53 protein-coding genes (1 of these 53 only partly in view) are annotated in these 56,904 nt (G+C 66.4%); 26 read left to right on the forward strand and 27 right to left on the reverse strand.

Features of this window, described 5'->3' with window-relative positions; genetic code table 11:
- Window positions 1–303 precede the first annotated feature (303 nt).
- The 4 genes from EV147_RS24255 to EV147_RS24270 all read left to right on the forward strand — a co-directional run bounded on the left by EV147_RS24255 (window position 304) and on the right by EV147_RS24270 (window position 6,146).
- Window positions 304–2,520, forward strand: a complete 2,217-nt coding sequence (locus EV147_RS24255) for a DUF6351 family protein (protein ID WP_130393784.1) — start codon at window positions 304–306, stop codon at window positions 2,518–2,520.
- A gap of 181 nt (window positions 2,521–2,701) precedes the next feature.
- Window positions 2,702–4,876 carry an alpha/beta hydrolase domain-containing protein gene (locus tag EV147_RS24260; protein ID WP_130393785.1) on the forward strand — a complete coding sequence of 725 codons (2,175 nt, stop codon included), beginning with the start codon at window positions 2,702–2,704 and terminating at the stop codon, window positions 4,874–4,876.
- A gap of 128 nt (window positions 4,877–5,004) precedes the next feature.
- Entirely contained in the window at window positions 5,005–5,493 is a 489-nt protein-coding gene (locus EV147_RS24265) for a hypothetical protein (protein WP_130393786.1), read from the forward strand.
- 29 nt (window positions 5,494–5,522) lie between these two features.
- Complete coding sequence (locus EV147_RS24270) at window positions 5,523–6,146, forward strand: superoxide dismutase (RefSeq protein ID WP_130393787.1); 624 nt, start codon at window positions 5,523–5,525, stop codon at window positions 6,144–6,146.
- A 16-nt stretch (window positions 6,147–6,162) separates the two neighbouring features.
- Here EV147_RS24270 and EV147_RS24275 read toward each other — a convergent pair whose 3' ends face one another.
- Entirely contained in the window at window positions 6,163–6,402 is a 240-nt protein-coding gene (locus EV147_RS24275; RefSeq protein ID WP_130393788.1) for a hypothetical protein, read from the reverse strand.
- 357 nt (window positions 6,403–6,759) lie between these two features.
- Here EV147_RS24275 and EV147_RS24280 point away from each other — a divergent pair, with 357 nt between their 5' ends.
- The 6 genes from EV147_RS24280 (at window position 6,760) to EV147_RS24305 (ending at window position 17,263) form a co-directional block, all read left to right on the forward strand.
- Window positions 6,760–7,764, forward strand: a complete 1,005-nt coding sequence (locus tag EV147_RS24280) for a Bug family tripartite tricarboxylate transporter substrate binding protein (protein ID WP_130393789.1) — start codon at window positions 6,760–6,762, stop codon at window positions 7,762–7,764.
- Window positions 7,765–7,773: 9 nt separating this feature from the next.
- Entirely contained in the window at window positions 7,774–8,973 is a 1,200-nt protein-coding gene (locus EV147_RS24285; protein WP_130393790.1) for a CaiB/BaiF CoA transferase family protein, read from the forward strand.
- Window positions 8,970–9,833, forward strand: coding sequence for a citryl-CoA lyase (locus EV147_RS24290; RefSeq protein WP_130393791.1), 864 nt, complete (start codon window positions 8,970–8,972; stop codon window positions 9,831–9,833). Before EV147_RS24285 ends, EV147_RS24290 begins: the two co-directional genes overlap by 4 nt.
- Before the next feature lie 264 nt (window positions 9,834–10,097).
- On the forward strand, window positions 10,098–15,677 hold the full coding sequence (locus EV147_RS24295) for a trifunctional serine/threonine-protein kinase/ATP-binding protein/sensor histidine kinase (protein WP_130393792.1): 5,580 nt from the start codon (window positions 10,098–10,100) through the stop codon (window positions 15,675–15,677).
- A 108-nt stretch (window positions 15,678–15,785) separates the two neighbouring features.
- On the forward strand, window positions 15,786–16,679 hold the full coding sequence (locus EV147_RS24300; protein WP_130393793.1) for a LysR family transcriptional regulator: 894 nt from the start codon (window positions 15,786–15,788) through the stop codon (window positions 16,677–16,679).
- A 128-nt stretch (window positions 16,680–16,807) separates the two neighbouring features.
- Window positions 16,808–17,263, forward strand: coding sequence for a cupin domain-containing protein (locus EV147_RS24305; protein WP_130393794.1), 456 nt, complete (start codon window positions 16,808–16,810; stop codon window positions 17,261–17,263).
- A gap of 4 nt (window positions 17,264–17,267) precedes the next feature.
- On the opposite strand, the gene EV147_RS24310 is transcribed toward EV147_RS24305, so the two are convergent.
- The 4 genes from EV147_RS24310 to EV147_RS24320 form a co-directional block, all read right to left on the reverse strand.
- Window positions 17,268–18,230 (reverse strand): phosphoribosyltransferase, encoded by a 963-nt coding sequence (locus EV147_RS24310; protein ID WP_130393895.1) that lies wholly within the window; start codon window positions 18,228–18,230, stop codon window positions 17,268–17,270.
- A gap of 22 nt (window positions 18,231–18,252) precedes the next feature.
- Complete coding sequence (locus EV147_RS24315) at window positions 18,253–18,738, reverse strand: MarR family winged helix-turn-helix transcriptional regulator (RefSeq protein WP_328591163.1); 486 nt, start codon at window positions 18,736–18,738, stop codon at window positions 18,253–18,255.
- Entirely contained in the window at window positions 18,735–18,905 is a 171-nt protein-coding gene (locus EV147_RS26370; protein WP_235844981.1) for a hypothetical protein, read from the reverse strand. Before EV147_RS26370 ends, EV147_RS24315 begins: the two co-directional genes overlap by 4 nt.
- A 167-nt stretch (window positions 18,906–19,072) precedes the next feature.
- The gene (locus tag EV147_RS24320) at window positions 19,073–20,284 is read right to left on the reverse strand and encodes an NAD(P)/FAD-dependent oxidoreductase (protein WP_130393796.1); all 1,212 of its coding nucleotides are present in this window, start codon (window positions 20,282–20,284) and stop codon (window positions 19,073–19,075) included.
- Window positions 20,285–20,512: 228 nt separating this feature from the next.
- Between EV147_RS24320 and EV147_RS26410 the strand changes: the two genes are divergently transcribed.
- Window positions 20,513–20,641: a hypothetical protein gene (locus EV147_RS26410; protein ID WP_268907508.1), complete on the forward strand. Its 129-nt coding sequence runs from the start codon at window positions 20,513–20,515 to the stop codon at window positions 20,639–20,641.
- Between the two features lie 111 nt (window positions 20,642–20,752).
- Window positions 20,753–21,196: a carboxymuconolactone decarboxylase family protein gene (locus EV147_RS24325; protein ID WP_198680355.1), complete on the forward strand. Its 444-nt coding sequence runs from the start codon at window positions 20,753–20,755 to the stop codon at window positions 21,194–21,196.
- A gap of 109 nt (window positions 21,197–21,305) precedes the next feature.
- Here the strand turns inward: EV147_RS24325 and flgL are convergent, their stop codons facing one another.
- The 11 genes from flgL to flgB form a co-directional block, all read right to left on the reverse strand.
- Window positions 21,306–22,544: a flagellar hook-associated protein FlgL gene (flgL, locus tag EV147_RS24330; RefSeq protein WP_130393798.1), complete on the reverse strand. Its 1,239-nt coding sequence runs from the start codon at window positions 22,542–22,544 to the stop codon at window positions 21,306–21,308.
- A 40-nt stretch (window positions 22,545–22,584) separates the two neighbouring features.
- Window positions 22,585–24,510 (reverse strand): flagellar hook-associated protein FlgK, encoded by a 1,926-nt coding sequence (flgK, locus tag EV147_RS24335; RefSeq protein ID WP_130393799.1) that lies wholly within the window; start codon window positions 24,508–24,510, stop codon window positions 22,585–22,587.
- A 264-nt stretch (window positions 24,511–24,774) separates the two neighbouring features.
- Complete coding sequence (gene flgJ, locus EV147_RS24340) at window positions 24,775–25,785, reverse strand: flagellar assembly peptidoglycan hydrolase FlgJ (protein ID WP_130393800.1); 1,011 nt, start codon at window positions 25,783–25,785, stop codon at window positions 24,775–24,777.
- An 11-nt stretch (window positions 25,786–25,796) separates the two neighbouring features.
- Window positions 25,797–26,981, reverse strand: coding sequence for a flagellar basal body P-ring protein FlgI (locus EV147_RS24345; protein WP_130393801.1), 1,185 nt, complete (start codon window positions 26,979–26,981; stop codon window positions 25,797–25,799).
- A gap of 7 nt (window positions 26,982–26,988) precedes the next feature.
- Window positions 26,989–27,693, reverse strand: coding sequence for a flagellar basal body L-ring protein FlgH (flgH, locus tag EV147_RS24350; RefSeq protein WP_130393802.1), 705 nt, complete (start codon window positions 27,691–27,693; stop codon window positions 26,989–26,991).
- Window positions 27,694–27,703: 10 nt separating this feature from the next.
- The gene (gene flgG / locus EV147_RS24355) at window positions 27,704–28,489 is read right to left on the reverse strand and encodes a flagellar basal-body rod protein FlgG (RefSeq protein WP_130393803.1); all 786 of its coding nucleotides are present in this window, start codon (window positions 28,487–28,489) and stop codon (window positions 27,704–27,706) included.
- A gap of 17 nt (window positions 28,490–28,506) precedes the next feature.
- Window positions 28,507–29,250 (reverse strand): flagellar basal-body rod protein FlgF, encoded by a 744-nt coding sequence (gene flgF, locus EV147_RS24360; protein ID WP_130393804.1) that lies wholly within the window; start codon window positions 29,248–29,250, stop codon window positions 28,507–28,509.
- Between the two features lie 23 nt (window positions 29,251–29,273).
- On the reverse strand, window positions 29,274–30,518 hold the full coding sequence (gene flgE, locus EV147_RS24365; protein WP_130393805.1) for a flagellar hook protein FlgE: 1,245 nt from the start codon (window positions 30,516–30,518) through the stop codon (window positions 29,274–29,276).
- A 109-nt stretch (window positions 30,519–30,627) separates the two neighbouring features.
- Window positions 30,628–31,299 (reverse strand): flagellar hook assembly protein FlgD, encoded by a 672-nt coding sequence (locus EV147_RS24370; RefSeq protein WP_130393806.1) that lies wholly within the window; start codon window positions 31,297–31,299, stop codon window positions 30,628–30,630.
- 41 nt (window positions 31,300–31,340) lie between these two features.
- Window positions 31,341–31,748 carry a flagellar basal body rod protein FlgC gene (gene flgC / locus EV147_RS24375; RefSeq protein ID WP_130393807.1) on the reverse strand — a complete coding sequence of 136 codons (408 nt, stop codon included), beginning with the start codon at window positions 31,746–31,748 and terminating at the stop codon, window positions 31,341–31,343.
- A gap of 12 nt (window positions 31,749–31,760) precedes the next feature.
- Window positions 31,761–32,177 carry a flagellar basal body rod protein FlgB gene (gene flgB / locus EV147_RS24380; RefSeq protein ID WP_130393896.1) on the reverse strand — a complete coding sequence of 139 codons (417 nt, stop codon included), beginning with the start codon at window positions 32,175–32,177 and terminating at the stop codon, window positions 31,761–31,763.
- 231 nt (window positions 32,178–32,408) lie between these two features.
- Here flgB and flgA point away from each other — a divergent pair, with 231 nt between their 5' ends.
- From flgA to EV147_RS24410, 7 genes are all read left to right on the forward strand, one after another.
- A complete protein-coding gene (flgA, locus tag EV147_RS24385; protein ID WP_130393808.1) occupies window positions 32,409–33,158 on the forward strand; it encodes a flagellar basal body P-ring formation chaperone FlgA in 750 nt (249 codons plus the stop codon).
- A 223-nt stretch (window positions 33,159–33,381) separates the two neighbouring features.
- Window positions 33,382–33,696 (forward strand): flagellar biosynthesis anti-sigma factor FlgM, encoded by a 315-nt coding sequence (gene flgM, locus EV147_RS24390; RefSeq protein WP_130393809.1) that lies wholly within the window; start codon window positions 33,382–33,384, stop codon window positions 33,694–33,696.
- 4 nt (window positions 33,697–33,700) lie between these two features.
- Window positions 33,701–34,165, forward strand: coding sequence for a flagellar protein FlgN (locus EV147_RS24395; protein ID WP_130393810.1), 465 nt, complete (start codon window positions 33,701–33,703; stop codon window positions 34,163–34,165).
- Between the two features lie 157 nt (window positions 34,166–34,322).
- Window positions 34,323–34,493, forward strand: coding sequence for a hypothetical protein (locus tag EV147_RS26195; RefSeq protein WP_198680353.1), 171 nt, complete (start codon window positions 34,323–34,325; stop codon window positions 34,491–34,493).
- 138 nt (window positions 34,494–34,631) lie between these two features.
- Window positions 34,632–35,669: an FUSC family protein gene (locus EV147_RS24400; RefSeq protein ID WP_130393811.1), complete on the forward strand. Its 1,038-nt coding sequence runs from the start codon at window positions 34,632–34,634 to the stop codon at window positions 35,667–35,669.
- Between the two features lie 10 nt (window positions 35,670–35,679).
- Window positions 35,680–36,585, forward strand: a complete 906-nt coding sequence (locus EV147_RS24405; RefSeq protein WP_130393812.1) for a YihY/virulence factor BrkB family protein — start codon at window positions 35,680–35,682, stop codon at window positions 36,583–36,585.
- 349 nt (window positions 36,586–36,934) lie between these two features.
- Entirely contained in the window at window positions 36,935–39,178 is a 2,244-nt protein-coding gene (locus EV147_RS24410; RefSeq protein ID WP_130393813.1) for an NADP-dependent isocitrate dehydrogenase, read from the forward strand.
- A gap of 79 nt (window positions 39,179–39,257) precedes the next feature.
- Here EV147_RS24410 and EV147_RS24415 read toward each other — a convergent pair whose 3' ends face one another.
- From EV147_RS24415 to EV147_RS24425, 3 genes are all read right to left on the reverse strand, one after another.
- Window positions 39,258–40,754 (reverse strand): alpha/beta hydrolase family protein, encoded by a 1,497-nt coding sequence (locus EV147_RS24415; protein WP_130393814.1) that lies wholly within the window; start codon window positions 40,752–40,754, stop codon window positions 39,258–39,260.
- A gap of 143 nt (window positions 40,755–40,897) precedes the next feature.
- Entirely contained in the window at window positions 40,898–43,387 is a 2,490-nt protein-coding gene (locus EV147_RS24420) for a sensor domain-containing protein (RefSeq protein WP_198680354.1), read from the reverse strand.
- Between the two features lie 288 nt (window positions 43,388–43,675).
- Window positions 43,676–44,734, reverse strand: a complete 1,059-nt coding sequence (locus EV147_RS24425) for a sensor domain-containing diguanylate cyclase (RefSeq protein WP_130393816.1) — start codon at window positions 44,732–44,734, stop codon at window positions 43,676–43,678.
- 69 nt (window positions 44,735–44,803) lie between these two features.
- Between EV147_RS24425 and EV147_RS24430 the strand changes: the two genes are divergently transcribed.
- Window positions 44,804–45,112 (forward strand): DUF1272 domain-containing protein, encoded by a 309-nt coding sequence (locus EV147_RS24430; RefSeq protein ID WP_130393897.1) that lies wholly within the window; start codon window positions 44,804–44,806, stop codon window positions 45,110–45,112.
- Window positions 45,113–45,207: 95 nt separating this feature from the next.
- Window positions 45,208–45,561: a DUF1428 domain-containing protein gene (locus tag EV147_RS24435; RefSeq protein WP_130393817.1), complete on the forward strand. Its 354-nt coding sequence runs from the start codon at window positions 45,208–45,210 to the stop codon at window positions 45,559–45,561.
- 4 nt (window positions 45,562–45,565) lie between these two features.
- Here the strand turns inward: EV147_RS24435 and EV147_RS26435 are convergent, their stop codons facing one another.
- Both EV147_RS26435 and EV147_RS24445 read right to left on the reverse strand, forming a co-directional pair.
- Window positions 45,566–45,979, reverse strand: a complete 414-nt coding sequence (locus EV147_RS26435) for a rubredoxin (protein WP_130393818.1) — start codon at window positions 45,977–45,979, stop codon at window positions 45,566–45,568.
- Window positions 45,980–46,234: 255 nt separating this feature from the next.
- The gene (locus tag EV147_RS24445) at window positions 46,235–46,588 is read right to left on the reverse strand and encodes a hypothetical protein (RefSeq protein WP_130393819.1); all 354 of its coding nucleotides are present in this window, start codon (window positions 46,586–46,588) and stop codon (window positions 46,235–46,237) included.
- A 176-nt stretch (window positions 46,589–46,764) separates the two neighbouring features.
- Here EV147_RS24445 and EV147_RS24450 point away from each other — a divergent pair, with 176 nt between their 5' ends.
- The 5 genes from EV147_RS24450 (at window position 46,765) to EV147_RS24470 (ending at window position 51,493) form a co-directional block, all read left to right on the forward strand.
- Window positions 46,765–48,003, forward strand: a complete 1,239-nt coding sequence (locus EV147_RS24450; protein WP_157994722.1) for an NAD(P)/FAD-dependent oxidoreductase — start codon at window positions 46,765–46,767, stop codon at window positions 48,001–48,003.
- A gap of 61 nt (window positions 48,004–48,064) precedes the next feature.
- Window positions 48,065–49,327 (forward strand): flavin-dependent oxidoreductase, encoded by a 1,263-nt coding sequence (locus tag EV147_RS24455; protein ID WP_130393821.1) that lies wholly within the window; start codon window positions 48,065–48,067, stop codon window positions 49,325–49,327.
- A 37-nt stretch (window positions 49,328–49,364) separates the two neighbouring features.
- Complete coding sequence (locus EV147_RS24460) at window positions 49,365–50,510, forward strand: ABC transporter substrate-binding protein (protein ID WP_130393822.1); 1,146 nt, start codon at window positions 49,365–49,367, stop codon at window positions 50,508–50,510.
- Window positions 50,507–50,992 (forward strand): DUF3237 domain-containing protein, encoded by a 486-nt coding sequence (locus EV147_RS24465; RefSeq protein WP_130393823.1) that lies wholly within the window; start codon window positions 50,507–50,509, stop codon window positions 50,990–50,992. The genes EV147_RS24460 and EV147_RS24465 overlap by 4 nt, the downstream gene beginning before the upstream one ends.
- Before the next feature lie 3 nt (window positions 50,993–50,995).
- Window positions 50,996–51,493, forward strand: coding sequence for a MarR family winged helix-turn-helix transcriptional regulator (locus tag EV147_RS24470; RefSeq protein WP_130393824.1), 498 nt, complete (start codon window positions 50,996–50,998; stop codon window positions 51,491–51,493).
- Between the two features lie 70 nt (window positions 51,494–51,563).
- Here the strand turns inward: EV147_RS24470 and paoC are convergent, their stop codons facing one another.
- The 6 genes from paoC to EV147_RS24500 all read right to left on the reverse strand — a co-directional run.
- Window positions 51,564–53,756, reverse strand: coding sequence for an aldehyde oxidoreductase molybdenum-binding subunit PaoC (paoC, locus tag EV147_RS24475; protein ID WP_130393825.1), 2,193 nt, complete (start codon window positions 53,754–53,756; stop codon window positions 51,564–51,566).
- A 4-nt stretch (window positions 53,757–53,760) separates the two neighbouring features.
- Entirely contained in the window at window positions 53,761–54,711 is a 951-nt protein-coding gene (locus EV147_RS24480) for an FAD binding domain-containing protein (protein WP_130393826.1), read from the reverse strand.
- The gene (gene paoA / locus EV147_RS24485) at window positions 54,708–55,364 is read right to left on the reverse strand and encodes an aldehyde dehydrogenase iron-sulfur subunit PaoA (RefSeq protein WP_130393827.1); all 657 of its coding nucleotides are present in this window, start codon (window positions 55,362–55,364) and stop codon (window positions 54,708–54,710) included. Before paoA ends, EV147_RS24480 begins: the two co-directional genes overlap by 4 nt.
- 212 nt (window positions 55,365–55,576) lie before the next feature.
- Window positions 55,577–56,038, reverse strand: coding sequence for a flagellar protein FlhE (locus EV147_RS24490; protein ID WP_130393828.1), 462 nt, complete (start codon window positions 56,036–56,038; stop codon window positions 55,577–55,579).
- Window positions 56,038–56,754, reverse strand: a complete 717-nt coding sequence (locus EV147_RS24495; RefSeq protein WP_130393829.1) for an RNA polymerase sigma factor FliA — start codon at window positions 56,752–56,754, stop codon at window positions 56,038–56,040. Before EV147_RS24495 ends, EV147_RS24490 begins: the two co-directional genes overlap by 1 nt.
- 111 nt (window positions 56,755–56,865) lie before the next feature.
- Window positions 56,866–56,904, reverse strand: partial view of a MinD/ParA family ATP-binding protein gene (locus tag EV147_RS24500; protein ID WP_130393830.1) — the 3' end only. 777 nt of this gene lie beyond the right edge of the window; the window shows 39 of its 816 coding nt (coding positions 778–816); its start codon lies beyond the right edge, outside the window — the gene reads right to left on this strand; its stop codon occupies window positions 56,866–56,868.

A 56,904-nucleotide genomic window follows, 5' to 3' on the forward strand; every position in this document is an offset into this window, starting at 1 on the left:
CTGCGTTGCTGCGCTGTCCATGGGTAGAACTATAGCGGCCGGCAGCACGGCGAAAACAGGCTATCGCTGTCATAGTTATTCAAAATAATTGAATTCAGGAATTGTGCCCTTTCCCCAGCCATCTGGACGGCGATCTTGCAATTGATGGTTGCCGTGTTTGCACGCCAGGCACTTTCTACCGTTACGCCGCTGCAACCAATTCCGGCAGTGTTTTCCGACCTTTGACAACGCAAATTCGCGCCCTAAGCTCGGCTCAGGCGCCCGCGTCGCCGGGCGTCCCAGGACAACGACTGGAGACTCCCCATGAAATCGCTCAAGAGACTGCTCGGCGTCGCCCTCGCCGGCATGATGGCCATCGGCCTTGCGTCGTGCGGCGGAGGCGGTGACGATGATCCGGGCATCGCGCCCACGGTCCAGTTGCTGTCTTCGCAGCCCGAATACGTCACGGGCGGCACCGCCCTGATCGACGTTGGCGTTCCCAACACGGTCACCAACGACCGTCCCCTCAGGATCACGCTGAACGGCACCGACGTGACCGCGCAGTTCCGCCCCAGCCCCACCGATGCCTCCCATCGCCAGGCCGTGCTGACCGGCATGACGAACGGCGCCAACGCGGTGGTTGCCAGCGTCGGCAAGGCGTCGAACACGCTGGCGATGACCAACTACCCGATCACCGGCCCGGTGATCTCCGGACCCTGGCAGACCCCGTTCATCTGCCAGACCAGCGCGTTCCAGTTGCCAGACGGCAGCACGCTCGGCGCGCCGCTCGACGAGAACTGCAGCGTGGCCACGCGCGTGAACTACCTCTACATGTCCACGCAGGGCGGCGCGCTCAAGGTGATGGGCGATACCTCGGTACGCCCGGCCGACGTTGCCACCGTCACCACGCTCAACGGTACGCAGGTGCCGTTCATCGTGCGCGTGGAGACGGGCACCGTCGACCGCGGCATCTACCAGAACGCCGTGATCCACGACCCGACCAGCGAATCGGCACCCACGCCGACCTCGCCGCCACGGGCCTGGAACCGGCGCCTGATCGCCATCGAGGGCTTTGGATGCCCGGGCGGCTGGTACATCCAGGGGGCCGCGCAGGGCAACCTCCAGTCCGCCGGCTTCGACTTCAGCCTGCTCAACACGCAGCGGCTGGCCGAGGGCTACGCGATGTTCGCCAACACGCTGCAGCATGCGTCGAACAACTGCAATGCAGTGCTGGCCAGCGAGGCAGCGATGATGTCCAAGGAAGCCACGATCGAACGCTTCGGCGTGCCGGCCTTCACGGTCAGCGCGGGCTGCTCGGGCGGATCGTACGGCAGCGCACAGCCGGCCGACCGCATTCCCGGCCTGTTCGATGGCGTGCTGATCTCGTGCACCTTCCCCGACCCGCTGTCGATTGCGTTCTCGGGCTCGGACGGGCACCTGATCACGCACTACATCACGCTGTTCCCATTGGCGCTCAGCGACACGCAGATCGCAGCGGTGACCGGCTACAAGAGCCGCAAGGCGTTCGAGGATGCCGCCAACCAGGCCCAGCGCACCGACCCCGTGCCGGGACGCGTGGACTATGCCGGCTACAACCCGGCCGTGTTCAACGCGGCGGTGCCCGCGTCGCTGCGCTATGACCCGGTCAACAACCCGACCGGCATCCGGCCCACGGTCTATGACGCGGCGAAGAACATCTATGGCGTGGACAAGGCCACCGGCTTCGCGCTGCGTCCGTTCGACAACGTGGGAGTCCAGTATGGGCTGGCCGCACTGAACAGCGGCGCCATCACAACCACGCAGTTCCTCGACCTCAACGAGAAGGTGGGCGGCTACGACCAGGACGCCAACTACGTGGCCAACCGCGTGGCCGGCGACCCGGGCGCCATCCTGCGCGCCTACCAGAGCGGGCTCCAGCTCGGCACCAATGGCGGGCTGGCCACGATCCCGGTCTTCGACGTCACCGGGATCTACAACGAGGACACGGCCTACCACTATCAGTGGTTCCACTTCGCACTGCGCGAGCGGATGGTGCAGGCCAACGGCGACAGCAACAACCACGTGATGTGGCGCGGCAACCCGGTGCCGGCCGATACGGCCTGGAACGCGTTCATCACCTGGGTGGCGGCTTACAAGGCCGATGCCACGTCCACTGCCCAGAAGGACAAGGTGGTGACGTACAAGCCCGCCAACGCGGTGGATGGCTGCTGGAGCGACGCCTCGACGTTCGTGCAGGAGACGCAGACGCTGAGCCCGATCGCCAACACCACGTGCAACGGCCTGTTCCCGTCGTGGACCGCGCCGCGCATCGTGGCGGGCGGACCCGTGGCTGCCAACGTCCTCAAGTGCGCGCTCAAGCCGATCGCGGCTACCGACTACGCCGTGATGTTCACTGGTGCCGAGATGACCCGGATGCAGGCCATCTTCCCCAACGGCGTGTGCGACTGGTCGCGCCCCGGCATCAATCAGTCGGGCGTGGTGCCGAACGGTTCGTTCGGCCCGTCGCCGGTCAACCTGGTGTTCGACGTGACCAAGTCCTAGACGGCAGGCAGTGCGATGGGAAGAGCCGGGCCGCGTGCCCGGCTTTTTTCTGGGAAACCGATCAATCGATCCAAACAATCAATTTATCAGCACAATCCCGAGCACCTATAGTCGAGGCGCCCTCCGTCGCAGGAACGGACGGCGTTTTAGACAAAGCCATAAAAGACCGAGGAGACATCAGATGGAAGGACGTGCACATGGCCGGCACGCGGCGGCGCTCGCGCTCGCGGCGGCGCTGGCGGTAGCAGGTTGCGGCGGCAGCGATGACAACAACGGCAACGCAGGTGGCGGCAACGCGGGCGGCGGCTCCGGCGGCGGCACGCCCGAGGCGCGCACCCCCGCGCAGACGCTGACCATTACCGGCCGGCAGGACTTTGCCGGTTCGTACGGCAGCGTGGGCCAGTACGAGCAACTGACCGGCACCATCCGTGGCGAAGTCGATCCGAAAGACCCGAAGAACGCCATCATCCAGGATCTCGCGCTCGCACCGCTCAATGCCAACGGCATGGTCGAGTACACCGCCGACTTCACGATGCTCAAGCCCAAGGACATGAGCAAGGCCAGTGGCGTGCTGCGCTACGACGCGCCGAACCGCGGCAACATCCTGACCATGCCCAACCCGGCCACTTCGCCCAGCGACGCCGTGTACTTCGAGCGCGGCTACGTACTGCTGTACTCGGCCTGGCAAGGCGATGTGCCGAAGTCCACGCCGGCGCGCCTGACCGTGACCGTGCCCGTGGCGAAGAACGCCGACGGCACCTCGATCACCGGCCCCTATCGCACGGAACTGGTGCCTACCGTGGCCACTCCGGCGATGTCGCTGCCCGGTGGCGTATTCAACGGCACGATGATTCCCTACGCGCCGGCCAGCCTCGACAATACCCAGCCCGGCTACTCGCTGACACGGCGCCAGAACGAGACCGACGCACGTGTGGCCATTCCCGCCGCCGACTGGAAGTTCGCAAAGTGCGATGCCGGCGTGCCATTCCCGGGCACCGCCGATCCGGCCAGCATCTGCCTGCGCGGCGGCTTCGACCCGCAATACCTGTACGAACTGGTCTACGTGGCGAAGGACCCCAAGGTGATGGGGGTGGGCCTGGCCGCCCTGCGCGATACCGTCACCTTCTTCCGCAGCAAGGCGGTGGACAGCGCGGGCACGCCAAACCCGCTGGCCGGCAGCATCCGCAACACCATCGGGCAGGGCACGTCGCAATCAGGCAACGCGATGAAGACGTTCCTGCACCTGGGGTTCAACCAGGCGCTGGACGGCTCGAAGGTGTTCGACGGCATCTACGCACACGTGGCGGCACGGCAGACTAACCTCAACACGCGCTTCGCCGTGCCGGGCGGCGGCGGCGGACTGCGCACCGACCACACGGCATTCGGCCAGACCGCGCCGCGCGGGCTCGACAAGGACTACGTGGATGACATCTCGGGCAAGTCTGGCGGGGTGATGGCGCGTTGCGCGGCGACGAACACCTGCCCGAAGTTCTTCCTGGGCCTGTCGGGCACCGAGTTCTGGCAACTGCAAGGCTCGCCGGTGCTGACCGATGCCAACGGCTTCGCCGATCTCAGGCAGCCCGATAACGCGCGCATCTACTACTACACCGGCACGCAGCACGGGGGCGCCGGCGGCACCGCCAGCATTACCTATGCCCCCACGCGCAACGTGTATCCGGCCGGCACCGTGATCCATTTCAACGACACGTTCCGCGCGCTGTTTCTCGACCTGGAAGATTGGGTCGTGAAGGGCACCGCGCCGCCGCCAAGCCAGGTGCCGGCACTGGCCGATGGCACGCTGGTACGGCCCGCGAGCCTGGCGATGCCGGTCATGAAGGGACTGTCGTGGCCGGTAGCCGGGGTCTCCACGCCGATCCCGGACTTCCAGTATCTGGCGCGCTACAACGGCTATCCGCTGCTCGACTTCGGGCCGCAGTACCGGCGCGAGGATGAATCGGGCATCGCCACGCTGCTGCCGCCAGCCAACCTGAACCGCGACTACGCCATCCTGGTGCCGCAGGTGGATGCCACCACCGGCATTCCGCGCGCCGGTATCCGTTCGGTGGAGGCGCGGGCGCCGGTCGGCACCAGCATCGAGTTCAACTATGTGGCCACGCCGGGCATCGTCGACCTGTCGAACCTGACCGGCGCGTTCATCCCATTCCACAAGACCGAGGCCGCGCGGATTGCCGCCGGGGATGGAAGGCCGTCGCTGGAATCGCTCTATACCGACCAGGCGGGCTACGTGGCCGCCGTGACCACCGCCGCGAACGACCTTGTGGCCCAGCGCCTGCTGCTGCAACGCGATGCCGACGCGATCATCGCCCGCGCCGTGGCCAATCCGGTCCTGCCGTGATGGTTTGATGTCTTGGGGGGCGGGCCCGGTCCCGCCCCTCGGCAAGCCCCTTCACCCGACGCGTGTAAGCTGGACCCGGCAAATGAGAATACTTATCATTTAAAGATTCCGGTGCCGGGGGTCTTGCCATGAATCCGCAGTATTCCGCCACGCAGGCCAGCCCGGCGCCTGACGACGCAAGCCTCCCACTATGGGAACGTACGATGCGCGCCGCGGTGTCGCGCCAGCGCGCCGGCCAGTGGAAGCCAGCGGCCGATGGCTACCGGCAGGCGCTGGACATCGCCCTGTTATTGATGGACCGGGCCCCGGCAGCACGCGCCGATGACTGCGTGGCCGCACTGGTTGTCTCCTTCCTGAATCTCTCCGACGCACAGGCCGAGCTGGGCCATGCAGAGCAGGCCGTCGCCCTGCTCTGCAACGCGCACGAGACACTGCTCGCCCTGCACCTCGAACCCTGCCGCCTGCCCGAACTGCGCGCGGCAGCCCTGCGCCATACGCGCGAGACGCATATGGCCATCGTCATGCATGCCCGGGACCACGGCATGCATCCGCTCTGCGCGCGGGCGCTGGACGCCGGACGCCAGGCGCTCGAACCCCAGCGCGCGCAGCCGCATTGACATTTCGCCCCAACCCACAGGAATCCAGGATGCCCTACACGCTGCCCGCCCTCGCCTACGCCTACGATGCGCTGGAACCGCATATCGACGCCCGCACGATGGAAATCCACCACACGCGGCATCACCAGACCTACGTGAACAACCTCAACGCGGCGGTCAAGGACACCGAGTACGCCGGGTGGCCGATCGAAAAACTGGTCGCGCAGGTGGAATCCCTGCCAGAGGCGCTGCGCACGCCCGTGCGCAACAACGGCGGCGGCCATGCCAACCACAGCCTGTTCTGGATGGTGATGGCGCCCCACGCCGGCGGCGCTCCCGACGGCGCGCTGGCGCAGGCCATCGACCGCGACCTCGGCGGTTTCGACGCGTTCAAGGACGCGTTCACCAAGGCGGCGCTGACGCGCTTCGGCAGTGGCTGGGCGTGGCTTTGCGTCGACGGGCAGAATCGGCTTGCCGTGGAAAGCACGGGCAACCAGGACAGCCCGCTGATGAGCGGAATCGCCTCGGGCAACACGCCGATCCTGGGTCTCGACGTCTGGGAACACGCCTACTACCTGAAATACGAGAACCGCCGCCCCGAATACATCGCGGCATTCTTCAATGTCATCCAGTGGTCGGAAGTGGCGCGGCGCTACGCGGCGAGCGTGGGCTGACCGCTGGCTGGCAGGCTCAGCCCGGCCAGCGCGTGAGCGACTGGTCGGCCATCGTGACGAGGATCAGGTCCCGGTGCGTCCGATGGTTGTGCTGGGCCTGCAGCAGTTCATGCAATAACGCCGACGGCGCCTCGGCATCCCAGCCGTTTGCGCGGCATTGGCGCACGACTCCAATCTGATTTCGAATCAGCTCGCGCACCTGCACCAGGTGCCGCACCGCCATGGCGAGATCACGTCGTTCGATGGCTTCGTCCATAGTGTCAGCCCGTCCGGGGCTGGACCGCCCGCCTGCGCGAGCATGCATTGCAGGTCATCGCGTTCTCCGCATCAGGGGCACCCCCTCTGCTGGACTGTACGCGCGTCGGGGGGAAGGTCAAGGCATTTTCCCCAAAGGCGCGTCCCACTCCGCTCCCGTCTTCCATTTCCGCATGCCCTATTCGCCCCGCATGCCGTGCTCTGGTCCGCAGAATTCTTACCTACAGAACATCGATCCATTCATTTGCACAAAAACGGGGTTAACCCGTCTTAAATTTCACCGCGTCGCCCGGTAAAGTTTCTTTCCATGGAACAACGTTCTGTTAAACAGAACATACGCTACCCCGGAGACCGCCTCATGACCCCCATCGCCCGACACCCGGCCACGCGCCGCGTCCCGCATCTCGCCCTGGCCCTGCTGTTGCCGGCCACGCTGGCCCTTGCCGCCCCGCTCGCCACCGCCGCCGACGCCTATCCGTCGCAGCCGATCCGCCTCGTCGTGCCGTTCCCGCCGGCCGGTGGCACCGACGTGCTGTCGCGCCTCGTCTTCAACAAGGTTGGCATGGCCACCAAGTGGACCGTCGTGGTCGAGAATCGCGCCGGTGCGGGTGGCAACATCGGCCTCGACCTCGTGGCCAAGGCCAAGCCGGACGGCTACACGCTCGGCATGGGCCAGACCGCCAACCTGGCGATCAACCCGACGCTGTACCCCAAGATGCCGTACAACGCGGTCAAGGATTTCACGCCGGTGGCGTTGGTCGCCGCGCAGCCGGTGGTACTGATCGTGCGCGCCGACTCGCCGTTCAAGAACGTGGCTGACCTCGTGGCGGCGGCCAAGGCCAAGCAGCTGTCGATGGCGTCGGCCGGCACCGGCACGGTCGGTCATCTGGCCGGCGAGATGTTCCAGCGCAAGGCTGGCATCAAGGCGCTGCACGTGCCGTACAAGGGCGCATCCCCAGCGCTGAACGACCTGATGGGCGGCCAGACCGATTTCTATTTCGCCACGCCGCCCATCGCCATGCCGATGATCAAGGCCGGCAAGCTCCGCGCCATTGCCGTGACCTCCGCCAAGCGCCTGCCGTTGCTCGCCAACGTGCCTACCGTTGCCGAATCGGGCTATGCCGGCTTCCAGGCCGAGGATTGGAAGGCACTCGTGGCGCCGGCCAACACGCCGCCCGACGTGGTGGCGCGCCTGAACGCCGAGGTCAACAAGGCGCTGGCCCAGCCCGACACCATCGCCAAGCTCAAGGAAGAAGGCAGCGAGCCGCGCGGCGGCTCGGCCAAGGATTTCGAGAGCTTCCTGAAGACCGAAAACACACGTTGGGGCGAAATCGTCCGCCAGTCCGGCGCGCGCGTCGAGTAAGAGACCGCCATGCGCAAACCATTGCAAGGCATCCGCGTCCTGGACCTGACCAACGTGCTGGCGGGGCCCTTCTGTTGCCATCAACTGGCGCACATGGGCGCCGACGTGATCAAGGTGGAAACACCGGGCACCGGCGACCTCGCCCGCCAGCTGGGCGCCGATGCCGACCTGAACCGCAAGCTGATGGGGGTGTCGTTCCTGGCGCAGAACCCGGGCAAGCGCTCGATCACGATCAATCTCAAGCACGCCGACGGCAAGGACGTATTCCGCAAGCTCGTGGAGAGCGCCGACGTGGTGGTGGAGAACTTCCGCCCCGGCGTGATGACGCGGCTCGGCGTGGGCTACGACAACCTCAAGGCCGTCAACCCGCGCCTGATCTATTGCGCGATCTCGGGCTTCGGCCAGGACGGGCCGCTGTCAGACCTGCCGGCGTACGACCAGATCATCCAGGGCATGTCGGGGGTGATGAGCATCACGGGCGATGCCGACAGCGCGCCGCTGCGCGTGGGCTACCCGGTGGCCGACACGATCGGTGGCATGACGGCGGCATTCTCGATTGCGGCGGCACTGGCCGATACGCAGCGCACCGAAGGCTACTTCCTCGACGTGTCGATGCTCGAAGCCACGATGGCGACGATGGGCTGGGTGGTATCGAACCACCTGATCGCCGGCAAGGACCCGGTGGCGCTCGGCAACGTGAACATGACGGCGAGCCCGTCGGGCACGTTCCGCACTGGCGACGGTCCGCTCAACATCGCGGCCAACAAGCAGGAGCAGTTCGAGGCGGTCTGCCGGGTCATTGGCCGCCCTGAGCTGGCCGCCGACCCGCGCTTCGCCGAACGCCAGGCGCGCCTGGCCAACCGCGCGGCGCTGACTGCCGAACTGGAACAAGAACTGGCACGCAAGAGCGCCACCGAGTGGTGGGAGCTGTTCAACGCCGCCGGTGTGCCGGCCGGCCCCGTGCTGAAGGTCGCAGACGTGCTCCAGCACCCACAGATCCGCGACCGCGGCATGCTCGGCCACTTCACTGACGTGCCCGGCGTGGGCCGCGACATCCGGCTGGTGCGCACCGGTTTCAAGGTGAATGGTTCCGCGCCGTCGGTGGACACGCCGCCGCCGCAACTGGGCCAGCACACGGCTGACATCCTCGACGAACTCGGCTACACGCCGGAGCAGATCGCCACCCTCCAAGCGGAGCGCGCACTATGACCACGCCTGTCCCCGACAACTCCTCCGCCATCGATGCCGGCCAGCAGGCCGCCCAGGACTGGTGGCACACCGGCATCATCGACATGCAGCCGGGCGAAATCCGCTATCGCGGCTATCCGATCGAGCAGTTGATCGGCAACGTCTCGTTCGCGCAGATGATCTGGCTGATGCTGCGCGGCGAGCTGCCCGAGCGCCGCCAGGGCGCCCTGCTCGACGCGGCGCTGATGGCCGCCGTCGACCACGGCCCGCAGGCGCCGAGCATCGCCATCGCACGCATGGCCGCCACCTGCGGCGTGGGGCTGAACAATGCGATGGCGTCGGCGGTCAACGTGCTCGGCGACGTGCACGGCGGCGCCGGCGAACAGGCCGTGGAGCTGTACCAGGACATCGCGCTCCGTATCGATGCCGGGGTGCCGCGCGAAGAAGCCATCGTCGCCGGCCTGGCCGAGTACCGCGACCTGCACGGCAAGTTCGTGTCCGGCTTCGGGCACCGCTTCCATCCGGTGGACCCGCGCGCCCCGCGCCTGCTGGCACTCGTGGAGCAGGCTGCCGCCGAGGGCGTGGTGAGTGGCCGGTTCGCCGACATCGCACGCGGCGTCGAACAGGCGCTCGGCGCCGGCCGCAGCAAGCCGATCCCGATGAACATCGACGGCGCCACGGCCGTGATCTACGCGGAACTGGGCTTCCCGGCGCCGCTGGCACGCGGCTTGTTCTGTCTGTCGCGCTCGGTCGGCATCCTCGCCCATGCATGGGAACAAACCTGCCAGGGGGGACGCAACAAAGGCCCGATTCCGCGCCAGTTCATCTGGACCTATGACGGCGAACCGCAGCGGGATGTTCCGCCGGCTCCCGCACGCTGAACCACAAGGGGCCAAGGTGCTCCTTCGCATCGCCACCATCGCGGCGACGGCGAACGTGAGACCGGAGCAAGGGCGGTCCCGCACCCCTGTGGAGGCGCGTGCCCGAGCGCCTCTACCACCTTGGTGTTAGTCACCTGACACCAACCGGCATCCCGCCGCGCCGTACCCGTGCAACTTGTCCGTCGCAACCTGCCTGCGACGATAGCGCCGAGCCGCCCTTTCCAGCACAATTGGACGGTTTTTATCCAGGCCAGACAACGAACCATGCGCGAGAAGACCCCCTCGGCGGCGAACAGTTTCTCCCTCGCCGACTACAGCCTCGTACCGATCTGTCAGGACGGCATCGTGGCGCTATCCCGCGGGTTGCCGCCGGACGGGGAAGACACCATCCTGCTCGCGCATGCGGCCTCCGACCAGGCAGAGTCCACTGCAGCCCGCCTGCTGGAGAACGAGTTCGAACTGCGCCCGCTGCTGCGCGCCAGCTGGGCCATCGTGCCCCGACAACTGGCGCGCGTTCACGGCGGGATGTTCGCGGTCTACGACGACGATGCCGGGCAGCCGCTTGGCGTACGATCGGACGTCCCGAAATCGTTCGAGCGCGTGCTGTCGATCGCGGTCAAGGCCAGCGTTGCGCTGAAGGCCGCGCACGAGAGCGGGCTGGTCCATCGCTCGATCACGCCGTTCACGCTGTTCGTCGACGATGACGAACATTGCCGGATATCGAACTTCGGCTTCGCACAGCGCCAGACGCAGGATGCCGACCGCCTGCAGCAACAGGTTGTGCTGCGCCCGGACGTGCTGCCCTACATCTCGCCCGAGCACACCGGCCGCACACGTCATCCCATCGATACGCGCAGCGATCTCTATTCGCTGGGGGTGGTGTTCTACCAGTTGCTGACTGGCCAGCTACCGTTCAAGGTCAGCCAGGGCGCGGCGCCTTCGGAATGGCTGCACAGCCATGTGGCACGCGCGCCGGCTTCGCCGAACACACTCGACGCGACGATTCCCGAGGCGCTGTCCGCCATCGTGCTCAAGCTGCTCGACAAGAGCCCGGCACTTCGCTACCAGTCCGCCGCCGGGCTGGAGGCGGACCTGAAGCGCTGCGAGGCCGAGTGGGCCGGCAAGGGCCTGATCGGCTTCTTCCAGCTGGGCGACGCAGACCATCCGGCGGAGCTGGTTCTCGCCACCGGCGTCTTCGGCCGCGATGCCGAAATGGAGCAACTGCTCGCCGCACTGGCCGATGCACGAGCGTTGCAGCGGCCGGTGCTGGTTACCCTGACAGGCCAGTCCGGGGTGGGCAAGTCGGCCCTGCTCCATGCGTTTCTCGCACAGGTCGCGGACGAGGACATTCCCGTCGCGCTGGGCAAGGCAGAACAGTTCCGGAGCGACATGCCCTACGCGCCCATCGCCGAGGCAGTCCGCACGCATGTGCATCAGATCCTGGGGCTGGACGACGAGCAGCTTGCCTCGTGGCGCGCCCGGCTGAAGCACGCGTTGGGCACGTTCGGCAAGGTTGCCTGCCGGATCGCCCCCTCCATCGGCCTGCTGGTCGACGAGTTTCCGGCCCCCGCCAGCGATGCGGCGGATGACGCGCAGGTCGAGACGGCCATGCACCGGCTCATTGGCGTATTCAGCCGGCCGGGACAGCCGTTCGTGCTGGTGCTGGACGATTACCAGTGGGTCGACCAGGCGACGCACCGTCTGGTGCAGGGGCTGCTCGCCCGCAGCGAGAGCTTCCCAGTGCTGGTCGTGTGCACGGCCCGGGAAGAAGCGCTCGAAGGGCTTGCCGGCAGACAGCTCGAAGCACTGCGCAAAGCGGCCAGCACATCGACGGCAATCAGCCTTCCTCCGCTCGACCTTGCCGTACTGACGCGCATCCTGGCTGAAACCCTGCGCGACACGCCGCAAGGCGTGCAACCGCTGGCTCAGGTCATCCAGATCAAGACCGCCGGCAATCCATTCTTCGTCAGCCAGTTCCTGCGCATGCTGGCAGACTGCCGTCTCATGCGCGTCAGCGCGGACGGCAAGTGGCAATACGATATCGACGCGATCGACGCGCACGAGATCACCGAGAACGTGGCGGAACTGGTGTTGCAGCGGCTGGCCCGACTGCCCGACAGCACCTCGGAGATGCTCGCGCGCATGGCGTGCCTGGGCCGCGGCACCGAACTCTGGCTACTGGGCGAACTCTTCAGCCTGAGCGAGCGGGCCCTCCATGCCGCGCTCTCCCCGGCACGCAGCCTGGGCATCGTCAGTCTTTCCGACGACAGCTACAGCTTCACGCACGACCGCGTACAGGAGGCCGCAAGCGCACTGCTCGGCCCCGACTCCCGCGCCCGGACCTGCCTGCGGGCTGGCAAGCTGCTGGCCGGTTCGCTACCTGCCGACGAAGCGGATCGCCCCGACGACCTGCTGTTCCGCACCGCTGGCTGGCTCGCGCAAGGGCTGGAATGCGTCACGGCCACCAGCGAGATCATCGACGTGGCCCGCATCTTCCTGTCGGCATCCGCCCGGGCGCGCCGCAGTGCCGCACTGGCAAATGCGCAGGTGTATGTCGAGCATGGCCTGGCGCTGCTGGATCGGCTGCCCGCCTCGCACACCGGCCGCGCGGATCTGCTGTTCGCCCTGCAACTGGAGTACGCCGCCGCACTGTTGCACCAGGGGCAACTCGACGCGGCACTCGCCATCGTCAACGCGCAGATCGAGGATTCCGCTACGCGTCTGCAGGCCGCGGGCGCCCACTTGCTGAAGATCGAGATCCACTCCCGGCGCTCGGAAAACGGCCTGGCGCTGAAGACAGCGCTTGCCGGCCTGAAGCGGTTCGGCATCGCGCTGCCGAGTCATCCCGGTGCCGCGCAGTGTGACGAGCGCTACGCGCAGATCCGTCCCCATCTGTCTCCGGCTGGCCTTGATGCGCTGCACGCCCTCGGTGAAGTGGCCGATGCGGAAGCCGTAGCGGCCATGGACCTGCTGACCGCCGCATTCGTACCCGCAAGTTTCACCAATGAGGACGTGGCGTTCCTGGTGCTGTGCGAGATGGCCGACCAGACGGTGGCGCACGGCATGACCGCCGCGTCGGCGTCTGCGCTGGCGTGGCTCGGCGTGCTCGTCTGTCATCGATACGGCGCCAACCAGGACGGCTTCCGCTACGGCGAGACCGCACGCGAGATCGTCGCCCGCCGCAGCTACATCGCTTGGGAGGCACGGGTCCTGCTGCCGCTGGACCAACTGAGCGTATGGACCCAGCCGCTGTCGTACGCCGTGGAATGCGCGCGCACGGCGTTTGGTTCGGGCGTGGCACACGGCGACATCACCACGGCGTGCTACGCCGCCTGCCATACCGTGGCGAACCTGCTCGTCCGCGGCGACAACCTCGCCGAGGTGCGGCGCGAGGTTTGCCGTGGCCTCGACTTCGTCAGCAAGGCCGGCTACCGCGATGTCGAAGCCATCCTCGAACTGCAGCGCGCCTTCATCGACGATCTTTCGGCCCCCGAAGAGGCCGCACAGGGCTACCTCGACATCGAGTACCGGGCTCCCAACGGCGAGCAACTGGCCACCTACGAATACTGGCAGTGGATCTATCGCGCCACGGTCCACTTCATCTCCGGGCGGATTGCGGACGCCGCGCTGTGTCTCGACCATGCCGCCGCTTTTGCGTGGTCTGCGCCGGCCCATATCCATACGCTCGACTTCCACTTCCTCAGGGCGCTGGTCGTCGCGAGCCGGTATGGCAGCGACGACGTGACGGCCATGGCTACGCTGCGCGCGGATGCGGCAAGAATCCGCGCCTGGGCCAACGACAATGCCGACACCTTCGCCGACAAGTCGGCACTGGTCGATGCGGAGATCGCGCGGCTCGAGGGCGATACCACGCGGACGATGTCGCGCTACGAGGAGGCGGCCACGCTGGCCCGGGAACGTGGCTTCTGGCACGTAGCCGCCATGGCCCACGAGCGGGCCTCCGCGCACTGCCAGTCGCTCGACCTCGTGATGGCCGCGACGGCACACCGGCAGTTTGCCCATGAGGCATACCTGACATGGGGCGCCACGGCGAAGGTACGTCAACTGGAAACGCTCTACCCTGCCCTGGCGCGCCAGCCGGCGCGGAACTGGCAACCCGCCGCCGGCACCCAGTCCTTCGACAACGAAAGCGTCATCCGCGCCTACCATGCACTGACCGAGGAAGTGCGGCTCGATCAGGTCATCAACAAGCTCCTGACGGTAGCGCTGGAGTACGCCGGCGCCCAGCACGGGCATCTGGTGCGCATGACGCCGGACGGGCCGGTGATCGAAGCCAGCGCCCATACGATCGACTCCGGCATTGCCGTGGAACTGCAGCATGCACCGGCGGACCCGACCGTGGTGCCACTCTCGCTGCTGAATACCGCGGTACGGATCCGCCAGGTCATCCGCGTCAGCGAACCGTTCGGGGCCAACCCTTTCGTCTCTGACCCCTACTTCGCCGACCGCGCCAATTGCTCGGCGATCTGCATCCCGCTGATCCGCCAGAACGAGGCGGTGGGCGCGCTTTACCTCGAAAACCGCCTGGTGCGCGACGGCTTCACGGTCGCGCACACGCGGGTGCTCGAACTCATCGCCGTCCAGGCGGCGATCTCGCTGCACACCGCGCGGCTCTATGACAACCTGCTGGCCGAGAACGAGCGCCGCCGGCGTGTGGAAGCCGATCTGCGCACCAGCGAAGCCACACTTGCCATGGGCGAGAAGGTCAGCCAGAGCGGAAGCTGGCGCTGGGACCTGCAACGCGACGAGTTCACCTGCTCCACCGAGCTGCTGCGCCTGTTCGAGCTGGAAAGCGCGGAGGGACCAATCCGCTTCGACAACTTCCTCGACCGCATGCACCCCGAGGACCGGGATGGCGTGAAGCAATTGGTCGACGCAGCCATTCCGCGCATGGAATCACTGCATGTCGACCACCGGCTGATCCGGAAAGACGGTTCGGTCCGCTATGTCGTGGCGGTGGGCAAGCCGCTTCAGACCGATGGCGAAAGGTACGACTACGTGGGCACCGTCACCGATATCACGGAACGGCGCCTTGCCGAAGACGCCGTGCGCGGCGCCCAGGCCGAACTTGCCCGCGTAGCCCGCGCCACCACGGTGGGGCAGCTCACCGCATCGATCGCACACGAGATCAACCAGCCGCTGATGTCCATCGTCTCGAATGCGGGGGCAAGCCTGCGCTGGCTGGCCAAGACGCCGCCGAACCTTGAGAATGCACGGGAGGGCATCGAGGAAATTGCCGCGGCCGGGCAACGCGCCGGTGCCATGATCAGGAGCCTGCAGGACCTCACGCGCAAGAACAAGCCTGTGCTGGCGCCGGTAGACCTGAACGGCACCATCGGCCAGATCCTGGCCATCGCGCGCATGGAAATCGACCGGCGCGATGTCGCCCTGAAACTTCAAACCATGGCCGAGGCGCCGCCAACGTTCGGCGATGCGATCCAGCTCCAGCAGGTGATCCTGAACCTCGTGCTCAATGCGGTGGAGGCGATGGGGGACGTCACCGATCGCCCGCGCGTGCTGGAGATTTCCACCACGGCGAAGGGGCCCGGCTTCATCGAGCTGGCCGTTTCGGACAATGGCACGGGAATCAGCCCGGACATGGAGGACGAAGTCTTCCAGCCGTTCTATACCACCAAGGAGAACGGCATGGGGATGGGCCTTTCGATCTCGCGTTCCATCATCGAGGCGCATGGCGGCAAGCTGATCGCGCGCCGGCGGCAGCCATACGGGAGTACGTTTTCGTTCACGATTCCGCTGCAGCGTGCAGCGGACGACGCACCGGACGCGCTGGCCGGAGACCTTCCTCCCATTGCCTTCCGGTAACCGACGACGCCTCCGGTTACTCGGCGATACAAATCTGGCGTTCCGCCATACACGGCCGATACATGGCTCCGGCAGTATTGCCGGGACCATGTCGCAAGGCCACAGCTTATGGAAACGCCAGACCGTCTGCTCCGCAGCTTCCTTCGCATCGCCGAGACCCAATCGTTGTCTCGGGCGGCTGACCGGCTTGGCCAGACGCAATCAGGCGTCAGCAAACAGCTTGCCGCACTCGAAGCCTATCTCGGCAAGCCGCTGTTCGTGCGCACCGGGCGCGGCGTGGCGCTGACCGAGGCGGGCAGCAAGCTGCGCGACGCCATCGAGGCGCCGTACCGTGCCATCGATCTGGCTGCGCAGAGCATCCGCGATACCCACGGCACCACCCAGGGTACGCTGCGCATCGCCTTCGTGCACACCGTCAACTACTACTTCCTGGCCGAAGCCGTGGCGGGCTTCATCGGCAACTATCCCGCGATCAATCTCTCGCTGATGGGGCGCAGTTCGGCGGATGTCGTGGCGCTGGTGGAGAGTGGAAAGGCCGACCTGGGCGTCGCCTACGACACCGCCGTTGACACTGCCGCACTGGAAATGCATCCGCTGTTCGAGGACGACATGTGCCTCGTCACGTCCCGCCAGCCGGATCCGGCGCTGGCCGCCGCCGGTATCGACCTGCGCGGCCAGATCCTGCGGCTCGTCGGCTTTCCGCGCGGCTACGCGTTGCGGCGCATGGTGGAGAGCGCCGGCCTGGAACATCCCTACGTGGCCGAAGCCGAGACCGTTGACGCGATTCTGAAGCTCGTCGCCATGGGCGTGGGCGACAGTATCCTGCCGTCACGGCTGCCGGACCGTCTGCTGAACGAGTACGGCCTGAACCGGCTGAAGATCGAGAAGCCCCTGCTGCGCCGGCGCATCGTGGCGGTCAAACGCAGCGGCCGACAGGCGCTGCCGCTGGTCGATACGCTGTTCGGGTCGTTGCTGCAGGCCGCCGGGGCACTGGCGCCATGACGCGCCGGCATGGCTGGCTTGCCGGCGCCGGCGTGGCTTGCGACCCCGCGTGGTTCCATACTTGATGCCTTTTGCAGGCCGGCCCCGGCGCACCGTGGGCAAGGCTCTGCTCATCGGGAACCCACCGCGTGCCAACCAGACTATGCCGGGCCGCCGCACTGACGGCCGCCCTGATCCTGACCTCCACGGCCTACGGCGAGGTCATCAAGCCCATCAAGTCGTCGCGCGCCGAGATCGCGGGCGCGATCTTCTCCAAGCCCGGCGTCAGCGTGGAGCATGGCCCGGACGGAACCAGCTCGACGGACGCACCGGTCCATACCTCGGCCGATGGCGCGTTCCAGACCGGCATGTACAAGTCGGGGCCATTCCGTGAAGAGATCGCCGCGAGCCCCGGCTTTCCCTACGAGGAGTTCCTGTACTTCGTCTCTGGCGGCGTCAGGCTGACCTCGTCGGATGGATCGTCAATGACCGTACGCGCCGGGGAATCCGTCACGATACCGAAGGGATGGAGTGGCGTCTTCGAGACAAAGGGCTACACCAAGATCTACGTCATCTACGACGCGGCAGCCGCTTCCCGGAAATAGACCGTCATGCTGGCCGGGCTGTCTCCCGCCAGGAGGCGGCATTGACCAGCATGCCCGCCTGCCGGTCGGCATCCCACCAGATCACGCGCAGCAGTGGCGCGTCTCGCGCAATCCATAGCGCCTGCAAGGCATCGCTCTCGATGAAGTGCGTCACGCCGGCACGCCGCGCGGCACGAGCCTTGTGCGCGGCAGCGGCAACCGGCGTCTCGTCATCGCCCTCCGCTCGCATGATCAGGTCGAGATGGCCGTAGCCGTGCTGGTCCAGCCAGTGCTGGGTGCGTTTTCGATCAATGCCGGGCCTTCCCGTGATGACCACCTTCACATTCGGCAGGTCGGCCGTTGGCACGATCTCGAACGGCAACAACGCGTCGCGTTCGCGCAGCGCACCGGCCAGATCTTCGTCATAGCGCGCCAGCGGTATGTCCGGCAACAGGATGCCGTCGAGATCGATGGCGTATGTGGCGTACTCGTGGTCGTCTCGCATGCCTTCCGCCGCGCCTGCTTCAACCTTCAGCCAGTCTTCGCGGTAGCGTTCGGTATGGGCCTGGCGCTCCCACGGAAACAGGGCGAAGAAGCCCGATGCGTCGATGGCGTAGTCAGGCCGGATCCGGCTGATGTCGTCGAATGCACCCGTCAGCGTCCGGACGACCAGGCCGCATCGTTCGAGAAAGGCGATGCAGTCGACCAGCGTGTAGCCCCGGCCGGCAATGTCCTCGCAGAGAAGCACCTTCGTTCCGGGAGCGGGCAGCGGAGCCGGCGAATTCCATGAGACATTGCGGGTCCGGCGGTCATATGCCAGGAATGCCACCGGCGCGCCGATCGCATGCGAAGCCATCAGCGCCAGCGGTGCGCCGCCGCGCAGTATGCCGATACTGACGCTGAAGCCTTCGGCGAGCAGGCGGGGCTGCAGGGACTCGATCCACTGGTCGAGCTGGTCGTAGGTGAGCGTCAGAATTGGCCTGTCCATCGCTTGCACTGCGAGCCTCGTGTCAGCCGGCGCCAACGCCATTGGCCACCACTTTCTGCAGCAATTCGCGCAGCACCGCGATTTCCCCGGCGCTGAATCCCGCAAAGCTGCGCCGCATGACATCGCAGAACACCGCAGGCAGGTTACGGACCATCGCGCTGCCTTCGTCGGTCAGCGTGAGATAGACCACGCGTCGGTCCGCCTCGCCACGGCGGCGCGCGATGAGTCCGCGCCTCTCCATGCGGTCGAGCAGGCGCGTCACGGCGCCGGCATCGGTGTTCAGATGCCGTGCGACATCGCCGGGGGTGGCCGCATGCCCGCCCGCGAGCATCATCAGGCAACACGCCTGCGCATGCGTCATGCCCATCTGGCTGACTTCCTGCTCCAGACCCTGTGACAACGTGTTTCTCGCGCGGACCAGCAGGTAGGCAAGGCTGCTACCGAGATCAAAGGTTTCGGGATCGAACGGGTCTTGCGGTACCACCGGCGCTGCGGTCAATGCGGTCAATGCGAAGCCTGTACGCAGGCACCCTGCGCCTGGGATTGCGCCGATGCCGCGTGCGCGTGCCGTGCCGCGTCGCGGGCGCGCTCGATGACTGTCCAGTCGGGGCCGGCAAAAGCCGAGACCGACAGTCCGGCCAGCGCCAGGGCCGTGAAGAACTTTGTGAAACGCATAGTCTGGATCGGAGGGGATGCCGTTGTCGGATGCCAGTATGGCTCCGCTTCGCGCCCCAAGCCACCGACATGCGTTCATAGCAGGTATGGCTTTTCTGACACTCCCGTCAGGCGGGCAAAAAAAATGGCGACCCCGGAGGATCGCCCTTCTTGTTCATTCCAGCCACTCAGGCCACGACGATACGGCGCGGGTCGGCCGATGCCAATGCCTCGGCGCGGTTCGCGCCAGGCGGATAGATCCATTCGGTGTTGATCTTCGTCTTCAATGCCTTGGCTTCGGCGCCGGACAACTTCACCTGACGATCCCAGCCCTCGGTGTACACCGCACCCCATGGGCCCAGATCGAGGCATGTCACATACTTCGGCTGGCTGTATGGAATCGGCTGCTGCCCGAGCAGGTCGGCCGCTACATTGTGGCCAGCCGAGCGGCCCAGGTTCATGGCGTGCTGACACGACATCATGGTCACATTACCCTCGTCGTCGGTCGCCGCACGCGCTACGTCGCCGGTGGCGTAGACATGTTCCACGCCATCCACCTTCAGGTTGCGGTCGACATGGAGGCGGCCGAAGTTGTCGCGCGGCGCGGGGATCTGGTCCGTCAGCGCACTGGCGCGCGCGCCGGCGGTCCAGATCACCGTCTGGGCATCGACACGCTCGCCGCTTTCCAGCGTGACGCCGCTGGCATCCACCGATGCCACGCCAGACCCCAGCTTCCACGTCACACCCAGCTCGGTCAGTGCCTCGGTAATCACCGGGCGCGGGCCCTGCCCCAGATCCGGGCCGATCTCGCCATTGCGCTCCACCAGGATGACGCGTACAGCCGTATCCGCACCGAGCACTTCGCGCAGCCGCGCCGGCATTTCGGCCGCTGTCTCGATACCGGTGAAGCCGGCACCGGCGATCACCACCGTGTTGCGCGCCAGGCTGTCGGGGCGGTCGGCCAGGCCGTGCAGATGGGCTTCCAGGCGCGAGGCATCGGCCACCTGATCGACATTGAACGCGTGCGCTTCGAGTCCGTCGATCGCAGGCCGGAAGAGGCGGCTGCCGGCTGCCAGCACGAGCCGGTCATAGCCCAGCGTCTGGTGCGAGGTGTCCGCGCCCACACCCTTCACGGCCACTTCTCGCGCTGCCACGTCGATGCGCTCCACGATGCCTTGAACAAAGCGCACGCCCGTGGCGGCAAAGATCTCCAGCAGCGGTGCCTTCATCTTCAGCGGGTTCTGTTCATAGAGCCGGGGACGCACATGCAGCGCAGGTTCCGGCGCAACCAGCACGATCTCGACGTCGGTGCGAGCGGCCTCGTCGAGCAGACGAGCCGAAGCGAGGGCGCTCCACATGCCGGCAAAGCCGGCCCCAATTACCAGAATACGTTGTGACATCTCTACTGCTCCTGATGGAATCTGTACTGCACTGACCGGCGTGGCCGCCTGCGTCTCCGGGCCGCTTCGTTCGCCGCGCCTTAACTACGATTGTATGAGTCGTAGTTAAGGTCCGCAAGTTTTTTTTAGGCAAGGTCAGGAAAACCGATCCTCTGCTTGCGGCATTCCATCGGATGGACTATCTTTATCTCCGACTACATGAGTCGTAGTAAAGATATGGAGTTGATCATGAGACGGTTTGGTTGGGTAGGCATGCTGGCCGCATTGGCTGTACTGGCAACCGGCATCGCCACATGGGCGGCAGCCGAGGGGGCGCTTGCGCCGCAAGGCTCGCATGGCGTGCTGCTGGGTGCGTAACATGCCGATGGCACGAACGCCGCCAGCCAGGCCTCCGGGCCTCCTTACCCGGCGACCTGACCACCTCCGGCAACCCCATACAAAATTCACCACCAACCCTGGCACCAAGGACTGACCATGCGTATCGACTACACCCAAACCTCTCCGGCCGGCGTCAAGGCGCTTGGCACGGTCTACGGCTACATCACCCAGTCCGGCCTCGACCCCGTGCTGGTGGAACTGACCTACCTGCGCATCAGCCAGATCAACGGTTGCGCGTACTGCCTGGACATGCACACGCGCGAATTGACGCGCAAGGGCATTGACGTGCAGAAGCTCGCCCTGGTGCAGGTCTGGCATGAAGCGGGGGATCTGTTTTCCGTGCGCGAGAAGGCGGCACTTGCGTGGGCGGAAACCGTCACACGTGTCGCCGATACGCACGTGCCAGACGAGGCATTCGCAGCGGCTGCCGCAGTCTTCGGAGACAAGGAACTGGCCGACCTGACCATCGCGATCGGCCTGATGAACGCCTTCAACCGTCTCGCCATCAGCTTCCGCCGCGCGCCAGCGCCATAAAGACAAGAAGCCCGCGCTCCGAATGGAGACGCGGGCTTCCTGGAGTGGAGTGGTGCCTGGTCGATCGCGCCGACCAAGCACAGCGCCGATCCGGCGCCTCCCTAAGCGATCAACGCAGGTACTGGAACAGGTTCATGCCCTGGATCTGCATGAACGATTGCTGCGCGCCCTGCAGTGCCGTCTGGCGCTGATAGTACTCGCCAATCGCGGCGGCGTAGTCCAGGTCCTGCAGGTTCGACAGGGTCTGGGCGTTGCTCAGGTCGCGGTTCTCGCCGATCGTGTCCAGCGCATCCAGTTCGTTCATGCGCGAACCCACCGAGGCACGTACCGTCAGCACGTTGTCGAGCGAGTTGTTGTTCTGGCGCAGCGCCGTGGCGATCACGTTCTGCAGGTTGGCGTTGGCCGTTTCCTGCGAGGTACCGGAGTTGATCGGCTGCTTCAGCGCGTCGATCACGTCCTTGAGGTTGGCGAAGACGTCGGCGCCAGCCTGCTGGGCCGGTTGCGCGGTCATCGTGTCGCCGTCGGCGGGCGTACCCTTCACGGAGAACGAGACGCCAGCCACGTTGATCGAACCACCGTCGACGTAGTCGACCGGGCCGGCGATTGCAGCGCCCGTCGAGGCATTGGTCACCGTGTACTGCATCTTGCCGGTGCCGGCGTCGGTCTGGAACGAAACTGCCAGCGACGTGCCGTAGAGCGGATTGCTCGGGTCCGTCACCGAAATCGCACCATACGTGGCCGTGCCGTCGTTGGCACTGTTGCCCTTGAGCACGTAGCCCGCGCTGTTGCTGACCGACTGGAATACTTCCGCGCCCGTGTTGCCCACGGCCATCTGGCGAGAGACATCCACCTGCAGGAGCTTGTGTCCGGTGTCGCCCTGATAGGTGACATTGCCCGCGGCATCCGCCGCGAACGGCACGGTACCGGTTTTCAGGCCCGCGAACAGGTAGTTGCCGGTGCCGTCATCGGCATTGGCCAGGCCCAGCAGTTGATCGTACTGGCCCTGCAGCGCGGTGGCCAGCGAGGCGCGATCGGTATCGCTGAGCGTACCGTTACCGGCGTTCACCAGCAGCGTCTTCACGCTTTGCAGCACCGTGGTCACGGTGGTCAGCGAATTTTCCTCGAGCGCCAGCGCCGAGTTGGCTTCCTTGCGCGAGGCGGTGTACTGGCCGTTGACGGCGCCTGCCTGGGCCACGCCCAGCGCGCGCGTGGCAGCGACGGGGTCGTCCGACGGCGTGAGGATACGGCGGCCCGTGCCAAGCTGCTGCTGTACGTGCATCAGCAGCGACTGCTGGCTGTTCATCGAGGCCAGGCCCTGATGGTAGAGGGTAGAGGTTGCGACGCGCATTGCGAGGATTCCTTCCGGTTGTTCTCAGGGATGGCTACGATCAGCGGCCGATGCCGATCAGGGTGTCGAAGACCGTGCTGGCGGCCTGGATGACCTTGGCGTTGGCCTGGTAGAGCTGCTGGAACTTGAGCAGGTTCACGGTTTCCTCATCCATGTTCACGCCCGATACCGACTGCTGCGCGTTATAGACCTGGGTCGTGATGCTGTCCTGCGAGTTCGAGGCGATCAGCGCCGATTTGGTCTTGCTGCCCACGTCGTTGACCAGCGTGGCGTAGGCATCGTTGAAGCTCGACGTGCCATTGATCGTCTTGGCGGTCTGCAGCTTGGCCAGTGCCAGCGCGTTGCCGTTGTCAGAAACCGAACCGGCGTTGTTCGACAGCGTGAACGTATCGCCGTTCTTCGGTGTGCCGCCGAAGCTGAACGTCATGCCGTTCAGCGTGTAGTCCACGCCGGAAGCGGTCGGCGTGGGCGCCGGCTGCGGCGCCAGCGGCGTACCTGCCGCATCGGAGAAGACATAGGCCGAGGTGGCGCTGTCGTAGCGGGCCGTGATCGGGCCGGCCAGCAGCGTGAAGCCAGCTGCCACATTGGTCAGCTTGGCCGTGCCGGTGCCGGCGTTGTTCGTGGCGGCGTCGGCGCGCGACGGCGATGCGGCGGCAATCTTGGCCGGGTCCGTGATCAGCGTATCGAAGCCGGCGGCGGCATTGCGCGTGGGCTGGATCTCGAACGAGTCACTCGCGTTCATCGCCGAATTGAGGCTGATCTGGAAACCGTCCGCTTCGAGCGTCATCGGGTACGTGGCGGTACCCAGCGGCTGCGTGGCCACTACGGCGTTGTCAGACTTGCGCGTCAGCGTGTAGATGCCGTTGGTCACCTTGAGCGTGTAGTCGCTGGTCGTCAGGTCGCTGGTGTTCCGGATCGTGGCATTGACGAGGGCGCCCGAAGTGTTGCCGGCGTTGGCGAACACCTGGGCCTTGCCCAGCGCGAACATGTCGGTGCCGATGGCGCCGTTCAGGTCGATACCGAGCTTGTGCTGGTCGTTGAACTTCTGGCCGATGGCCAGCGACAGGCGGCCAATGGCGTTCTGTGCCGGTTCGAGCGATTCCGAGCGGAACCGCAGGAAGCCACCAATCGAGCCGCCGGTAATCGAGCCTTCCTCGGCTTCATAGGTGACGTCGCTGCCCGGGATCGTGTAGCCGATCACGGTGCGGCTCGGGTCCGACGCCGAGGCGACGGCCTTCAGTTCGTAGGCATCGGTGCCCATCACGAGCGGCTGGCCGTTGCCGACGAACACGTTGTACGTATTGCCGTCCTGCACCACCACCTTGGCCCCGACCAGTTCGGTCAGCTTGGCCACGGCCTGGTCGCGCTGGTCGAGCAGGTCGTTCGGCGCCTGGCCACCCGATGCCGCGGTCATGCGCGCGATCTCGCCGTTCAGGTTGGCGATCTGCTTGGTGTAGTCGTTGACCTGCGTGACCGACGACTTGATCTGCGTGTTCAGGCCATCCTGCAGTTGCTTGAAGTAGTCGCTCGACGACTTCATCTGGCCGGCCAGCGCCTGAGCGGCCGAGAGCAGGCCCTGGCGCGCGGCGGTATCGGCCGGCGTGTTCGACACGGTCTGCACCGCGGCAAAGAACTTCTGCATCAGCGGCGCCAGGCCGCCCTTCTGGTCGGCCAGCAGGTTGTCGATCTGCGAGATCTGGTCGGCGTAGGTTGCCAGTTCGGCACTGGCCGAGGTGGCGCCGCGCAGCTGGCCGGTCAGGAAGCTGTCGTACACGCGCTGCACGGTCACCGTGTTCGAGCCCTGGCCGTAGAAGCCCGAGCCGGTGTAGTTGCCGCCCGCCGACGCGATGATCGTGTTCTGGCGCGTGTAGCCCGCCGTGGCGGCGTTGCTGAAGTTGTGGCCCACCGTGGTGAGGCCGTTCTGCGCGACGTTGAGGCCCGACAGACCGATATTAAACAGAGACATGTTCGTCTGACTCCGGATCGAATGGCTAGCCGGCGGCGTCAGGCCGGCGGCGATGGATACGTTGGATAACGGCCGGAAAGCGGCGCGACTTTAGCGTCGCAAACGGTGGAATCCTGTGTTGATTGTCAGTGCTTACTTTTGATGTGTTTCAACGTGCGAGCGGGTGCAGCGCGACCGGTGTGGTAGCGCTGGGGTTCATCCGAAGTCTTGTTCCCCCTCTCCCACGCAGTGGGAGAGGGGAGAACACAATCGGAAAGCGTCAGATCAGGTCGACACCTTCTTCATGATCCTTACCAGCTTCTCGCCGTACGCCGGATCGGTTGCATACCCTGCGCGTTGCAAACCATGCGCGGCTTCGTCGGCGTTCGATGCCGCCACCACGCCCGCATAACGCGGATTGTTGGTCAGCAGGCGCGCGTAGTCATTGCAGGCTTCCTCGTACGAGCCATAGGCGCGGAACTTTGCCCGCGTCTTGACCGGTTGCCCATCCACGTACTCGGTGGTCAGGATCTCGGTCGTCGGCCCCTTCCAGTTGGCACCGGCCTTGATGCCGAACACGTTGAACGAGGTGGAGCCGTCCGGGTTGCGGATCTCGCGCCGGCCCCAGCCCGATTCCAGCGCGGCCTGGCCGACGATCAGCTTGGCCGGCACGCCCGAGGCACGCGCGGCGGCCATCGCGGGCTCCGCCATGCGGTTCACGAAATTGCTGATGTGTTCCGGCGAATCGTCGGGCAACTGGCCGAGTTGCGCCTGACCGTTACCCTGCCAGTCGGCCTGGTTCTGGTACTGGCGCACGCCGGCGTTGGGATTCCACGTCGCGCCGGGCAGCGTGGTGCCCACCGGCGGCGGGCCGTCGGCGTCGGTGGCGCCACGGCTGTTGAGCAGTTGCGCCAGCTCCGCGTCGCGTACGCTGGCGCCGGTGATGCCGCCGGCGGGGGCCATGCCCGGCGGCAGTTCGGTGCCCGTGGCACGCGCCAGCTGCCGCAGCATCGCGTCGGCCAGGCCGATGCCGCGCGACGAGATCTGCTGCGACATCTGCTGGTCCATCATCGACATGTACATCTTGGTCTGCTCGTTGTCGAACAGGCCATCTGACGGCGTGGCGTCGCGCATGCTCTTGAGCACCATGTGCGTGAACACGGCTTCGAACTGCTTGGCGGCCGCCTGCAGCGTGGCAGTGGTGTTCCCGGCCCGCGACTGGTTCTTGAGCGCCTCGAACCCCTGCGTGTCGAGGGCGAAGCGCTGGGTCAGGTCGCCGGCGCTGGTGGTCGTCATGCCCGCCGCCATCAGATGATCTCCAGTTCGGCGCGCAGTGCGCCGGCCGAACGCATGGCTTCGAGGATCGTCTGCAGGTCTGCCGGCGTCGCGCCCAGCGCGTTCAATCCCTTGACCACGGCGGCCAGCGATGCGCCTGCCTTGACGATCTGCAGCGAACCGCCATCGCGCTTGAGGTCGATCTGCGACACCGGCGCCACCACGGTCTGGCCCTGGCTGAACGGCGCGGGCTGGCTGATCACCGGCTGCGTGTTGATGACCACCGACAGGTTGCCGTGCGCAATGGCGCAGTCTTCCACGGTAACCGCCTGGTTCATCACGATCGAGCCCGTGCGGGCGTTCAGGATGACCTTGGCGGCAGCCTTGGCCGGCGTCACGTCGAGGTTCTCGATGCGTGCCATGAAACCCACCCGTGCGGCCGGCGTCTGCGGCGTGCGCACCTGCACCACGCGGCCGTCCATCGCGGCAGCGGTGCCCGGGCCGACGTTGCGGTTGATCGCCTCGACCACGCGCTCGGCGGTGCCGAAATCGGTGTCCTTGAGTTCCAGGTTGATATAGCCGCCCTGCGGCTCGAACGGCGCCACGGCACGTTCGACGATCGCGCCGTTGGCGATGCGGCCCACGGCGAGCTGGTTGATCTGCACCTTGCTGCCGTTGGCGGACGCACCTGCGCCGCCCACCAGCATGTTGCCCTGCGCGATGGCGTAGACCTGGCCATCGGCGCCCTTGAGCGGCGTCATCAGCAGCGTGCCGCCGCGCAGGCTCTTGGCATTGCCCATCGACGACACCACGACGTCCATCTGGCTACCCGGCTGGGCGTAGGCGGGCAGCGTGGCGGTCACCATCACGGCGGCCACGTTCTTGAGCTGCATGTTCTTGCCGGCCGGCAGCGTGATGCCCAGTTGCGAGAGCATGTTCTGCAGGCTCTGCGTCGTGAACGGCGTCTGCATGGTCTGGTCGCCGGTGTTGTCCAGGCCCACGACCAGGCCGTAGCCAACCAGCGGGTTGTCCCGCACGCCCTGGAACGTGGCCAGGTTCTTCAGGCGTTCCGCATGCGCGGCGCCGGCGCCCAGCCCCAGGAACAGGGCCAGCAGCAGGCAGGCGAGGGACGCGGCGCGGCCATGGCGGAAACGGCAGCCGGGCAGCTTGCCAGCAGGCGAGCCCGGCTGGAAGGAAGGCTTCGGAGACAGAAACATGGCGGGATCAGTACGGTAGGACATTGAGGAAGAAGCGCTGCAGCCAGCCCATGTTCTGTGCTTCGTCGATATACCCCTTGGCGGTGTATTCGATGCGTGCATCCGCCACCTGCGTCGACAGCACGCCGTTATCGCCGGTGATGGTGCGCGGGTTGACCACGCCCGAGAAGCGGATGAACTCCGCACCCTGGTTGATGGCCATCTGCTTCTCGCCGGACACCACGAAGTTGCCGTTCGGCAGCACCTCCAGCACGGTCACCGTGATGGTGCCGTTGAACGTGTTCGCCGCCGATGCCCCGCCGCTGGCCTTCAGCGCGTTGGCGCCGGAGATGTCGGCGTTCTGGCTCGTGCCGAACAGGCCCGCCAGCGCACGCGGCACCGCATTGAACGCGAGGTTCGTGCTGCCCGTGCGGCTGGCGTTGGAGCCCGAGTTCTTGCTGGCGTTGACGTTCTCCGTGATCACGATGGTCAGGATGTCGCCAACGTTGCGCGGCCGCCGGTCCTCGAACAGCGGATTGCTGGCGTACGAGGATGCAAAGATCGAACCCGTGGAGGGGCCCAGCGGGCGCGGCTCGGCGCGCGCCGTGGTGGGCAACTGCACGAGCGGCTCCTTCGGCATCATCGCGCAGCCGCCGCTCGCCAGCGCGGCCAGGCCGACGATGACGTAGACGACGAATGCACCGATGCGATACTGCGTGGCGGCCATGGTCATTCCCGTTTCTTCAACCCATCTGGGTCAGGCGTTGCAGCATCTGGTCAGACGTCTGCACGGCCTTGCTGTTGATCTCGTAAGCGCGCTGGGTCTGGATCATGCTGACCAGTTCTTCCACCACGTTCACGTTCGACGATTCCACATAGTTGTTCTGCAGCGTGCCCGCACCGTTCAGGCCCGGCACCGTGGTATTCGGCGCGCCCGAGGCGTCGGTCTGCGCGTACAGGTTCTCGCCGAGGCTTTCGAGGCCGGTCGGGTTGGCGAACGTTGCCACCTGGATCTGGCCCACCGTCACGGCGTTGGTCTGGCCCGGCTGCGTCACGGTCACCGTACCGTCACGGGCAATGTTCAGGCCCGTGTAGTTGGCCGGCAGCGTGATGGCCGGATTCAGCACGAAACCGCTCGACGTCACGAGCTGGCCGTTCGGGTCTACCTGGAACGAACCGTCGCGCGTGTAGGTGGTGGTGCCGTCCGGCATCGTCACCTGGAAGAAGCCCTGGCCGATGATGGCCACGTCGCGCGAGTTGCCCGTTTGCTGCGGGTTGCCCTGCGTATGGATGCGTTCCGTGGCCACGGGGCGCACGCCGGTACCGATCTGCATGCCCGAGGGCAGCACGGTCTGGTCCGACGACAGCGCGCCGGGCTGGCGGATCGTCTGGTACATCAGTTCCTCGAACACGGCGCGGCTTTTCTTGAAGCCCGAGGTGGACACGTTGGCCAGGTTGTTCGAGATCACGTCCATCTGCGTCTGCTGCGCATCGAGGCCGGTCTTGGCAATCCAGAGAGAGCGGATCATGGTGTTCCTAGAATTCGTTAGTTGTTCGACAGCAGCGCGTTGGCGCGCTGGTCGTTGGTGTCGGCGCCAGTGATCATCTTCATCTGCATCTCGAAGCGGCGCGCATTGGCGATCATGTCGACCATGGCCTCGACCGGGTTGACGTTGCTGCCTTCGAGCGCGCCCGAAATCACGCGTACCGTGGCGTCCTGCTGCAGCGCATCCACGCCGGGGCGCAGGCGGAAGAAGCCGTCGTCACCGCGCGCCAGCCCTTCGGGCGGCGGCGAGACCACGCGCAGCTTGCCAACCTGTGCCAGGCCGTTGGCCGCCTCGCCGGGACCGCGTGCCACCACGCTGCCGTCGGTGCCGATCGAAACCGTGGCGCCGGGCGGCACAGCGATCGGGCCGCCGTCGCCCATCACCGGGCGGCCGCCCGAGGTCTGCAGCTGGCCGTCGGCCGACACCTGCAGCGCACCGGCGCGGGTATAGGCTTCCGAGCCATCGGGCATCTGCACCGCCAGCCAGCCGTTGCCCCCGAGGGCCACGTCGAGATCGCGGCCCGTGTAGGTCAGCGGGCCGGCCTTCATGTCGGCGCCCGGAGTCGAGGCCAGCGTGAAGGCGCGCGTCTGCGTTTCCTGGCCCTGCACCGGGACAGCCCGGTACAGGTTCACCTGCGCCTTGAATGCCGGCGTGGAGGCGTTGGCCAGGTTGTTCGATACCGCGGCCTGCTGGTCGAGTATCTGCTTGGCGCCCGACAGGGCGGTGTAGATCATGCGGTCCATGGCGATGCTTCAGCGGGGCCGGCTTAGATGTTCACCAGGGTCTGCAGGACGGTGTCCTGCGCCTTGATGGTCTGGGCGTTGGCCTGGTAGTTGCGCTGGGCAACGATCAGGTTGACCAGCTGGCCGGACAGGTCGACGTTCGACTCTTCCACGGCAAACGAGCGCAGCTTGCCCAGCGAGCCGCCTGCAGCACCCAGCAGTTCCTGGCCCGACGAGCCGGTGGCGGACCACACGTTGTCGCCTTCGGGCTTCAGGCCCTCGACGTTGCCGAACGATGCCAGGGCGATCTGGCCCAGCGACAGCGTCTGCTCGTTCGAGTACGAACCCAGGATCGTGCCGTCTTCCTGCACCGCGTAGCTGACCAGCGAACCCGACGTGTAGCCGTTCTGCACGATGCTCTTCGGGTCGTTGTCCGCGCCGAACTGCGTGCTGCCCGTCAGGTCCAGACGCGCCGTCATGGCGGCGGCGCCGTTGGCGGCCGGCAGCGTGATGTTGGGCATGGTGGCGGCGGTCGGCGCGCGCAGCGTGCCGTTATTGTCGTACGACAGCGTAACGGTCTGCAGCACGTTGCCAGCCGAGTCGGTCACGTTCATCGACCAGTCGGTGCCGCCGAACGCGTTGGTCGGCGCCGGGGCAACCGGCGGGCCGGCCACGACCGACTTGCCGAAGTAGGCGGTCAGCTGTTGCTTGTTGCCCAGCGAGTCATAGGCCGTCATGGCCGTGCTGTAGCTGAACATCGACGAGTCCGCGCGGGTGGCCGGCGTGCTGGCGAAAACGTTGGTAGGCGCGGCGCTGCGCGAATCGAGCTGGAACTGCGCGGCGATGTTGGTGGTGGCGCGCGGAGGCATCTGCGCGTTGCTGATCGTCAGCGGCTGCGGTGCCACGCCCCCGGCGGTAGTACCGGCCGGATAGCCGGTGACCTGCAGGCCGGTGCCGTTGACCAGCGAGCCATCGTCCAGGCGCGAGAGCTGGCCGTTACGCGAATAGAACACCTGGCCGTCGGCGTTGAGCAGGCGGAAGAAGCCGCTGCCGTTGCTGATGGCCACGTCCATGCTGCGGCCCGACGCGGACACCGTGCCGTTGGCAAACGATTGCACCACGGCGTTCACGCGCGTGCCCAGGCCGATCTTCGAGCCCGCGTACACGTCGGCGAACTGCGCCGTCGATTGCTTGAAGCCAACCGTGTTCGCGTTGGCGATGTTGTTGCCGATCACGTCCAGGTTGGACGCTGCGGCGTTGATGCCGCTTACCCCTTGACCAAAACCCATGATTTTCCCCTTTTGTAGGCTGTCGTTCGTAAGATGCCCGCGCGTATGCCGGACCGGGTGATACGTGAATCTCGTTGTGAATACCTTGTTGCGCAGCTGTCGTGGCCGATCAGGAAATGCGGCGCACGTCGTCGACGTTGGCCGTCTTGCCGTCGCCCAGGTCCACCAGCACGCCAGTGCTGTCGCCGCTGATGGCCTGTACCTTGCCGTAGATCAGCGCGATCGGGCTGACGTCCTTGCCGTCGGCGGTGGCCGTGACCTTGAAGGCGTAGTCGCCGTCCGCCACCAGGTTGCCGGCGTCGTTCTTGCCGTCCCAGGCCACATCGTGCACGCCGGCCTTCTGGCCCTTCATGTCGATCGTGCGCACCACGTTGCCCTTGTCGTCGAGCACCTGGACGATCACGCTGTCGGCCGTGGTCGGCACATCGACACCGATCTTGCCCGGCACGCCGCCGGCCACGCTCACTTCGGAGCCCGGCACCATCACGGTCTTGCCGATCAGCGCGGCGGAGTCCATCGCGCGGCCTGCCGCCGTCTGCGTCAGCAGCTGCGTCATGGTCTCGTTCATGGTCTGCAGGCCGCTCACGGTGCTGATCTGCGCCAGTTGCGAGGTCAGCTGCGAGTTGTCCATCGGGTTCAGCGGGTCCTGGTTGGTCATCTGGGTGACCAGCATCTTCAGGAAATTGCTTTGCAGGTCGGCCGCGCTCGCGCTGCCGCTCTGCAGGGCCTGGTTCACCCCCGAGTTGGAGGTGCTGTTGCCTACGGAAGAAGTCGTTGCCATGTTGTGTTCCGGCTAAACAGAGAGTTCTGGGATTGGAGGCGTCACTGACCGATGGTCAGCGTCTTGAGCATCATGGTCTTGGCGGTGTTGAGCACCTCCACGTTGGCCTGGTAGGAACGCGAGGCCGAGATCATGTTGACCATCTCCTCCACCGGGTTCACGTTGGGCATCGTCACGTAGCCGTTGGCGTCGGCCAGCGGATGCGACGGGTTGTGCACCATGCGGGCCGGCGCACTGTCTTCCATCACGCCAGCTACCTGCACGCCGCCCACGTCGGTCTGGCCCGGTGTGGGGGCCATCTCGAAGATCACCTGCTTGGCGCGGTACGGCTGGCCGTTCGGCGCCACCGCGCTGTCCGCGTTGGCCAGGTTCGAGGCCGTCACGTTCATGCGCTGCGACTGCGCGGCCATGGCCGAGCCGGCCACGTCGAAAATGTTCATGGAGCCCATGGCGTCTCTCCGTTAGCTCTGGATCGCCGACAGCATCGTCTTGATCTTCGAGCTCATGACCGTGAGGCCCGCCTCGTAGTGCATGGTGTTGTCGGCAAACGCCACGCGCTCGGTATCCATTTCCACGGTGTTGCCGTCGATGCTCGACTGCAGCGGAATGCGGTACTGCAGGTCGCGCTCGTTATTGCTGATCGCGGGGGCCTGGCCCGGCAGGTGCCGCGCCGCCGTGGTGGACAGCGACACGCCATCGCGCTGCTGGTTGCCGCGCTCCACGGACTGCGCCAGCGTGCTGGCGAAATCGAAGTCGCGCGACTTGTAGCCCGGCGTGTCCGCGTGGGCGATGTTCGAGGCAATCACCGATTGCCGCTGGGTCCGCAGGCTCAGCGCTTCCTGCTGGAAGCGGAACGCCGCATCGAGTCTGTCCATGATGTCTGCCTTTCCTGCAATGGCTTCATTTCGGGGAGAGAGCTGCCGTAGACCTGGGTATACCTTCCGCATACGCCCGGCCGGGCTTCTTCAGGGTTGCCATCTTAGGGGCCGGGTTGTCACGCCAATCGCGCGAATAGGCACGAGAAATCCGCGCATTTCCGGTTCGGTCTCTCGCGCGAGCCTGCCTACAATGGCTGCCACTGATCGCCACATCCTTGCTGGGATGACCCTATGACTCTCTCTCGCCAGGCCGCCGCGCTGCTGGCCGCCGCCGGCATTGCGCTGGCCCCGTCCGCCATGGCCGCGCAGGTCACGCCCGTGGCCATGCCCGGTGCCGCGCCCGCGCATGCCGCCGCCGCAAACCCGTTTACCGATGATCCCGCCCGCACGGCGGTCGAGCAGTTCCTGCTGCGCCAGGCCAACGGCCTGCCGGGCAAGGTCAGCGTGCAGGTGGTGCCGCCCTCGGGCGGCCGCGCGCCCGACTGCTTCAACCCCGAGCCGTTCCTGCCCGCCGGTGCCGCCGCCTATGGCCGCGTCAACGTAGGCGTGCGCTGCGGCGGGGACCGGCCGTGGACGCGCTACATGCAGGCGCGCGTCTCGGTGCTGACCGACTACTACGTGGCGGCCCGTTCGATGGGCCCGGGCGAGACCATCACGGCCGCCGACCTGGAGGTCCGCCAGGGCGATCTGGGCGCGTTGCCGCGTGCGGTTGTGACCGATCCGTCCCAGGTGGAGGGCTCGGTCGCGGCCAATCGCATCGCCGCCGGATCGCCGCTGCGTACCGACCTGCTCAAGCGGCCGATCGCCGTCAAGCTTGGCCAGACCGTCAATGTGACGGTCGAGGGCCAGTCGTTCCAGCTGAGCAGCGAGGGCAAGGTGCTGGCGGATGCCGCGACTGGCGCCAACGTCCAGGTCCGGCTCAGGAACGGCCAGGTCGTGAGCGGCGTGGTGCGCAGCGGCGACACCGTGGCGCTGCAGTGACGTTTCATATTACTCACGCATCACTTTTAGTACCGGGAAGTTAGTCGTCACACGGGCTGGGGCCCCCGACCAGGCAGCAATTGGATGTGGCAGCAATCGGAGCAGGCAGACCGTGCGAGAATGCGGCCAACCCGTTCCGGGATCGGCCGAAAATCGCCGGGAAGCCGCTAAAGTTTCCGGCGCGTAGTCCGATAAGTCAGAGGAACCCAGCAAGGATTTCATCGTGAAGATCAATAACTCCACTCCGTCCCGGCCCGCCGACACCGCGGCTACCGAAGGCAACGCCCGCGCGGCCGCCACCGGTGCCACGTCGGACACCAACGCCCTGAACGGCGTGCGCGTCAGCCCGCTGGCCGCACAGGTGCGCGAGATTGGTACGCGCCTGCTGCAGGACAGCGACAGCGACATCGACGCCGCCAAGGTGGCGGAAGTCCGTCAGGCGATTGCGGAAGGCCGGATCAAGATCGATCCCAGCAAGATCGCCGATGGCTTGCTCGCCTCTTTGCACGAGCTGAGCCAGGCACCCAGCCAAACCTGACACCATGAACCAGGCAGCCCTGATCCAGTCCCTTTCGGTTGAAGCCAACGCCATCGCGGCCTTTGGCCGCGCCCTTGCAGACGAACGCGAGGCCATCAAGCGGCAGGATTTCCAGGCGTTGAGCACGCTGCTCAACCAGAAGATGGAACTGGCCCAGGGGCTGAACCTGGCCACCGCGGCGCGCGAGGCGCAGATGATCGCCCTCGGCCTGCGCATCGGTGCGGGCGGCCTGCTGGTCGGCCGCGAGATCGATCCGCAGGTAGCCGAGCTGTGGCGCAAGGTGGTCTTCTTTGCGCACAAGGCCAAGGACGCCAACGACCTGAACGGCGCCATCGTCAACGCCCACCTGGAGTTCACGCAGGAAGCCATCCAGGTACTGCGCCAGGGCGGCACGCCGCCGAATGAAATGTACGGCCGCGACGGGCGCGCCAGCGCCGGCGCCAACGGCGTCAGCCTGGCGGCCGGCTGATCCCCCGGGCACGCGTCAGCGCCTGCCTACGCCATGCTCGGCCAACGTCCTATGTTGGCCGGTGCGGTTCCTCCCTACATTGACGTTAGGCCACACGCCACCTGTGCCTCGGGCAGCGGTGGCGTCCGGTAAACAAGACAATGTCCGGAGGAACGCCATGTCATTCGCACTCTACGTCGTCGGGCTCCTGCTGCTGGTGGGCGGCATCGCCTGGGCCATGTCCACCGCGGGCCTGGCGCTCGTCTATATCGGTATTGCCTGCGTGATCGTGCTCGGTATCGGCATCATGTCGGCGGTATCGCGCACGCGCACCAAAGATCCGTCCTGACGCCACGGCATGACCGTGGATCTTTCGCAGCCGCCGGGCCAGTCCCGGCCGCCCGGCCTCCGGAATGTAAACATTGCGGAACATGGGGCTCGCTCTATACACTCGAAGCGTTCAGATCTCCGCACGGTGATCGCCGCCATGTTCGAGGCACTGCGAAAAACAACCAGCGCGCTGTTCGACCCCGACCGACGGTTCCGCCAGGCCCGCATCTTCCACGCGGTGCGGGTGGCGCTCGCGCTGCTGGTGTCGATCGCGCTGACGACCGGCATCGATATCCCGCATGGCGAATGGGCCACCATCACGGTGCTCGTGGTCATCGGCGGGCTCCAGCATCACGGCAACATCCGCAAGCGCGCGGCCGAACGCGGCGCGGGCACTGTCCTGGGCGCCCTGCTCGGGCTGTTCGTGATCGTGCAGGGGGCTTACTTCGGCCTGCCGCTGCTGACCTGGGGACTGCTGGCCGTCATCAGCGGCTATTGCGCCTATCACGCGGTGGGCAAGGGCGGCTATGTGGCGCTTCTGACTGCCATCACCGTGATCATCACCGCCGGCCACGGCAACCAGGATGTCTACGACGCCGTCTGGCGCACCGCCGATGTGCTGATCGGCACTGCCATCGCCCTGGTGTTCTCGTTCGCGCTGCCCGCCTATGCCTCGTATTCGTGGCGCTTCAAGCTGGCGGGCCTGTTGCGCGCCTGCGCCGCCGTCCACGCCAAGATCGAGCGCGGCCTGCGCGACGAGAAGGAGCGGCAGCAGGACATGATGAAGCTGTCGGCCGCGCTGGTGCAGCTGCGCAGCCTGATCCCGTCGGTGGCCAAGGAAACGGACGTGACCACCGCCGATCTGGAAGAAGTGCAGCACAGTGCCCGCGTCTGCATCAGCGCGCTTGAAATGCTGGCCGCCGTGGAGCCCGAACTGGCCGGCACCGACGGCCAGGAGCAGACCATCCGCGACCTGCTGCTGGAAATGGCCAGTGCGCTGGAGAGCGGCGACGAGTCAATGGTCCGCGAGAACGCCTCGCTGCCCGCGCCGCACCCCGACGACCCGTCGGTCGGCCACAGTTCGCATGCCTTCCTGACGCTGCAGCTGTCGTCCGAATTGGCCCATCTGCGCGACCACCTCTCGCAGATGGCATCACGGACCCGGTTCCCGTACGCCGTACGGGCGGCTGCCTGATGGCACCGGCATGCCGCTGCCCGACGCCCGCACGCACTCGCTGTTCCGACACCCCGCCCGCTTCCTGCTCCAGGCGCTGAAGAACTTCCGCGCCAACCAGGGGCTGCTGCTGGCCGGCGCCGTGGCGTACTACGCGCTGCTGTCGATCGTGCCGCTGCTGATCCTGATGCTGATCGGTCTCTCGCACGTGATCGAGCCCGCCCGGCTGCTCGATACGCTGGCCCGCTACCTCGAATGGCTGCTCCCGGGACAATCCCGCGCACTGGTGGCCGAGTTGTCGCGCTTCATGACCAACCGGGGCGTGATTGGCTGGGTGCTGGCCGTCACCATGATCTTCTTCAGCTCGCTGGCGTTCACCGTGCTCGAAAACGCCATGTCCGTGATCTTCATCCATCGCGTGGCCATCCGGCGCCGGCATTTCCTGGTCTCGGCCATCCTGCCCTACTGCTACATCCTCGTGCTCAGCGTGGGGCTGCTGATCGTCACGGTTATGGCAGGCGGGCTGCAGACGCTGGGCGAGCGGCACCTCGAACTGCTCGGGTTCGACTGGTCACTCGACCGCCTGTCGGGCGGCCTGCTCTACCTGCTGGGGTTCGCCGGGGAGGTACTGCTGCTGACCTCGATCTACATGGTCATGCCGGTGGGGCGCCTTTCCGTGCGCCATGCGCTGATGGGCGCATTGTTCGCCGCCGGGTTCTGGGAAATCTCGCGCCACGTGCTGGTCTGGTATTTCTCGACGCTCTCCCAGGTGGGCCGGGTCTATGGCTCGCTGACCACGGCCATCGTGGTGCTGCTGAGCCTGGAGATCGCCGCCACGCTGTTGCTGTTCGGCGCCCAGATCATCGCCGATTTCGAACGGGCCGAGCGCGCGGAGCGGCGCAAGGGCACGGATGACGGCGAAGCCTTTCATACCTGACCGGGGCATGACTATATTGGGTACGGCGCGCTGCAAAGCCTTTGCGTTGCGAATGGATCACATTTTTGCGGCGATAACCCAGTAGCTTGCTCGGACTCTTCTATAAGACATAAGAATCGTGTGTTTCGTCCATAGGCGATCTGTCCGACGATGACGGCTTTTGGCGCCGCGTAACATGAAGATGCCATCAGGAAGCCTAAATCCGGCCTGAATCCCTCTGCATACAACCAACAAATTTCACATGAAGGATCACACCCCCGCCATGCAAAATCAGGCAAAATTCCCTACTTGCCTCGATCCGCGACCCGGCCGGGGCATTCCCCAACCCGAATTTGATGCGAGATAAGCGATGAGCAACCAGCAGCCCACCATCATCTACACCCTAACCGACGAAGCTCCGCTGCTGGCCACCAGTGCCTTCCTGCCCATCATCCGCACCTTCACCAAGCCTGCCGGCGTGAACGTGGAAACCAGCGACATCTCGGTGGCTGGCCGTATCCTGGGCGAATTCCCCGAGTTCCTGACCGAAGAGCAGCGCGTGCCGGACAACCTGGCCGAACTGGGCAAGCTCACGCAGAACCCGGACACCAACATCATCAAGCTGCCGAACATCAGCGCCTCGGTGTTCCAGCTGGTCAGCGCGATCAAGGAACTGCAGTCGAAGGGCTACCGTATCCCCGACTACCCCGAAGATCCGAAGAACGACGAAGAGAAGGCCATCCAGAAGCGCTACTCGAAGTGCCTGGGCAGCGCCGTGAACCCGGTGCTGCGCGAAGGCAACTCGGACCGCCGCGCGCCGGCCGCCGTCAAGAACTACGCCCGCAAGCACCCGCACAGCATGGGCGAGTGGAGCATGGCCTCGCGCACGCACGTGGCGCACATGAAGCACGGCGACTTCTACCATGGCGAGAAGTCCATCACGCTCAGCGGCGCGCGTGAAGTGCGCATGGAACTGCTGACCAAGAGCGGCAAGACCATCGTGCTGAAGCCGAAGGTTGCGCTGCAGGACGGCGAGATCATCGACAGCATGTTCATGAGCAAGAAGGCACTGCTGGCCTTCTACGAAGAACAGATGGAAGACGCGCGCAAGACCGGCGTCATGCTGAGCCTGCACGTCAAGGCCACCATGATGAAGGTGTCGCACCCGATCGTGTTCGGCCACGCCGTCAAGGTCTTCTACAAGGACGCGTTCGCCAAGCACCAGAAGCTGTTCGACGAACTGGGCGTCAACGTCAACAACGGCCTGGTCGACCTGTACACCAAGATCGAGCAGCTGCCCGAGTCGAAGAAGGAAGAAGTCATCCGCGACATGCACGCCTGCCACGAACATCGTCCGGAACTGGCGATGGTGGATTCGGCCAAGGGCATCTCGAACCTGCACGCGCCGAACGACGTGATCGTCGATGCCTCGATGCCGGCCATGATCCGGATCGGCGGCAAGATGTGGGGCGCCGATGGCCGCACCAAGGACACCAAGTGCCTGATCCCGGAATCGACCTTCGCCCGCATCTATCAGGAAATCATCAACTTCTGCAAGACCAACGGCGCGTTCGATCCGGTCACGATGGGCACGGTACCGAACGTGGGCCTGATGGCGCAGAAGGCCGAGGAATACGGTTCGCACGACAAGACGTTCGAGATCGCCGAAGACGGCGAAGCGCGCATCGTCGACAACGCCACCGGTGAAGTGCTGGCCGCACTGACGCAGCAAGTGGAACAGGGCGACATCTGGCGCATGTGCCAGGTCAAGGACGCGCCGATCCGCGACTGGGTCAAGCTGGCCGTCACGCGCGCCCGCAACTCGGGCATGCCGGCCGTGTTCTGGCTGGACCCGTACCGTCCGCACGAGGCCGAGCTGATCAAGAAGGTGGAAACGTACCTGAAGGACTACGACACCAACGGCCTCGACATCCAGATCATGTCGCAGGTGCGCGCCATGCGCTACACGCTGGAGCGCGTGATCCGCGGCCTGGACACCATCTCGGTGACCGGCAACATCCTGCGTGACTACCTGACCGACCTGTTCCCGATCATGGAACTGGGCACCAGCGCCAAGATGCTGTCGATCGTGCCGCTGATGGCCGGTGGCGGCATGTACGAAACGGGCGCCGGCGGCTCGGCGCCGAAGCACGTGCAGCAGCTGGTCGAGGAAAACCACCTGCGCTGGGATTCGCTGGGCGAGTTCCTGGCCCTGGCCGTGTCGCTGGAAGAACTCGGCATCAAGTCGGGCAACGCCCGCGCCAAGGTGCTGGCGAAGACGCTCGACGCCGCCACCGGCAAGCTGCTCGACAACGCCAAGAGCCCGTCGCCGAAGACCGGCCAGCTCGACAACCGCGGCAGCCAGTTCTACCTGGCCATGTACTGGGCCCAGGAACTGGCCGCACAGAACGCCGACGCCGAACTGGCGAAGACGTTCGCGCCGCTGGCCAAGACGCTGACGGAAAACGAGAAGACCATCATCGGCGAACTGTCGGACGTGCAGGGCAAGGCCGTGGATATCGGCGGCTACTACAAGCCGGACGAAGCCAAGCTGTCGGCCATCATGCGTCCGAGCAAGACGCTGAACACGGCGCTGGAATCGGTCAAGGGCTGAACTATCTCCTGACGCGAACCACAAAAACCCCCCGGGCAGCGATGCCCGGGGGGTTTTTGCTTTCAGCCCGGGGTTTCGTTCAAGGCGTGCAGCTTGCCCCTGGCGTCATGCCGATCACCAGCCGCAGGTTCTTCGTCGTCACGTCGTCGTCCGCGCCCACGGTGTTGTCGGTGAACGTGCAACCGTAGTTGGCATTGGCCACCACCGCTGGCGTCAACACGTCATCGCCGGCGGGCCGCGGACCGCCCTGCTCCCACGCCACCATGTCGTCGAAAGCCTTCGTCTGCTCGGCAACCGTGAAATCGCAGTGGGCAATGCCACGGATGGCGCGCTGCACGAGCCATGACGCCGTGCCGTTGGCGTCGGCGCGGCGCTTGTAGATCTGCTCCATGCTGAACGGCACATACATGTCGCCCAGCGTGTGCAGCGTCAGCACCGGCACGCCGATCCGCGCCGCCGTCTGCGGAATCCAGCGCAGCCCGTCGCGCCGCACGCGGTTGGCGTCGGCCACCGGCTGCACCCGGTAGATCGATGCATTGAACGCCTGCTCGTCGGCGGAAAGCGCCGGATCATTGTCGAACTGGTAGCGCAGCGCCGTGGTGTCCACCACGTTCTGCGCCAGGATGCCGTTGACGGTGCCATCGGAGCCGAACGTACTCCACACCGCGTCCTGGTAGGCCTTCGACGCCGGGCTTTGCCCGAAGCCCAATTCGAACAGCGGGCGCTCGCCGCCGGTGAGGTTCTTGACCACGGCCTTGAGCTTGTCGCCTGCCGGGGTCGTGGCCGAGGGGTACGTGGTGAACAGCGCCGCCATCAGTGGCGTCACGATCTGCGCCCAGTTGGTCACCGGCCACGCGGTGGCGGGCATGTTCGCCAACTGTTGCGCGGCCGTCTGGTAGCCGCCGAAATAGTTGAACAGTTCGGTGTCGCCCAGTACGCCGCACATCGGCACGGCGCCGCTGTACGACACCTTGTGAACGGCGTTCTGGATATTCTCGGCATCCACCGCCGCGGCGGCGATATGGCCACCCATCGAATGACCGACGATGTACGTCCGCGTGGGTGCGGCCAGCGTGCGGCCGTTCTGCTTTGCAATGTCCGTGAAGGCCAGCGCCAGCGCGTTGGTGTCCTCGATCCCCGCGCGCACATCGTAGTAGTTCGTGGAGTAGGTGGAAGCCGCCCACGCGTAGCCGGCTTCCAGCAGATGCCGGCGGATGCCCGGAATCGTGATCGACAACGCGGAGCCCATGCCCGCGTAGCCGTGTGCATACATCACAAGCTTGCCATTCCAGGCGGCCGGCACTTCGACCACATAGCCAGCCTTGCCCAGCACGCCGCTCCAGCGGTCCGAGGCCGGGGCGCCAGCCAGCGGTGCCAGCCTGGCGGCCAGCGCCGCCGTGTCGACGGTGAAGGCGCGGCTGTCCTGAGGCCGCGCATCTTCGGGCTGCACCGTGGGCGGGGGCGGCGGCGTGGGGGTGGTGGGAGTCGTCGCGGCGTTGTCGTCGTCGCCGCCGCAGCCATACATCAGAAGGCCGGCAACCAACGCCAGCGCAGTGCTCTGGAATGCGCGTTGCATGATGTCTCCTCTGTATCTTCTTTATCGTGAGTGTGGAGTGCGCCGGCACACGCGTCCTCGGCAGACATCTTGCAAAGCCAGTACTTACCCCCGCGTGGCAACGCCCGTCCAATGTAACCGTGGCGACACGTACCGCCAAGTCATCAAACGGGTGACTGACTGGCGTCTCCCGCGCTGCAACATGCCCGCGATGGGTCGCCGGCATGGCTCTGCGCCAGGGCCAGCGCAAGGGCATCTTCAGGGCGTTGCGGCCGACCCAGCAGGTAGCCTTGCCCTTCGTCGTAACCCTCCTCGCGCACCACCGCCAGTTGCTCCGGCGTTTCGATGCCTTCCGCCGTGGTGCGCACCCGGAACGCGGCCCCGAGGCTGCGCACCGCGTGCAGGATCGCGCGGGCCTCTGCGCTGGTGGCGAGGTCCGAGACGAAGGAACGGTCGAGCTTGATCTTGTCGAACGGGAAGCTGCGCAGGTAGCTCAGCGACGAATAGCCCGTGCCGAAATCATCCATGGCGATGCGCACGCCCATGCCGCGCAGTTCGCGCAGCATCTCCAGGTTGACCCGGTCGTTGCGCAGCAGCACGGACTCGGTGATCTCCAATTCCAGCCGCGAGATCTGCACGCCGGCATCATCCACAGCGCGGCGCACGGCATCCACGAGCGCGCGGCCCCTGAACTGCAGCGGCGACAGGTTCACGCCCACGCAGACCCCCGCCGGCCAGCGCGCCAGCTGCCGGCATGCCTCGCTGAGTGCCCATTCGCCGATCGGCACGATCAGGCCGGTTTCTTCGGCCAGCGGGATGAACTCCGCTGGCGAGATCAGCCCATGCAGCGGATGCCGCCAGCGCAGCAGCGCCTCGAAGCTGCGCAGGTGCCCGGAGCGCAGGTCATAGATCGGCTGATAGTGCAGTTCCAGTTGCCCGGCCGCCAGCGCATGGTGCAGCGCACGCTTGCGTTCGAGCCGGAGCTTAGAGCGGTCACCCTCGTCGGCCGAGAAGAAGCGGCAGGTGCCGGCCCCTTCGGCCTTGGCCTGGTAGAGCGCCATGTCGGCGGCCTGCAGCAGCTCGTCGGCATTGCACCCGTCGGTCGGAATCAGCGCGATGCCGATGCAGCCGCCCAGCGTCACAGGCTCGCCGTTGACCTGGAACGGGCGCGAGAGCTGCGCGATCAGCATCCGGGCGAGGTCTTCCACGGCTTGCCGGCCGTCGACCTGTTCCTGGATCACCACGAACTCGTCGCCGCCGATGCGCGCTACCGCGTCGGTGTCCGGCACGCACTCCAGCAGCCGCTCGGCCACCTGTTGCAGCACGATATCGCCTGCATAGTGGCCAAACGCGTCGTTGACGCCCTTGAACCCGTCGAGATCGATATACAGCAGCGCCGACAACGTGCCCGGCCCCGCCGCCGCAATGGTCTGCCCGATCCGCTCGCGCCACAGCAGGCGGTTGGCTATGCCGGTCAGCGGATCATGGCGGGCCATGTGGGTGAGCGCCTCCTGGTTGGCGAGCAACTGCTGCTCCGCGCTCTTGCGCTCGGAGATGTCGCGGAAGAACACCGACAGACCGTCAGGCGTCGGGTACACGTGCACCTCGTACCACGCCTGCAGCATCTGCAGGTAGTGTTCGAACACGACCGGCCGGTTCGTCGCCACGGCAATCCGGTACTGCTCGGCAAACACGCCGTTGCGCTCTTCGGGAAAGATGTCCCACACCGAGCGGCCGAGCGCCGGCTTGCGGCCCCCCATCGCGCGACCCGCGTTGCCGTTGAAATAGGTCAGCCGCCACGCATGGTCCAGTTGCACCACGCTGTCGGTGGTGCTCTCCAGCACGTCCGACAACCGCGCCGCCAGCGCCTCGCTCGCCATGCTGGCCGACTTGCGGTCGTCCACGTCTTCGAGCGTGCCGTACCAGCGGATCACGTTGCCATGGTCGTCCAGCCGCGTCGCCGCGCGGGCACGGAACCAGCGATAGGTGCCATCGCGCAGCCTGACGCGGTATTCCTGGTCCACGGGCTGATGCGTGGCGATCGCCAGCGCCCATGCCTCGCTCACGCGCGGCAGGTCTTCGGGATGCACGCAGCGCGCCCAGCCTTCGCCCAGTGCCTCGCTGACCGGCATGCCGGTGAGTTCGGCCCAGCGCGGTCCGGCCTCGGTGATGTTGCCCGCGGCGTCGGCTGTCCACGGAATCTCGGGGCTCAGTTCCACGGCGCAGCGATAGTGCGCCTCGCTCTCGGAGAGCGCCTGTTCGATGCGATGCGCCTCGGTGATGTCCGTGATCCACACCATGAGCAGCGGCTCGCCGGCGTCGGGCATCTCCACGAGCCGCTTGCGCGTCCGCAGGATTCGCTCGTCGCCGTCCTGCACCTGGAATATCTCGGTCTCGTCCTGATGTTCTCCGCCGTCGATGACGCGGTCATGCACGGCCCGGTATGCCGCAGCGCGCTCGGCGCCGAACAGTTCGTCATCGGTGCGGCCCAGCAAGGCATCGGCCGGCCGTTGCATGAGCCGGCACATGGCCGGATTCACGAACAGCCAGACGCCGCGCCGGTCCTTGAGCAGCAGCGGCTCGGGAAACTGCCGCAATACCTGCTCCAGCGCCGTGCGGGACAACGGGGCGCCTTCCTGTCTCCGTTCTTTCATGGGGTCTGGCGACGAAGCCACCATTGCAAAGCTTTCTCGTTCTGTATTCGGGGATGTAACGCTTACATCGCCAACCTCGCGATGCGCGCGGCAGTCAGCCTTTAACGGCATCCTGCCGCGCAGATTGATAACGGGTGCGGCATGCGCCACGAGCCACCCTGAAAGAGTGGCAAGTCGCGTGCCTGCGGGAAAGCCATGGGAAGCCCGCATTGGCATACGGGCGTTCGATGGAGGTGGGGGGAAGGAAGCGGGGAGAACTAGGAGGTGGGGGGAAGGAAGCGGGGAGAACTAGCGCGAATGCACGCGGAACGATTCGCCCTGCATCCCGGCGCGGTCCACCGCGGCGATGCGGTTCCGGCCGTTGTCCTTGGCGTGGTACAGCTGCGCATCGATCAGGTTCACGAACGCCGTGGCGTCGGTGCGCTCTCCGGGCACGATCGTCCCCACGCCGAAGCTCGCCGTGAGCCGCTGCTCATAGGGCGAGCGCAGGTGCGGGATGGCGGCGTCGGCCAGCAATTCGCGGCAACGTTCGGCAATTTTCAGCGCCGTATCGGCGTCGGTATCGGCCAGCACCATCGCGAACTCCTCGCCGCCGAACCGGCCGAGGAAATGGTCGGGACCAACGGCGTCGCGCAGTACGGCCGCCACACGCTTGAGGCAGCCGTCGCCCTGGACATGGCCGTAGTAGTCGTTGAACGACTTGAAGAAGTCGATATCGGTGATGATCAGGGACAGCGGCTTACCGGCGTCCTGCGCCGCCTGCCACTGGTTGGCCAGCGTGGCGTCGAACATGCGGCGGTTGCCCACGCCGGTCAGGCCATCGGTGAACGACAGGTGCTCCAGTTCCTGCTGCAGCCGGGCCAGCTTTTCCTCGGTGCGCTTGCGCTCGCTGATGTCGAACATGAAACCGATCAGCGACTCCACCTCGCCATTGGGCTTGCGCACCACGTGCACCACGTCACGCAGCCAGACGTAGCCGCCATCGGCCTTCAGCGCGCGGTAGTCGGCCTCGTGGTCGGTACCCGCCTGCGACTGCGCCACGCAGAAGTTCACCACCGCCTCGCGGTCGTCTGGGTGCATGCGCTCGGCCCAGTCGTTGACGGTCTGCCAAGTCGACGGCGCCCAACCCAGCAGCGTTTCGATCTGCGGACCGATGTACGCAAACGCCATGGTGGCCCAGTCGATCTTCCACGGGATGGCCTTGGTCGATTCCAGCAGCGTCCGGTAGACGGCGGTGTCGTCCTCGCCAGGTACGTGGCCGCCGGGCGCGAGGCTCTCCTCGTGGCGCAGGAAGGCTGCCTTGAGCGGCGAACTGGAGGATTCCGGGCGGTCGTCTTGGCGGGTCATGGGCGCTCATCGCAGGTGGTGGAAGAGGCGGTTATGATGGCACGAACCTATTTCCGGAAGGAGAAGACGATGCTCGAACTGCGCCCCACGTGTGAGAACTGCAACACCTCGCTGCCGCCGGCTTCAACGCAGGCCCGCATCTGCAGCTTCGAGTGCACGTTCTGCGCGGACTGCGTGGACCACGTGCTGGGCAATGTCTGCCCGAATTGCGGCGGCGGCTTTGCGCCCCGGCCCGTCCGCCCCGCCCGCGACTGGAAGAACGGCAACCACATCGGCAAGTACCCGCCGTCCCCGACCGTCAAGCATCGTCCCGTCGATGCCGCCACGCACGAAACCTTCGCCGCCGCCATTCGCGGTATCCCGGCCGAACAACGCTAACCGCTGCCGGGGGCCGCGCATGCAGCATGCGCCGCCCGCCTCGGCCATGGACTATGCTGCAGGATCCTGCCGACGACACGCGAAGGAGAGCATCCATGGCATACATCGACGGATTCGTGGTGGCCGTGCCCACGGCCAATCGGGACACCTATCGCCAGGTGGCGCAGAAAGCCGCCGCCGTCTTCAAGGAATATGGCGCGCTGAAGGTGGTGGAGTGCTGGGGCGACGACGTGCCGGAGGGCAAGGTCACGTCGTTCCCGATGGCAGTGCAGCGCAAGGACGACGAGACCGTGGTGTTCTCGTGGATCTGGTGGCCGGACAAGGCCACGCGCGACAGCGGCATGGCGGCTTCCATGCAGGACGCCCGCCTCAAGGAAACCATGGATCCGATGCCGTTCGACGGCCAGCGGATGATCTACGGCGGATTCGAAGTGATTGTCGAGAGCTAGGCGCTCAGAACTCCACCATCGCAAAGTCCTCCTTGCCGACATCGCACTCGGGGCAGCGCCAGTCGCCGGGAATGTCTTCCCAGCGTGTGCCCGGGGCGATGCCGTCCTCCGGCCAGCCGGCCGCTTCGTCGTAGACCCAGCCGCAGATGATGCAGACCCACTGCTTGAACTCGGTCTCGGCGGCCGGCGCGGCGGCGGACGCCGCAGGGGCCTCGCTGGCAGCGGTCTCCGGACCTTCCAGGCTGAACACGAGCGGCGCGTCCGTGCCTTCAGTGGTCTGGGACAGGTGGCTCTGCAGGCGCGTGAGCAGCGCCTGGGCCTCGTCGCGCGAAAGGTCGATCCAGTAGGGATCGCCGGCGGCGTCGTTCAGGCGTTGCGGGGAAAACTGCAGTTCGACGGAAGTGCCTTTCGTATACATGCGGGAGCGGAGGCGGTGGTGGAAAAGAAAACAGCGCCACAGATGGCGCCGTTTTTGCAAATTTCAAGAGACTGAGCGGGCGGGGAGACGGGGGCACCAGCGCTGGATTCGGGTGAGCAATTGATCTGGCACCGTTGCCATCAAGTCGATACCCGTGCACAATCGGGTCACTGCCCTAATCTGTCCTCTCCCGGATGTACATGCCGGTGATGACTCTAGGTCGAGATGGCCCGCGTACGACGGGCCATCTATTTTTTATCTTCCTGCTTTCTCCGCCACTGGATTGGCCGGCGACGTCCCGAGCGCTGTGTTGCCGGACGACTTCGGGTTCAGCCTCGGGCGCATGATCTCCCATCCCTGCCAGATCGCCGGCACGCGATTCATGGGGTCCAGCCAAAGATGCAACGCTCCATGCATCCAATGAAGCAATTCGACCCCCTCATCGTGGATCACAGTCCCCAGGATCGGCGTCAACGCCTCCGACAGCAACACGTTCTGCCGGTATGCCGCCATGGCCAACCCCTCGTCGCCATGACACCGTGCCTTATAGCGTGAGACGCGAGGTCCCGAGAAAATCCTTTCGAGCTGCTGCCATTCCACGATCGACATCCCACATGGCCAAGGAAGCGGAAATTGGAGCATTGGAGTCCGGCCGAATCCATGAGACAACTCTGCAAAATTGCCGGCTGCGGGCGTTTTGAGAATTGTCTCCATCGGGCGGGAACATGCACCAACCCGGCGCACGCTCTTGCCCTGCGTCGCAATCGGCAGTACCGTTTCGCGCCATGACTGCGCCCTCCTCTTCTCCTGATCGTTCCGCCGCGCGTGTCGCGGTGGTTGGTGCCGGCATCGTCGGCAGTTGCATCGCGCTCGCCTTGCGCAAGCGCGGGCTGGCGGTGACGCTGATCGACCGCGAGGGTCCGGCCAGCGGATGCAGTTTCGGCAACTCCGGGGCCATCAGCGTCAGTTCGATCGCACCGCTGGCGATGCCCGGGGTGCTGGCATCGGTGCCGAAGATGCTGGCCGACCCGGACAGTCCGCTCCATCTGCGGCTCGGCTACCTGCCGGCGGCGGCGCCGTGGCTGGCGCGCTTCGTGATGTCGGCCACGCCGGCCCGGGTCGGGCAGGCCGCCGCCGCGCTGGCCGCGCTGCATGCCGGGGCCATCGACCGGCACGAAGCGCTGGCGAAGGAGGTCGGTGTGCCCGAGCTCTTCCTCAAGCGCGGCCATCTGCATCTCTATCGAAACGCCAGTGCGCTCGATGACGACCGCGCTGCGTGGCAACTGCGCGAGCGCTTCGGCTTCCGCTTCGAGACGCTGGACCGCGCGGGCATCGATGCGCTGGAGCCCGGTATCGCGCCGGGCTATCAATCCGCCATCTACCTGGCCGATCACGCGACGATCCTCAATCCGGCACGCTATACGCAGGCTGTTGCCGACGCGTTCCTGGCACGCGGCGGGCGATTCGTCCGCGGTGAGGTTCGGGGCCTGACGCGCACCAGCGCCGGCTGGACCGTGACCGGAACGCAAGGCGCCTCCGATTTCGACCACGTGGTGGTGGCTGCCGGCGCATGGTCGCGCACACTGCTCGATCCGCTCGGCATCCGGTTGCGGCTGGAGAGCCAGCGCGGCTACCACGTCCAGTTCACGGGCGCCCGCAACGTGGTCTCGCGCACCGTGGTGCTGACCGACCAGAAGATCTTCGTGACGCCGATGGAAGATGGGCTGCGCGTGGGCGGCACCGTGGAGATTGCCGGGCTGAAGCGCCCGCCCGATCCCCGGCGCGCGGCCATCCTCGAACGCATTGCGCGGGAAACATTCGCCGGTCTCGAAGGCCGCCCCGTCACCACGTGGATGGGCCACCGGCCCTGCATGCCCGACTCCGTGCCGGTCATCGGCGCGGCACCCGGCCAGCCAGGGCTGTGGCTCGCCGTCGGGCATGGCCACCTCGGCCTGACCGATTCGATCCACACCGCCGAGCGCATCGCCGATGCGCTGGAAGCCGCACGTCAGGGAAAGCGCTAGCTTCGCCGCTGCCGATTTAGTTATACAGTAGAACAATCAGGCTGCAGTGCGGAGGAGACACATGAAGATTGCAATTGCCGGCGGCGGCATTGGCGGGCTGACGCTCGCGCTGCTGTGCCATCGCCACGGGCTCGATGTCGAGGTCTGGGAGGCCAGTGAGTCATTGCGGCCGCTCGGCGTTGGCATCAACCTGCTGCCCCATGCCGTGCGCGAACTGTCCGCACTCGGCCTGCAGGATGCCCTCGCGCAGATCGCCATCGAGACATCCTCGCTGTCCTACTACAACAAGTTGGGCCAGCGTATCTGGCACGAGCCGCGCGGCCGGGCAGCCGGCTACGAGTGGCCGCAGTTCTCGGTGCATCGCGGCGAATTCCAGATGCTGCTCTACCAGACCGCGCGCGAACGGCTGGGTGCCGGCCGCATCCATACCGGCCATGCACTGGAATCCATCGTCGATACCGGCGGGCAGGCCGGCGCGCCGGCCCGCTTCACGCTGCGCCGCCGCAGCGACAATGCGCTGGTGGAGGCCGAGGCCGATGTGCTGGTGGGTGCCGACGGCATCCATTCGGCCGTGCGCCGCCATTTCTATCCCACCGGCGATACGCCGCAGTTCTCGCGCCGCCTGCTCTGGCGCGCCACCACCGACGCCGCGCCGTACCTCGACGGCCGCTCGATGTTCATGGCCGGCCACCAGGACCAGAAGTTCGTCGCCTACCCGATCTCGGCCCCGCTGCACGCGCAGGGCCGCTCGCGCATCAACTGGATTGCCGAGTTGCGCGTGCCCGATGAATATCCCGATACGCCGCCGCGCAGCGACTGGAACCGCCAGGTCGACAAGGAAGTCTTCCGCGCCGCCTTCGAGGCATGGCGCTGGGACTGGATCGACATTCCAGCGCTGATCGACGGCGCCGAGTCGATCTACGAGTTCCCGATGGTCGACAAGGACCCGCTGCCGCGCTGGACCTTTGGCCGCGTCACGCTGCTCGGTGATGCCGCGCACCCCATGTACCCGATTGGCTCGAATGGCAGCGCGCAGGCCATCGTCGACGCCCGCTACCTGCTCGACTGCCTGCTGGCCGAGCGCGACATCGGTTACGCGCTGCGGGAATATGAGGCCGAACGGCTGCCGCGCACGGCCGGCATCGTGCTGCGCAACCGCATGAACGGCCCCGAGCAGGTGATGCAGCTGGCCGAAGTACGGGCCCCGCGCGGCTTCACCGATATCGACACCGTGATCCCGCGCGCCGAACTCGAAGCCATCGCACAGCGCTACAAGACGCTGGCCGGCTTTGGCCAGCAGCAACTGCAGGGCGCGCGTCCCTGACCCCCGAGCCCAATTTCGAAGAACGGAGAGACTACCCATGCCCCAGTTCCGCATCCGCTGTACCCACCTCGCGCTCGCCGCGCTGTGCCTCGCCAGCGGGGCGGCGCTGGCCGACGTGACCGTCGGCGTCAGCATCGCTTCCACCGGCCCGTCTGCCTCGCTCGGCATCCCGCAGAAGAACACCATGCCGTTCCTGCCCGAGACCATCGGCGGCGAGAAGATCCGCTACATCGTCATGGACGATGGCTCGGACCCCACGCAAGGCACCAAGATCGCGCGGCGCTTCGTCTCGGAAGACAAGGTCGACATCATCCTGGGCTCGTCCGCCGTGGCGCCGTCGATCGCCATCTCCGAGGTGGCCGACGAGAGCCAGACCGTGCAGCTGGCGTTCTCGCCCATCGAACTGAAGCCGGGCCGTGGCGCGTGGACGTACCGGCTGGCGCAGCCCGTGAAGCTGATGGCCGAGGCCGTGGCTGTCGCCGCCAAGGGCAATGGCGTGAAGTCCGTGGCATTCATCGGGTTTGCCGACGCCTATGGCGAGACGTGGCTCAAGGAGTTCACCACGGCCGCGCAGGCCAACGGCATCCGCGTGGTGGCCGCCGAGCGCTACGCGCGCTCCGATACCAGTGTCACTGCGCAGGTGCTCAAGCTGATGTCGGCGCGCGCCGATGCGGTACTGATTGCCGGTGCGGGCACCGGTGCCGCCCTGCCGCACACCACGCTGCGCGAGCGCGGCTACACGGGGCCGGTCTACCAGACCCACGGTGCCGCCACGCGCGACCTGATCCGCATCGGCGGCAAGGCGGTCAATGGCGCGATCCTGCCCGCCGGGCCGGTGATCGTGGCCGAGCAGTTGCCCGCCAACAGTCCGGTCAAGCAGCCGGCCATGGATTACGTGACGCGCTACGAGAAACAGTACGGCCCCGAGACGCGCACGCAGTTCGGCGCCCATCCGTACGACGCCGGACTGGTGCTGCAGCGCATCGTGCCGGTGGCACTGAAGAAGGCCAAGCCGGGCACGCCGGAGTTCCGCAAGGCGCTCAAGGATGCGCTGGAAACCGAGCGCAACATCGTGGTGTCGCATGGCGTGCTGAACTACACGGCGCAGGACCACTTCGGTTTCGACGAGCGCGGCCGCGTGCTGCTGACCATCGACAACGGCAACTGGAAGCTTCTCAAATGACGCCCGACATCGCCACGCCCACGCTGGAGCATCTGGCTGATTTCAGCCTGCGGGTCGATGTGCCGACCGAGGTGGGCGTAACGCCGCTGGGCCAGCGCCGCGTGATCCCGATCCTGTCGGGCACCGTGCGCGGTCCGCGCCTGAACGGGCACGTGGTACCCGGTGGCGCTGACTTCCAGCTGATCCGGCACCCGGGCGGCGACGATGTCACCACGGCTGACATCGAGGCCCGCTACGTGCTCGAAACCGATGATGGCGCGCGCATCTACATCGTCAATGCCGGGGTACGCAGCGGACACGCGTCGGTGATCGCGCGGCTCAACCGCGGCGAACAGGTCGATCCGGCCGAAATCTACTTTCGCACGGCGCCTCGTTTCGAAACCGCCGCGCCACAGTACCGCTGGCTCATGCAGCATTTGTTCGTCGCGTCGGGCGCGCGCTATCCGGACCGCGTGGAACTGCGCTATTTCATGGTGCGCTGACGCATGGCGCCCGCCCGCAAGCCACGCGACATGCTCGCGCCCGATCCCGACGGCGGCCACTTCGAGCCGCACGTGCCCGACGTGGACTACGGGGTGCTCGACAGCCTGATCGGCTACGCCATCCGCCGCGCCCAGATCCGTGTCTACGAGGATTTCGTGTCGTCGCTGGCGGCGTGGCATATCACGCCACCGCGTTTCTCGGCACTGCAGATCATCGGCCGCAACGCGGCGCTCAAGCTGACCGACCTGGCGCAGATCCTCGGCATTGCCCGCTCCGGGGCCGTACTGCTGGTTGACGCGCTGGAATCGATGGGACTGGTCGAACGCCTGCCGTCGGCTACGGACCGGCGCGCCTACGGGCTGGCGCTGACCGATGCCGGACGCAGGACGCTCGAAGACGTGACGGCGGCCGTATGCGCGCATGATGCGCGGATCGCGGGGGATCTGTCGGAGGAGGAGCGAGAGGTACTGCGGGGGCTGCTGGAGCGTCTGGGGCGGTAACACCGGTCCTGGTGGTTCGCTCCCCTCTCCCGCATGCGGGAGAGGGGTTGGGAGTGAAGGCCGACAGCCGTCAACCCACCACCGGCATCCCCGCCAGCAGCTTGTCCAGCGTCACCGGATAATCCCGGACCCTGACCCCCGTTGCGTTGTACACCGCGTTGGCCACCGCGGCAGCCACGCCACAGATTCCCAGTTCCCCAACGCCCTTTGCCTTCATCGGCGACGATATTGGATCGGTCTCGTCGAGGAAGATCACCTCCTGATGCGGGATGTCCGCGTGCACCGGTACTTCGTAGCTGGCCAGGTCATGGTTGACGAAAAAGCCATGGCGCGTGTCGACTGCAAGCTCTTCCATCAGCGCTGCCCCCACGCCCATCGTCATCGCGCCAATCACCTGGCTGCGGGCCGATTTGGGATTCAGGATGCGGCCCGCCGCGCAGACCGCCAGCATCCGCTGCACGCGGATCTCGGCGGTGGCCACGTCCACGGCCACTTCCACAAAATGGCTGCCGAAGGTGGACTGCTGATACTTCTTGTCGAGATCGCCGAACTCGATCGTGTCCTCCGCCGAAGCGCCCGCAAACTGCGCCAGTGGCACGCTGCGGCCGCCCGCGCGGATCTGTCCGCCCTCGAACGTCACGTCGCCCTCGCCGAAGCCCGCCCGCTGGGCCAGCGTGCGGCGCAGTTTGTCGCAGGCCGCGTACACACCAGCCGTGCTGCTGTTGCCGCCCCACTGGCCGCCCGATCCGCACGACACCGGAAATGACGAGTCGCCGAGCCGTACCACCACCTGTCCGAGCGGCACGCCCATCATCTCCGCGGCCGTCTGCGCGATGATCGTATAGCTGCCGGTACCAATATCGGTCATGTCGGTTTCCACGGCCACCATGCCGTTCGGTTCGATGCTGACCCGCGCCGCCGATTTCATGACGAGGTTGTTGCGGAACGCCGCCGCCACGCCCATGCCGATCAGCCAGCGCCCTTCGCGCACGGCCCCGGGTGTCGCATGCCGACGCGCCCAGCCGAACCGGTCGGCGCCCTGCCGCATGCACTCGACGAAGCGGCGCTGCGAGAACGGCCGCTCCGGCTTCTCGGGGTCTACCTGGGTGTCGTTGAGGATGCGGAACTGCACCGGGTCCATGCCGAGTTTCTCGGCCATCTCGTCGATGGCGATCTCCAGCGCCATCATGCCGGGCGCCTCGCCCGGCGCGCGCATCGCGTTGCCTTCGGGCAGGTCGATCGTCGCCAGCCGCATCGACGTCATGCGGTTGGCGCCGGCGTAGAGCAGCCGCGTCTGCATGACCGCCGTTTCCAGGTCGCCGCCTTCGAGGTTGCCCGACCAGCTTTCGTGGCCGATGGCCGTGATCTTGCCATCGCGCGTGGCGCCGATGCGGATGCGCTGGATCGTGGCGGGGCGATGCGTGGTGTTGTTGGCCATCACGGGCCGCGTCAGCGCCACCTTGACCGGACGTCTGGCGGCGCGGGCGCCCAGCGCGGCCAGCAGCGCCTCGGCACGCACGAACAGCTTGCCGCCGAAGCCGCCGCCGATGAACGGCGAGATGATCTGCACGTTCTCCTTCGGGACGCGCAGCGTCTCGGCCAGGTCCTTGTGGCCCCACGCGACCATCTGGTTCGAGGTCCACAGCGTCAGCTTGTTGCCGTTCCACGCCGCGATCGAGGCATGCGGCTCCATCATCGCGTGCGACTGGTCCGGCGTGGTGTAGGTGGCGTCGAGCTGCACCGGCGCCGCGGCAAACGCCCCGGCAAAATCGCCCACGGCGGTGTCGGGCTTGTTCTCCTCGTCGGGCTTGGCGGCCCAGCAGCAGGCCTGCGCAAGGTCGAAGCGGCCGCTCCCGGTGGCGTATTCCACGCGGATCAGCGCGGCGGCGGCACGCGCCTGCTCGAAGGAGTCGGCCACCACCAGTGCAATCGCCTGATGGTAGTGCTGGATCTCCGGGCCGCCCAGCAGATTTGCCGTATTGCGCTGTCCCTTGCCGAGCTTGCCGGCATTCTGAGCCGTGACGATGGCAAGCACGCCGGGCGCGCGCCGCGCGGCGTCGAGCTGCATCGACGTGATCCGCCCCTTGCCAATGCCCGCCCCCAGCACGTAGCCGTACGCCTGGTTCGGGGCCACCTCGTGGCGTTCGTAGGCGTAGGGTGCGGTACCGGTGGTCTTGCGGGCGCCGTCGATGCGGTCGGTCGGATGGCCCACCACACGCAGCTGGTCGATCGGATTGGTGGTCGCGGGTGTGTCGAATTTCATGGCTTCACCCCTTTGCCGGCGTCATCACGGATGCCAGCGTGCGGCGCACGAGCTGCACCTTGTATTCGTTGTCGGCGGTGGGCGCCGCCCCGTCCAGCAGCCGCTGCGTCACGGCGGTGGGGCCGTGCGGCATCTCGGCATCCGCCGCAGCCACGCGCCACGGCTTGTGCGCCACGCCGCCCAGCGCCACGCGGCCCGTGCCATCGCGCTGCAGGATGGCCGCCACCGAGACCAGCGCGAACGCATACGAGGCGCGGTCGCGTACCTTGCGGTAGACCTGCGTGCCGCCCACCGGCGCGGGTAGCGTGACCGCGGTGATCAGTTCGCCGCGTTCGAGCACGGTCTCGATATGCGGCGTGTCGCCCGGCAGCCGATGGAAATCGGCGATCGGAATCACGCGGCGTGCGCCATTGGGCTGCACGGTCTCCACGCTGGCATCGAGCACGCGCATTGCCACGGCCATGTCGCTCGGATGCGTGGCAATGCAGGACTGGCTGCCGCCAATCACCGCGTGCTGCCGGCTCACGCCGCCAATGGCCGCGCAGCCGCTGCCCGGGCGGCGCTTGTTGCACGGCAGGTTGGTGTCGTAGAAGTACGGACAGCGCGTGCGCTGCAGCAGGTTGCCAGCCGTGGTGGCGCGGTTGCGCAGTTGCCCGGACGCCCCCGCCAGCAGCGCGCGCGACAGCACTCCATAGTCTCGGCGCACGCGCGCATCGGCGGCCAGGTCGGTATTGCGCACCAGTGCTCCGATTCGCAGGCCGCCCTGAGGCAGCGGCTCGATCTTGTCGAGCGCCAGGTCGTTCACGTCGATCAGGTGCGTGGGCGTCTCGATGCCAAGCTTCATGAGGTCCAGCAGGTTGGTGCCGCCGGCGATGAAGCGTGCGCCTGGCGACTGCAGGGCCGCCGCCGCCGCTTCGGCCGGCGACTTTGCACGTTCGTAGGTGAACGGGTTCATGACTGGCTCCCGGCAACCTCGGTGATCGCTTCGAGGATGTTCGAATAGGCGCCGCAGCGGCAGATGTTCCCGCTCATGCGCTCGCGGATCTCGCCCGGCGAGACCTGCGGCCGCGCATTGAGGTCCGGGCTGACATGGCTGGGGATGCCCGCGCGGATTTCATCGAGCACGGCCACGGCCGAACAGATCTGGCCCGGCGTGCAGTAGCCGCACTGGTAGCCGTCGTGCTTCACGAACGCGACCTGCATCGGATGCATCCGCGTGGGCGAGCCGAGCCCTTCCACGGTCGTGATCCTGGCGCCCTCGTGCATCACCGCCAGCGTCAGGCAGGAGTTGATGCGGCGTCCGTCGACGATGACCGTGCAGGCGCCGCACTGGCCATGGTCGCAGCCCTTCTTGGTGCCGGTCAGGTGCAGGTGTTCGCGCAGCGCGTCGAGCAGCGTGGTGCGGGTGTCGAGCCGCAGCGCGTGGGTCTGGCCGTTGACCACCAATGAGACCTGGGCTGCCACGGGCGTGAGCGATGCCGGCGCCGTAGCGGCCGGAGCGGTCGCTGGCGTGGCCGCGCCAGCCGGCACGGCTGCCGCCGATACGCTGGCCGCGCCAACCACCACGAACTCGCGCCGGGAAAGTCTGATGCCGCTGAATTCTTCCATCGTTGGATCCTTTCTGGCTTTTCGGGCTACAGGGGGATGCAACGTGGCGAGACTTGCGCGTAGGAATTACACGGCCAATGCTGTGCCGTGCGGCAAAGGCCACACGATATGGGAGCTGCGGGGAGATTTGTCGCGCACTCTGCACGTTGCGTGGCCGGAGAGGCGCACGAAGCGTGCCACCGGCCGTACGGGCCGGCGGTGCACAGGAGGATTCAGCGGTAGCTGACGGTGACTTCGTTGCTGCGGCCCTGCAGCGTCGGCGCCATGAAGCCCTGGCCCGGCACGCGGTAGGCGAACACGAAACCCTTGGTGGCGTCGTCGCCGAGAAAGGCGTCGGTCTTGCCTTCCGCGCCGGGCAACAGCACGCAGCGGTCCGCATTGCAGAGATACGCCTGCATGTCCACGGGCGGCGTGCGGGTGAAGCTATAGCGCCAGCGCACCGACGTGATCTGGCCCGACGCCTGCGGCATGGTGGCGGCCGGAATCACCGGCGACGACAGCGTGCGCTGGCCCCGGTTGGCGATCTGCGGCGCCATCGTCGAGGCGGTCCATGCATAGCGCGACCCGGACAGCTCGTAGGTTGCCTTCGTGAAGACCGGCGCCACGGTCTGCGCGCTTCCCGCTGCCGGGTGCAGCGCGCACAGAGCGCCGAGCGTGACCAGGGCGCGCCGCATCACAGCATCCCGCGCAACTGGTTGCGCAGGCGCGTGATGGCCTGGCTGCGGATCTGGCACACGCGCGATTCGGTCACTTCGAGCACCGCGCCGATTTCGCGCAGGTTCAGTTCCTGGTCGTAGCACAGCGACAGCACCAGCTTCTCGCGCTCGGGCAGCTTGTCGATGGCGCGGATCAGCGCCTCGCGCATGCCAGACTCCATCAGCACGGTCAGCGGGTTGCCGTCGTCGGTCACGCCGAGGTGCCGGTCCAGGAAGTCTTCCTCGCCCGAACGCTCGAAATCCTCGTAGTGCAGCAGCTGGCAGCCGTACACCTCGTTGAGCAGCTCCTGGTATTCATCCAGGGGCATGTCCAGCTCCTTGGCCACCTCCGAATCGATCGGGGTGCGGCCCAGCTTCTGTTCGAGCTGGCGCTGGGTGCGCTCGATCTTGCGCGTGAACTGGCGCAGGCTGCGCGACTGCCAGTCATTGGCGCGCACCTCGTCGAGCATGGCGCCCCGGATGCGCTGGCTGGCGTAGGTCTCGAACCGCGCGCCATGGTTGTCTTCATAACGCTTGGCCGCGTCGAGCAGGCCGATCATGCCGGCCTGGATCAGGTCGTCGATCTGTACGCTTGCGGGCAGCTTGGCCGCCAGTTGCAGCGCGATGCGCCGCACCAGTGGCGCGTGTGACTTGACCACGCCCGCCTGCTCGAGCTTTCCCTGAATCGTGTACATGGTGGAACTCTTTGTGAATGCTGTCTGTTTGTGCCAGGGCCGTCGAAAGACGTGTGGCGGCCGCTGGCTGGCTGAGTTTCCGGTCTTGTCAGGACTTCTTGTTCTTCGCGATCACGCGGGAACGGCCGAGGCCGTTCCCTGGGGCACCGC

Origin of the sequence: Cupriavidus agavae, from assembly GCF_004217045.1 — a bacterium.
Taxonomy (GTDB): Bacteria; Pseudomonadota; Gammaproteobacteria; order Burkholderiales; family Burkholderiaceae; genus Cupriavidus; species Cupriavidus agavae.

Bases quoted from the DNA above. Each gene is read 5' to 3' on its own strand.
- EV147_RS24255 (WP_130393784.1), top strand. From the start codon at position 304: ATGAAATCGCTCAAGAGACTGCTCGGCGTCGCCCTCGCCGGCATGATG.
- EV147_RS24260 (WP_130393785.1), top strand. From the start codon at position 2,702: ATGGAAGGACGTGCACATGGCCGGCACGCGGCGGCGCTCGCGCTCGCG.
- EV147_RS24265 (WP_130393786.1), top strand. From the start codon at position 5,005: ATGAATCCGCAGTATTCCGCCACGCAGGCCAGCCCGGCGCCTGACGAC.
- EV147_RS24270 (WP_130393787.1), top strand. From the start codon at position 5,523: ATGCCCTACACGCTGCCCGCCCTCGCCTACGCCTACGATGCGCTGGAA.
- EV147_RS24275 (WP_130393788.1), bottom strand. From the start codon at position 6,402: ATGGACGAAGCCATCGAACGACGTGATCTCGCCATGGCGGTGCGGCAC.
- EV147_RS24280 (WP_130393789.1), top strand. From the start codon at position 6,760: ATGACCCCCATCGCCCGACACCCGGCCACGCGCCGCGTCCCGCATCTC.
- EV147_RS24285 (WP_130393790.1), top strand. From the start codon at position 7,774: ATGCGCAAACCATTGCAAGGCATCCGCGTCCTGGACCTGACCAACGTG.
- EV147_RS24290 (WP_130393791.1), top strand. From the start codon at position 8,970: ATGACCACGCCTGTCCCCGACAACTCCTCCGCCATCGATGCCGGCCAG.
- EV147_RS24295 (WP_130393792.1), top strand. From the start codon at position 10,098: ATGCGCGAGAAGACCCCCTCGGCGGCGAACAGTTTCTCCCTCGCCGAC.
- EV147_RS24300 (WP_130393793.1), top strand. From the start codon at position 15,786: ATGGAAACGCCAGACCGTCTGCTCCGCAGCTTCCTTCGCATCGCCGAG.
- EV147_RS24310 (WP_130393895.1), bottom strand. From the start codon at position 18,230: ATGGACAGGCCAATTCTGACGCTCACCTACGACCAGCTCGACCAGTGG.
- EV147_RS26370 (WP_235844981.1), bottom strand. From the start codon at position 18,905: ATGCGTTTCACAAAGTTCTTCACGGCCCTGGCGCTGGCCGGACTGTCG.
- EV147_RS24320 (WP_130393796.1), bottom strand. From the start codon at position 20,284: ATGTCACAACGTATTCTGGTAATTGGGGCCGGCTTTGCCGGCATGTGG.
- EV147_RS26410 (WP_268907508.1), top strand. From the start codon at position 20,513: ATGAGACGGTTTGGTTGGGTAGGCATGCTGGCCGCATTGGCTGTACTG.
- flgL (WP_130393798.1), bottom strand. From the start codon at position 22,544: ATGCGCGTCGCAACCTCTACCCTCTACCATCAGGGCCTGGCCTCGATG.
- flgK (WP_130393799.1), bottom strand. From the start codon at position 24,510: ATGTCTCTGTTTAATATCGGTCTGTCGGGCCTCAACGTCGCGCAGAAC.
- flgJ (WP_130393800.1), bottom strand. From the start codon at position 25,785: ATGACGACCACCAGCGCCGGCGACCTGACCCAGCGCTTCGCCCTCGAC.
- EV147_RS24345 (WP_130393801.1), bottom strand. From the start codon at position 26,981: ATGTTTCTGTCTCCGAAGCCTTCCTTCCAGCCGGGCTCGCCTGCTGGC.
- flgH (WP_130393802.1), bottom strand. From the start codon at position 27,693: ATGACCATGGCCGCCACGCAGTATCGCATCGGTGCATTCGTCGTCTAC.
- flgG (WP_130393803.1), bottom strand. From the start codon at position 28,489: ATGATCCGCTCTCTCTGGATTGCCAAGACCGGCCTCGATGCGCAGCAG.
- flgF (WP_130393804.1), bottom strand. From the start codon at position 29,250: ATGGACCGCATGATCTACACCGCCCTGTCGGGCGCCAAGCAGATACTC.
- flgE (WP_130393805.1), bottom strand. From the start codon at position 30,518: ATGGGTTTTGGTCAAGGGGTAAGCGGCATCAACGCCGCAGCGTCCAAC.
- EV147_RS24370 (WP_130393806.1), bottom strand. From the start codon at position 31,299: ATGGCAACGACTTCTTCCGTAGGCAACAGCACCTCCAACTCGGGGGTG.
- flgC (WP_130393807.1), bottom strand. From the start codon at position 31,748: ATGGGCTCCATGAACATTTTCGACGTGGCCGGCTCGGCCATGGCCGCG.
- flgA (WP_130393808.1), top strand. From the start codon at position 32,409: ATGACTCTCTCTCGCCAGGCCGCCGCGCTGCTGGCCGCCGCCGGCATT.
- EV147_RS24395 (WP_130393810.1), top strand. From the start codon at position 33,701: ATGAACCAGGCAGCCCTGATCCAGTCCCTTTCGGTTGAAGCCAACGCC.
- EV147_RS26195 (WP_198680353.1), top strand. From the start codon at position 34,323: ATGTCATTCGCACTCTACGTCGTCGGGCTCCTGCTGCTGGTGGGCGGC.
- EV147_RS24400 (WP_130393811.1), top strand. From the start codon at position 34,632: ATGTTCGAGGCACTGCGAAAAACAACCAGCGCGCTGTTCGACCCCGAC.
- EV147_RS24405 (WP_130393812.1), top strand. From the start codon at position 35,680: ATGCCGCTGCCCGACGCCCGCACGCACTCGCTGTTCCGACACCCCGCC.
- EV147_RS24410 (WP_130393813.1), top strand. From the start codon at position 36,935: ATGAGCAACCAGCAGCCCACCATCATCTACACCCTAACCGACGAAGCT.
- EV147_RS24415 (WP_130393814.1), bottom strand. From the start codon at position 40,754: ATGCAACGCGCATTCCAGAGCACTGCGCTGGCGTTGGTTGCCGGCCTT.
- EV147_RS24420 (WP_198680354.1), bottom strand. From the start codon at position 43,387: ATGAAAGAACGGAGACAGGAAGGCGCCCCGTTGTCCCGCACGGCGCTG.
- EV147_RS24425 (WP_130393816.1), bottom strand. From the start codon at position 44,734: ATGACCCGCCAAGACGACCGCCCGGAATCCTCCAGTTCGCCGCTCAAG.
- EV147_RS24430 (WP_130393897.1), top strand. From the start codon at position 44,804: ATGCTCGAACTGCGCCCCACGTGTGAGAACTGCAACACCTCGCTGCCG.
- EV147_RS24435 (WP_130393817.1), top strand. From the start codon at position 45,208: ATGGCATACATCGACGGATTCGTGGTGGCCGTGCCCACGGCCAATCGG.
- EV147_RS26435 (WP_130393818.1), bottom strand. From the start codon at position 45,979: ATGTATACGAAAGGCACTTCCGTCGAACTGCAGTTTTCCCCGCAACGC.
- EV147_RS24445 (WP_130393819.1), bottom strand. From the start codon at position 46,588: ATGTCGATCGTGGAATGGCAGCAGCTCGAAAGGATTTTCTCGGGACCT.
- EV147_RS24450 (WP_157994722.1), top strand. From the start codon at position 46,765: ATGACTGCGCCCTCCTCTTCTCCTGATCGTTCCGCCGCGCGTGTCGCG.
- EV147_RS24455 (WP_130393821.1), top strand. From the start codon at position 48,065: ATGAAGATTGCAATTGCCGGCGGCGGCATTGGCGGGCTGACGCTCGCG.
- EV147_RS24460 (WP_130393822.1), top strand. From the start codon at position 49,365: ATGCCCCAGTTCCGCATCCGCTGTACCCACCTCGCGCTCGCCGCGCTG.
- EV147_RS24465 (WP_130393823.1), top strand. From the start codon at position 50,507: ATGACGCCCGACATCGCCACGCCCACGCTGGAGCATCTGGCTGATTTC.
- EV147_RS24470 (WP_130393824.1), top strand. From the start codon at position 50,996: ATGGCGCCCGCCCGCAAGCCACGCGACATGCTCGCGCCCGATCCCGAC.
- paoC (WP_130393825.1), bottom strand. From the start codon at position 53,756: ATGAAATTCGACACACCCGCGACCACCAATCCGATCGACCAGCTGCGT.
- EV147_RS24480 (WP_130393826.1), bottom strand. From the start codon at position 54,711: ATGAACCCGTTCACCTACGAACGTGCAAAGTCGCCGGCCGAAGCGGCG.
- paoA (WP_130393827.1), bottom strand. From the start codon at position 55,364: ATGGAAGAATTCAGCGGCATCAGACTTTCCCGGCGCGAGTTCGTGGTG.
- EV147_RS24490 (WP_130393828.1), bottom strand. From the start codon at position 56,038: ATGCGGCGCGCCCTGGTCACGCTCGGCGCTCTGTGCGCGCTGCACCCG.
- EV147_RS24495 (WP_130393829.1), bottom strand. From the start codon at position 56,754: ATGTACACGATTCAGGGAAAGCTCGAGCAGGCGGGCGTGGTCAAGTCA.